General features: G+C 62.7%; 39 protein-coding genes. 24 read left to right on the top strand and 15 right to left on the bottom strand.

Going from position 1 to position 45,617, the window contains the following annotated elements; genetic code table 11:
* Positions 1-77: 77 nt before the first annotated feature.
* From ligA to IAE33_RS19065, 4 genes are all read right to left on the bottom strand, one after another.
* Positions 78-2,408 carry an NAD-dependent DNA ligase LigA gene (gene ligA / locus IAE33_RS19080; RefSeq protein ID WP_201164654.1) on the bottom strand — a complete coding sequence of 777 codons (2,331 nt, stop codon included), beginning with the start codon at positions 2,406-2,408 and terminating at the stop codon, positions 78-80.
* A gap of 98 nt (positions 2,409-2,506) precedes the next feature.
* Positions 2,507-3,400 carry a cell division protein ZipA gene (gene zipA / locus IAE33_RS19075; RefSeq protein WP_201164653.1) on the bottom strand — a complete coding sequence of 298 codons (894 nt, stop codon included), beginning with the start codon at positions 3,398-3,400 and terminating at the stop codon, positions 2,507-2,509.
* Positions 3,401-3,606: 206 nt separating this feature from the next.
* Positions 3,607-7,095, bottom strand: coding sequence for a chromosome segregation protein SMC (gene smc / locus IAE33_RS19070; protein ID WP_201164652.1), 3,489 nt, complete (start codon positions 7,093-7,095; stop codon positions 3,607-3,609).
* A gap of 3 nt (positions 7,096-7,098) precedes the next feature.
* Positions 7,099-7,758, bottom strand: coding sequence for a GntR family transcriptional regulator (locus IAE33_RS19065; RefSeq protein ID WP_028632151.1), 660 nt, complete (start codon positions 7,756-7,758; stop codon positions 7,099-7,101).
* Between the two features lie 268 nt (positions 7,759-8,026).
* Here IAE33_RS19065 and xdhA point away from each other — a divergent pair, with 268 nt between their 5' ends.
* From xdhA to guaD, 4 genes are read left to right on the top strand one after another with little or no spacing between them, the layout of a single operon-like run.
* Positions 8,027-9,481, top strand: a complete 1,455-nt coding sequence (gene xdhA / locus IAE33_RS19060; RefSeq protein WP_201164651.1) for a xanthine dehydrogenase small subunit — start codon at positions 8,027-8,029, stop codon at positions 9,479-9,481.
* On the top strand, positions 9,474-11,873 hold the full coding sequence (gene xdhB / locus IAE33_RS19055; RefSeq protein ID WP_201164650.1) for a xanthine dehydrogenase molybdopterin binding subunit: 2,400 nt from the start codon (positions 9,474-9,476) through the stop codon (positions 11,871-11,873). Before xdhA ends, xdhB begins: the two co-directional genes overlap by 8 nt.
* A gap of 10 nt (positions 11,874-11,883) precedes the next feature.
* Positions 11,884-12,729 (top strand): xanthine dehydrogenase accessory protein XdhC, encoded by an 846-nt coding sequence (gene xdhC / locus IAE33_RS19050; protein ID WP_201164649.1) that lies wholly within the window; start codon positions 11,884-11,886, stop codon positions 12,727-12,729.
* A gap of 10 nt (positions 12,730-12,739) precedes the next feature.
* Positions 12,740-14,050 carry a guanine deaminase gene (gene guaD / locus IAE33_RS19045; RefSeq protein ID WP_201164648.1) on the top strand — a complete coding sequence of 437 codons (1,311 nt, stop codon included), beginning with the start codon at positions 12,740-12,742 and terminating at the stop codon, positions 14,048-14,050.
* 15 nt (positions 14,051-14,065) lie between these two features.
* Here the strand turns inward: guaD and IAE33_RS19040 are convergent, their stop codons facing one another.
* Positions 14,066-14,821: a GntR family transcriptional regulator gene (locus IAE33_RS19040; protein WP_060483524.1), complete on the bottom strand. Its 756-nt coding sequence runs from the start codon at positions 14,819-14,821 to the stop codon at positions 14,066-14,068.
* A gap of 280 nt (positions 14,822-15,101) precedes the next feature.
* Here IAE33_RS19040 and IAE33_RS19035 point away from each other — a divergent pair, with 280 nt between their 5' ends.
* Complete coding sequence (locus IAE33_RS19035) at positions 15,102-16,451, top strand: NCS2 family permease (protein WP_201164647.1); 1,350 nt, start codon at positions 15,102-15,104, stop codon at positions 16,449-16,451.
* 158 nt (positions 16,452-16,609) lie between these two features.
* Entirely contained in the window at positions 16,610-17,332 is a 723-nt protein-coding gene (locus IAE33_RS19030) for an RHS repeat-associated core domain-containing protein (RefSeq protein WP_328804890.1), read from the top strand.
* 61 nt (positions 17,333-17,393) lie between these two features.
* Here the strand turns inward: IAE33_RS19030 and uraH are convergent, their stop codons facing one another.
* On the bottom strand, positions 17,394-17,747 hold the full coding sequence (gene uraH / locus IAE33_RS19025; protein ID WP_060483528.1) for a hydroxyisourate hydrolase: 354 nt from the start codon (positions 17,745-17,747) through the stop codon (positions 17,394-17,396).
* A 376-nt stretch (positions 17,748-18,123) separates the two neighbouring features.
* On the opposite strand from uraH, the gene puuE reads away from it, so the two are divergent.
* The 7 genes from puuE to IAE33_RS18990 all read left to right on the top strand — a co-directional run bounded on the left by puuE (position 18,124) and on the right by IAE33_RS18990 (position 25,073).
* Positions 18,124-19,050, top strand: a complete 927-nt coding sequence (gene puuE / locus IAE33_RS19020; protein WP_201164646.1) for an allantoinase PuuE — start codon at positions 18,124-18,126, stop codon at positions 19,048-19,050.
* Positions 19,050-19,565 carry a 2-oxo-4-hydroxy-4-carboxy-5-ureidoimidazoline decarboxylase gene (uraD, locus tag IAE33_RS19015; RefSeq protein WP_028632142.1) on the top strand — a complete coding sequence of 172 codons (516 nt, stop codon included), beginning with the start codon at positions 19,050-19,052 and terminating at the stop codon, positions 19,563-19,565. The genes puuE and uraD overlap by 1 nt, the downstream gene beginning before the upstream one ends.
* A 46-nt stretch (positions 19,566-19,611) precedes the next feature.
* Positions 19,612-20,115, top strand: a complete 504-nt coding sequence (locus IAE33_RS19010; protein ID WP_028632141.1) for an ureidoglycolate lyase — start codon at positions 19,612-19,614, stop codon at positions 20,113-20,115.
* A 60-nt stretch (positions 20,116-20,175) separates the two neighbouring features.
* Positions 20,176-21,489 (top strand): urate hydroxylase PuuD, encoded by a 1,314-nt coding sequence (locus IAE33_RS19005; protein WP_028632140.1) that lies wholly within the window; start codon positions 20,176-20,178, stop codon positions 21,487-21,489.
* Between the two features lie 235 nt (positions 21,490-21,724).
* Complete coding sequence (locus IAE33_RS19000; protein ID WP_028632139.1) at positions 21,725-23,080, top strand: nucleobase:cation symporter-2 family protein; 1,356 nt, start codon at positions 21,725-21,727, stop codon at positions 23,078-23,080.
* A gap of 72 nt (positions 23,081-23,152) precedes the next feature.
* The gene (locus IAE33_RS18995) at positions 23,153-23,938 is read left to right on the top strand and encodes an outer membrane protein OmpK (protein WP_201164645.1); all 786 of its coding nucleotides are present in this window, start codon (positions 23,153-23,155) and stop codon (positions 23,936-23,938) included.
* 352 nt (positions 23,939-24,290) lie between these two features.
* A complete protein-coding gene (locus IAE33_RS18990) occupies positions 24,291-25,073 on the top strand; it encodes an outer membrane protein OmpK (RefSeq protein WP_060483534.1) in 783 nt (260 codons plus the stop codon).
* 40 nt (positions 25,074-25,113) lie between these two features.
* Here the strand turns inward: IAE33_RS18990 and IAE33_RS18985 are convergent, their stop codons facing one another.
* Complete coding sequence (locus IAE33_RS18985; RefSeq protein ID WP_201164644.1) at positions 25,114-26,028, bottom strand: DUF808 domain-containing protein; 915 nt, start codon at positions 26,026-26,028, stop codon at positions 25,114-25,116.
* Between the two features lie 133 nt (positions 26,029-26,161).
* Here IAE33_RS18985 and IAE33_RS18980 point away from each other — a divergent pair, with 133 nt between their 5' ends.
* Positions 26,162-26,773 (top strand): TetR/AcrR family transcriptional regulator, encoded by a 612-nt coding sequence (locus tag IAE33_RS18980; RefSeq protein ID WP_028632135.1) that lies wholly within the window; start codon positions 26,162-26,164, stop codon positions 26,771-26,773.
* Between the two features lie 166 nt (positions 26,774-26,939).
* Here IAE33_RS18980 and IAE33_RS18975 read toward each other — a convergent pair whose 3' ends face one another.
* On the bottom strand, positions 26,940-27,380 hold the full coding sequence (locus tag IAE33_RS18975) for a GlcG/HbpS family heme-binding protein (RefSeq protein ID WP_201164643.1): 441 nt from the start codon (positions 27,378-27,380) through the stop codon (positions 26,940-26,942).
* 256 nt (positions 27,381-27,636) lie between these two features.
* Between IAE33_RS18975 and gcl the strand changes: the two genes are divergently transcribed.
* From gcl to IAE33_RS18945, 6 genes are all read left to right on the top strand, one after another.
* A complete protein-coding gene (gcl, locus tag IAE33_RS18970) occupies positions 27,637-29,412 on the top strand; it encodes a glyoxylate carboligase (RefSeq protein ID WP_201164642.1) in 1,776 nt (591 codons plus the stop codon).
* A gap of 54 nt (positions 29,413-29,466) precedes the next feature.
* Positions 29,467-30,249, top strand: a complete 783-nt coding sequence (gene hyi / locus IAE33_RS18965; RefSeq protein ID WP_201164641.1) for a hydroxypyruvate isomerase — start codon at positions 29,467-29,469, stop codon at positions 30,247-30,249.
* Between the two features lie 197 nt (positions 30,250-30,446).
* Positions 30,447-31,340 (top strand): 2-hydroxy-3-oxopropionate reductase, encoded by an 894-nt coding sequence (locus IAE33_RS18960; RefSeq protein ID WP_201164640.1) that lies wholly within the window; start codon positions 30,447-30,449, stop codon positions 31,338-31,340.
* 217 nt (positions 31,341-31,557) lie between these two features.
* Positions 31,558-32,832, top strand: coding sequence for a glycerate kinase type-2 family protein (locus IAE33_RS18955; protein WP_201164639.1), 1,275 nt, complete (start codon positions 31,558-31,560; stop codon positions 32,830-32,832).
* Complete coding sequence (pyk, locus tag IAE33_RS18950) at positions 32,829-34,244, top strand: pyruvate kinase (protein WP_201164638.1); 1,416 nt, start codon at positions 32,829-32,831, stop codon at positions 34,242-34,244. Before IAE33_RS18955 ends, pyk begins: the two co-directional genes overlap by 4 nt.
* A 75-nt stretch (positions 34,245-34,319) precedes the next feature.
* Positions 34,320-35,180: an urea transporter gene (locus IAE33_RS18945; protein ID WP_201164637.1), complete on the top strand. Its 861-nt coding sequence runs from the start codon at positions 34,320-34,322 to the stop codon at positions 35,178-35,180.
* 11 nt (positions 35,181-35,191) lie between these two features.
* Here IAE33_RS18945 and IAE33_RS18940 read toward each other — a convergent pair whose 3' ends face one another.
* Positions 35,192-35,932 carry an RHS repeat-associated core domain-containing protein gene (locus IAE33_RS18940; RefSeq protein WP_201164636.1) on the bottom strand — a complete coding sequence of 247 codons (741 nt, stop codon included), beginning with the start codon at positions 35,930-35,932 and terminating at the stop codon, positions 35,192-35,194.
* 148 nt (positions 35,933-36,080) lie between these two features.
* Between IAE33_RS18940 and IAE33_RS18935 the strand changes: the two genes are divergently transcribed.
* Both IAE33_RS18935 and IAE33_RS18930 read left to right on the top strand, forming a co-directional pair.
* Complete coding sequence (locus IAE33_RS18935) at positions 36,081-36,902, top strand: ion transporter (protein ID WP_201164655.1); 822 nt, start codon at positions 36,081-36,083, stop codon at positions 36,900-36,902.
* A 111-nt stretch (positions 36,903-37,013) separates the two neighbouring features.
* Positions 37,014-38,012: a sulfate ABC transporter substrate-binding protein gene (locus tag IAE33_RS18930; protein ID WP_028632126.1), complete on the top strand. Its 999-nt coding sequence runs from the start codon at positions 37,014-37,016 to the stop codon at positions 38,010-38,012.
* Positions 38,013-38,090: 78 nt separating this feature from the next.
* Here IAE33_RS18930 and IAE33_RS18925 read toward each other — a convergent pair whose 3' ends face one another.
* Positions 38,091-39,017, bottom strand: a complete 927-nt coding sequence (locus IAE33_RS18925) for a class I SAM-dependent methyltransferase (RefSeq protein WP_201164635.1) — start codon at positions 39,015-39,017, stop codon at positions 38,091-38,093.
* A gap of 509 nt (positions 39,018-39,526) precedes the next feature.
* On the opposite strand from IAE33_RS18925, the gene IAE33_RS18920 reads away from it, so the two are divergent.
* Together IAE33_RS18920 and IAE33_RS18915 are read left to right on the top strand one after the other, a co-directional pair.
* On the top strand, positions 39,527-41,059 hold the full coding sequence (locus tag IAE33_RS18920) for an NCS1 family nucleobase:cation symporter-1 (RefSeq protein WP_201164634.1): 1,533 nt from the start codon (positions 39,527-39,529) through the stop codon (positions 41,057-41,059).
* A gap of 16 nt (positions 41,060-41,075) precedes the next feature.
* On the top strand, positions 41,076-41,804 hold the full coding sequence (locus tag IAE33_RS18915; protein WP_201164633.1) for an aspartate/glutamate racemase family protein: 729 nt from the start codon (positions 41,076-41,078) through the stop codon (positions 41,802-41,804).
* Positions 41,805-41,834: 30 nt separating this feature from the next.
* Here the strand turns inward: IAE33_RS18915 and IAE33_RS18910 are convergent, their stop codons facing one another.
* The 5 genes from IAE33_RS18910 to IAE33_RS18890 form a co-directional block, all read right to left on the bottom strand.
* Complete coding sequence (locus tag IAE33_RS18910; protein ID WP_028632122.1) at positions 41,835-42,500, bottom strand: hypothetical protein; 666 nt, start codon at positions 42,498-42,500, stop codon at positions 41,835-41,837.
* 233 nt (positions 42,501-42,733) lie between these two features.
* Positions 42,734-43,072, bottom strand: coding sequence for an FKBP-type peptidyl-prolyl cis-trans isomerase (locus tag IAE33_RS18905; RefSeq protein ID WP_028632121.1), 339 nt, complete (start codon positions 43,070-43,072; stop codon positions 42,734-42,736).
* A gap of 75 nt (positions 43,073-43,147) precedes the next feature.
* Entirely contained in the window at positions 43,148-43,555 is a 408-nt protein-coding gene (locus IAE33_RS18900) for a GFA family protein (protein ID WP_201164632.1), read from the bottom strand.
* Between the two features lie 83 nt (positions 43,556-43,638).
* On the bottom strand, positions 43,639-44,427 hold the full coding sequence (locus IAE33_RS18895; protein WP_201164631.1) for a PhzF family phenazine biosynthesis protein: 789 nt from the start codon (positions 44,425-44,427) through the stop codon (positions 43,639-43,641).
* Positions 44,428-44,478: 51 nt separating this feature from the next.
* Complete coding sequence (locus IAE33_RS18890; RefSeq protein WP_201164630.1) at positions 44,479-45,417, bottom strand: 2-hydroxyacid dehydrogenase; 939 nt, start codon at positions 45,415-45,417, stop codon at positions 44,479-44,481.
* Positions 45,418-45,617 lie beyond the last annotated feature (200 nt).

Below are 45,617 nucleotides of genomic sequence, written 5' to 3'. Positions count from 1 at the left end.
AGATCAAGCGCCGCCCGCGCGGCGCATCGCGAGCTGCGCTCGCTCCTACGGGGGCGGAGTGAGGCAGCTTGGGATTATCAGGCCGTTATACCGTGCCCGGCCAAAAACGCCACGAACGCCTCTTCATCCAGCACCTTGAGCCCCAACTCGCTGGCCTTGGCCAGCTTGGAGCCTGCACCGGGGCCTGCGACCACGCAGTGGGTCTTGCCAGAGACGGAGCCTGCCACCTTCGCCCCCAGGCTCTCCAGCTTGTCCTTGGCAATGTCCCGGCTCATGCGCTCGAGGGAACCGGTGAGCACCCAGGTTTGACCGGCCAGCGGCAAGCCTTCTGCCACTTTCTTCTCGCTGTGCCAATGCATGCCGAAGGCCAGCAACTGGGCTTCGATATCGCGGGCCAATTGCTGATTGGCAGCATCACGGAAAAACTCACGCACAGCGTCAGCCTGTTTGGTATTGAGCGCCTGGCGCAGGTCGATACCGTCGGCGGCGATGATCTTGTCCAGGCTATCGAGCTTGGCCACCAGCTTTTCAGCCCCGGTTGGGCCAACGGAGGCAATGTCCAGCTTGGCAATCAGGCCGGCAAGTGTGGTGCTGGCGGCAAACTCGGCAGCCAACTCACCTTCATCCTGCAATTGCATACCACTGTCCAGAAGTTGCTGGATAACCTTCTGGTTGTGCTCGTCTTCAAAGAAGTTGTGAATTTCATACGCCACCTCCAGGCCGATATCAGGCAGGTAGGTAAGCACCTGCGGCAAGGCTTGCTGCACGCGCGCCAGGCTGCCCAGCGAACGGGCCAGCACCTTGGCGGTTTCCTCGCCCACATCCGGAATGCCAAGGGCGTAGATGAAGCGTGCCAGGGTGGGTTGCTTGCTGGCTGCAATGGCATCCAGCAGTTTTTTGCTGGACACTTCGGCAAAGCCTTCCAGGCCCACCACCTGGTCGAACTCGAGCTTGTACAGGTCTGCAGGCGAGGCGATCAGGCCTTCATCCACCAGCTGCTCGACGCTCTTCTCGCCCAGGCCGTCGATGTCCATGGCGCGGCGCGAAACGTAATGGATAATCGCCTGCTTGAGCTGGGCACCGCAGGCCAGGCGGCCGACACAGCGGTACACCGCACCTTCGCTGGTGGTTTCCTTGCCCTTGCTGCGCTTGACCAACTGGGTACGCTCTACCTGCGACCCACACACCGGGCACTGGCTGGGCACCTGCACCGGGCGGGCGTGCTCGGGGCGGCGCTCCAGCACCACCTGCATCACCTGAGGGATCACGTCCCCGGCACGCCGGATGATGACGGTATCGCCGATGCGCAAGCCCAGGCGGGCGATCTCGTCCATGTTATGCAGCGTGGCGTTGGACACCGTCACGCCGGCCACCTTCACCGGTTTCAGGCGCGCCACCGGCGTCACCGCCCCCGTACGCCCCACCTGGAACTCGACGTCCAGCACCTCGGTGAGCTCCTCCATGGCGGGGAACTTGTGGGCGATGGCCCAGCGCGGCTCACGCGCGCGGAACCCCAGCTCGCGCTGGCTGGCCAGGCTGTTGACCTTGAACACCACGCCGTCGATTTCATAGGGCAGGCTGTTGCGCCGCTCACCGATGTCGCGGTAGTACTCAAGGCACTGCTCGATGCCTGCTGCGTGGCGCAACTCGCGGCTGATGGGCAGGCCCCAGGCCTTGAGCTGCTCAAGCGTGCCGATATGGCTGTCGGCGATGGGTGCAGCCACCTGGCCAACGCCATAGCAGCAGAACTCCAGGGGCCGGCTGGCAGTGATTTTCGAATCCAGTTGGCGCAGGCTGCCGGCAGCGGCGTTGCGCGGGTTGGCGAAGGTCTTGCCCCCGGCCTCGGCCTGGGTCGCGTTCAGCCGGTCGAAGCCGGCCTTGCTCATGAAGACCTCGCCACGCACTTCAAGCACTGCTGGCCAGCCTTGGCCCTGCAGCTTGAGGGGAATGTTGCGTACGGTGCGCACGTTGGCGCTGATATCCTCGCCGGTAGTGCCATCGCCCCGGGTTGCGCCCTGCACCAAGTGGCCATCCCGATAAAGCAGGCTGACCGCCAGGCCGTCAAGCTTCGGTTCGCAGCTGTAGTCCACCGCACCGGGCAGGTCGAGGCCCTCGACCACGCGGCGCCCGAATTCACGCAGGTCAGCCTCTTCGAAAGCGTTGCCCAGGCTGAGCATGGGCACTTCGTGACGCACCTGGCTGAACGCAGCCAGTGCCGTCCCACCGACGCGCTGGGTAGGCGAGTCAGGGGTGACCAGGTGCGGGTTATCCGCCTCAAGCGCCTTGAGCTCGTTGAACAGGCGGTCGTATTCGGCATCGGGAACACTGGGCTCGTCGAGCACGTAATAGCGGTAGTTGTGCTGGTCGAGCTCGGCACGCAGTTCGTGGATACGGGTTTCGGCGGTCATTTTCAGGATCTCTTGCAAAGCAAAAGAGCAGCACTGGGCTGCTCTTGCACTTGAAACAGGGTGGACAGGGCTTGGCCAGACCTATCCACTTGGGCACATCAACGCTTCTGGGTCAGCGCCCGGCGCTCGAACTCGACAATGCGCTGGCGGTAGTGCTCGATGGTCTGGGCGGTCAGCACACTGCGCTGGTCGTCCTTGAGCTCGCCGTTGAGTTCGTGGGCCAGCTTGCGTGCTGCGGCCACCATCACGTCGAAGGCCTGCTTCGGGTGACGAGGGCCTGGCAGCCCCAGGAAGAAGCTGACGGCACGGGTGCTGAAGTGGTCGATGTCATCCAGGTCGAACACGCCTGGCTTCACGGCGTTGGCCATGGAGAACAGCACTTCACCGTGACCGGCCATGCTTTCGTGGCGGTGGAAGATGTCCATTTCGCCGAAGCGCAGGCCGCTTTCCAGAATGTTCTGCAACAATGCCGGGCCTTTGAAGCCGCCGTCGTCGCGGGAGATAACGCTGATCACCAGCACCTCTTCGGCAGGCGGCAGCTCCTTCACGCTGGTGTTGGCAGGCGCGGTGGACGTGTTGCGGGTATTGTCCGCGGCGAAGTCGTCATCGCTGTCGGCAAACAGGTCCGCTTCGCGGGGTTCGGCGGCAAGGCCCAGGTCGCCACGCGGGGCATCTGCCGCCGCTGCGGCACGCTTGGGACGCTTGCTGGCTTTGACCGGCTTCACTTCGCGTTCGCGGTCGCGGCCCGACGCGCTGAGCGACGGCAAGTCGCTTTCGTCCAGCTCAGGCTCCTTGTGGTTATCCAGCACGCGGGAAGGGCCGAGCACCTCGGCGCTGCCACCCTCATCGTCCGCCACATTGGAGTAACTGCGGTCCAGACGGAATTTCAACTTGCCCTTGCCGCCGCGCATGCGGCGCCAGCCGTCGAAAAGAATACCGGCAATGACAATGATGCCGATGACGATCAGCCACTCGCGCAGACCGATTTCCATGTAATCCCGTGCCTCTAATAAAAATATGCTTGAAAACAAAGGCTTCAAAGGCCTTTAACACGTGGCGCCAACTCTATGTTCTGACAGGCGTTTTACCCACGCAAAAAACGAGTGACATTAAGCTAGCACGACCAAAGACAACTTTACACCGTCTGTCACACATGACAGGGGTATTTCACCGCACAATTCGCCCTCAGGGCTGCGTATCACCCGTCGACCATGGCCATGGCCGCCTCCACATCAACTGCAACAAGACGTGAACAACCCGGTTCATGCATGGTCACCCCCATCAGCTGATCGGCCATTTCCATGGCGATCTTGTTGTGGGTGATGTAGATGAACTGCACGCTTTCACTCATATCCTTCACCAGGCGGGCATACCGCCCGACGTTGGCATCGTCCAGCGGTGCGTCGACTTCGTCGAGCATGCAGAACGGTGCCGGGTTCAACTTGAAAATGGCGAAAACCAGCGCCAGTGCCGTCAGTGCCTTCTCGCCGCCGGACAGCAAATGGATGGTGCTGTTCTTCTTGCCCGGGGGGCGCGCCATGATCGTCACCCCTGTATCGAGTAAATCTTCGCCCGTCAGTTCCAGATAAGCGCTGCCACCACCGAAAACTTTTGGGAAAAGTGCCTGTAATCCGGCATTTATCTGATCGAAGGTATCCTTGAAGCGGTTGCGGGTCTCCTTGTCGATCTTGCGGATGACGTTTTCCAGGGTTTCCAGCGCTTCCACCAGGTCGGCATCCTGGGCGTCGAGGTAGCGCTTGCGCTCAGACTGCTGCTCGTATTCTTCGATGGCCGCCAGGTTGATGGCGCCCAGGCGCTGGATGCGCGCGTCCAGTTGCTCCAATGCCTGCTCGGTGCCCGGCTCGGTGGCTTCTGGTTCAAGCGTAGCCAGCACGCCTTGCAGGTCATAACCGTCGGCGAGCAGCTGCTCCTGCAACGTGTTGCGGCGTACATCCAGGCCCTGGCATTCCAGGCGCAGCTGTTCAAGCTGGCCGCGCAGCAACTGGGCCTGTTGCTCGGCCTGGGTGCGGCGTTTTTCGGCATCGCGCAGTTCGCGGTCGGCCTCATCCATGTGCAGGCGGGCCTGGCGCATTTCCTCGTCGACCCCCATGCGCCGTTCCAGCAGTTCTTCGAGCTTGAGGCGCAGTTCTTCGAGGGGTGCTTCACCCTCCTCCAGGTTCAGGCTCAATTGCTCCTGCCGCTCACTCAGGCGTGCCGCCTGCAGCTCCAGGCGCTCCAGGGCCTGGCGGGTGGAGTCATGCTGGGCCCGCAGCGAGCCCAGGCGCACGGCCAGCTGGTGGGCGTGGTCCTTGTGCTGGCGCGCGTCCTGGCGCAGCCGGTCCAGGCCCTCACGCAGCCGGTCACGCGACGCCATCAACTGCTCGCGCTGCTCGGTGTCCTGTGCCATCAGCTCCAGGGCCTCCTCCAGCAGCAGCCGGGACTCGCCCAACTGTTCGTGCTCAAGGGTGCGTTGCTCTTCCAGCTCGGCCAGCTCTTCCTGCAACCGGCGACGCCGCAGTTCCACCTGTTCGGCGCGGGCGCGCCCTGCCGACAGGCTGGCCTTGAGCTCACCGAGCAGGCGATTCTCTTCCTGGGCGCGGCGGCGCAGTTGCTCGCGCTGCGCCTCCAGCGCCTGCTGCTGTTCGCGCAGGGCCTGGGCCTGCTGCTCAAGCTGCTGCAAGGCGTCCGCCTGCAGCAGCTGCTGTTGTTGCAATTGCTCGATTTCTTGCCCGCGGGCCAGCACCCCGCCTTCGCCGCTGCCACCGCGCCGGACCCGCAAGAAGCGCCGCCCTACCCAATAGCCGTCACGGCTCACCAGGCTCTGGCCCGGCGCCAGCGTGGCCCGCCGCCTCAGCGCCTCGGCCAGGTCCTCCACCGGTTGCACCTGCGCAAGCCAGGGGGCCAGGTCGGCGTGCCCCTGTACTTTGGCCAGTAAACTCCCAGGTATGGGCGCCGCCTCACCCCCTGCCTCCAGCAGGCACAGTTCGCCTTGCTCAAGGCCGGCCAGGTCCAACTGGTCGAAATCCTCCACCAGTACAGCCTGCAAGTCGGCGCCCAGCACCGCTTCCACAGCCAGCTCCCAGCCCGGCTCTACCCGCACGCTTTCGGCCAGGCGCGGGAGGTTGCTCAGGCCGCGCGCCTGCAGCCACTCGGTAGCCCCGGTGCCCGGTTCAAGGGCGGCCTGCTGCAACGCCTCCAGCGACGCCAAGCGGCCGCCCAGGCGCTGCTGGTCACCCTGGGCCTGCTGCTGGGCCTGCCCCGCTTGCTGCAATTGCTCGCGCACACGTTCCAGGTGTTCTACCAGCTGTTGTTCGTCGAGCTGCAGTTCGTCCAGCAGCAATTCACTGCTGGCCACTTGTTCGGCCCATTCGAGCATGGCCGCGCCCTGTGGGTCTTCACCCAACTGCGCACGCTCCTCGCCCAGCTTGCGCTGACGGTCTGCCAGGCGCTCCAGGCTGGTTTCAAGTTGCTGCAAGCGCGCCTGCTGCACCTCGGCCTGGCGCCGCGGCTCGGCAGAACGGCTGTTGAAGCTGTCCCATTGCTCCTGCCAACCCTGCATGCCGGCCTCGGCTTCTTCCAGGGCTGCGGCCGACAGTTCGGCAGCGGCAACCGTCATGTCCTGCTCAGGCTCGAGCATGGCCAGCTCTTCACCCAGGGTTGCGAGCAGGGTGCGGTCGTGGCCCAGGTGCGACTCGGTTTCCAGGCGCGTACGCTCCGCTTCCTTGAAGTCGTCCTGCAACTGGCGCAGACGCTGCTGGCCATGTTGAATGCTCTGCTCCACCCGGGCAATGTCGCCGGCCACCGAATAGAAGCGGCCCTGCACCTGATTGAAGCGCTCGGACAATTCATGATGGCCATCGCGCAGCCGCTCGATGCTGGCGTCAGCATTGCGTTGCTCGGCCACCAACGCCTCGTGGGACACGTCCTGGTCGCCGATCACCGCCTGGCGCTGGCGCACCCGCTCGTCCAGGTCGCGCCAGCGCAACGCCGACAACCGTGCCTTCAACTGCCGCTCCTGGGCCTTGAACTCACGGTACTTCTCTGCTGCCTGGGCCTGGCGCTGCAGGCGCTCCAGCTGGCGCTCCAGCTCTTCGCGCAGGTCGGTCAGGCGGGCAAGGTTTTCCTGGGTGCGGCGGATGCGGTTCTCGGTTTCGCGGCGGCGCTCCTTGTACTTGGAAATACCGGCCGCTTCTTCGATGAAGTTGCGCAGTTCCTCGGGCTTGGCCTCGATCAGCTTGGAGATCATGCCCTGCTCGATGATCGAGTAGCTGCGTGGGCCCAGGCCTGTGCCCAGAAAGATGTCGGTGATATCCCGGCGCCTGCACTTGGTGCCGTTCAGGTAATAGCTGTTCTGCCCGTCGCGGGTGACCTTGCGGCGGATCGAGATTTCCGCATAGGCGGCGTATTCGCCCACCAGTGTGGTTTCGCTGTTGTCGAATACCAGTTCGATGCTGGCCTGGCTGACCGGCTTGCGGCCGCTGGAGCCGTTGAAGATGACATCGGTCATCGACTCGCCGCGCAAGTTCTTGGCCGAGCTCTCGCCCATCACCCAGCGCACCGCGTCAATGATGTTGGACTTGCCACAGCCATTGGGGCCCACCACTGCGGCCATGTTGCTGGGGAAATTCACCGTGGTCGGGTCGACGAACGACTTGAACCCCGCCAGCCGAATGCACTTCAGGCGCATCGGTCAGCCTCGGCCCAGCGCCGCCAGCACCAGCTCGCAACTGCGCTGGCCGTAGGCGGTGAGCACCTCACGAATGCGCGGCAGGTCACGCACGACCACGGCGTCGAGCAGGCGGGCGAACAGGTCCAGGTAATCGTTCATGCTGGCCTGGCGCTGGTCCAGCGACAGGTAGTAGGCGCGGCTCATGGCAGGCTGCAGGTTTTCGACTGTTTCCTGCAGGAAGGGGTTGTCGGCGAAGGGGTAAGCGGCGCGCATAACCGCAAAGCTCTCGGCCACGAACGCTTCGATGTCCCGCTGCTCATGGGCTAGTTGCAAGCGCTGCTGAATGGCCAGAAAGGGGCGCAAGTCGGCCTCCAGGCGCCATTTTTGTGCAACGGCATTGCCCAGCAGAATATAGAACTCGCTCATCAGCGCACACAGGCTGCGCACGCTGCGCTCGTCCAGCTCGGTCACGTGGGCCCCGCGGCGCGGCAGAATGGCGATCAGATGGCGGCGTTCGAGGATCAGCAGCGCCTCGCGCACCGAACCGCGGCTGACGTTGAGGGCCTGGGTAACCTTCAGCTCTTGAATGCGCTCGCCCGGCGCCAGCTCGCCGCGAATGATGCGCTCGGCCAGGTAGTCGGCAATCTGCTCGGAGAGGCTGTCCGGGGCCTTGAACGTCATGGTTTTCCTTCAAAATCATTGAACTGGGCACAAGGGGCGAAGTGTAGCGTAATTGCATACGCGTAGCGCAGAGGGGGCATCGGGTTTATTTGACCGATGGGACAGCTGCCAGGTCGGCGCGATCTATGCTTGTAACAAGCATGAAGCACCCGCTTGGGTCTGACCGCGCATCATTTCCTGACCTTTGAGTCAGAAAATTATTGACCCGAAACACGGGTGTTGCTTAGAGTCGGCCCAACAACAATAAAATCCTCTGCGAGGTCACCCCGTGATCCAGTTTCTCGTCAACCAGGTGCTGCGCAGCGAGCACGCCCTGGACCCGAACATGACCGTGCTTGAATACCTGCGCGGCCCGCTGGGCAAGACCGGTACCAAGGAAGGCTGCGCCAGTGGCGACTGCGGCGCCTGCACCGTGGTCGTCGGCGAACTCACCACCGGCCCCGGTGGCACCGACAGCTTGCGCTACCGCAGCCTCAACGCCTGCCTTACGTTCGTTTCCAGCCTGCATGGCAAGCAACTGATCAGCGTCGAAGACCTCAAGCACCAGGGCCAGTTGCACAGCGTGCAGCAGGCCATGGCCGACTGCCACGGCTCGCAGTGCGGCTTCTGCACCCCAGGCTTTGTGATGTCGCTGTTCGCGCTGCAAAAAAACAGCGACGGCCCCGACCTGCAGCGTGCCCAGGAAGCCCTGGCCGGTAACCTGTGCCGCTGCACCGGCTATCGGCCCATCCTCGATGCCGCCCAGGCGAGCTGCAGCCAACCGTGCCGCGACCAGTTCGATGAGCAGCGGGCCCACACCATCGCCCGCCTCAAGGCCATTGCCCCCACTCAGACCGGGGAGCTGAACAGCGGCGACAAGCGCTGCCTGGTGCCACTCACCGTGGCCGACCTGGCCGACCTGTACAGCTCGCACCCTGAGGCACGCCTGCTGGCTGGCGGCACCGACCTGGCGCTGGAAGTCACGCAGTTTCACAAGACGCTGCCGGTGATGATCTACGTGGGCCACGTGGCCGAACTCAAGCGCATCGAGAAAACCGCCACCTACCTGGAGATCGGCGCAGCCGCGAGCCTGACCGACTGCTATAGCGCCCTGCATGACGATTACCCGGACTTCGGTGCCCTGCTGCATCGGTTCGCCTCGCTGCAGATCCGCAACCAGGGCACGCTGGGCGGCAACATCGGCAATGCCTCGCCCATCGGTGACTCCCCACCCTTGCTGATCGCCCTGGATGCGCAGGTTGTGCTGCGCCAGGGCGAACGCCAGCGGACCTTGCCACTGGAGCAGTACTTCATCGACTACCGCGTCACCGCACGGCAGGAAAGCGAGTTCATCGAGAAGATCCTGGTGCCGCGGGCCAACCGTGAATGGGCATTCCGCGCCTACAAGGTTTCCAAGCGCCTGGACGACGATATCTCTGCGGTGTGCGCGGCCTTCAACCTGCGTATCGAAAACGGCGTGGTGCGTGAGGCCCGGGCTGCGTTTGGCGGCATGGCGGCCATCCCCAAGCGCGCCCGTGCCTGCGAGGCCGCCCTATGCGGCGCTGCCTGGAACCAGGCCACTGTGGAGCGGGCCTGCCAGGCCCTGGCCGAGGACTTCACGCCACTCAGCGACTTCCGCGCCAGCCAGCAATACCGCTTGCTCGCCGCTCAAAACCTGTTGCGCAAATACTTCATCGAACAGCAATCGCCGCACATCGAAACCCGGGTGACCGCTTATGTCTAACCATCAGATCGCCAAGAGCCAGGCCGAGATGGCCGAGCTGTTCAGCCAGGACCTCACCACCGGTGTGGGGCGCAGCGTCAAGCACGATAGCGCCGACAAGCACGTGGCCGGCGAGGCGGTTTACATCGACGACCGCCTGGAGTTTCCCAACCAGTTGCATGTCTACGCCCGTACCGCCGACCGGGCCCACGCCCGCATCGTGCGAATAGACACCACGCCGTGCTATGCCTTCGAAGGTGTACGCATCGCCATCACCCATGAAGACATCCCAGGCCTCAAGGACATCGGCCCAGTGGTGGCAGGTGACCCGCTGCTGGCCATCGACAAGGTCGAGTTCTTCGGCCAGCCGGTATTGGCGGTGGCCGCGCGCGACCTGGACACTGCGCGCCGCGCGGCCCTGGCCGCCATCGTCGAGTACGAAGACCTGGAGCCGGTGCTGGACGTGGTACAGGCACTGCGCAACAAGCATTTTGTGCTCGACAGCCACACCCACCAGCGCGGCGACAGCGCAGCGGCACTGGCCAGTGCCCCGCACCGGCTGCAAGGCACCCTGCACATCGGCGGCCAGGAGCACTTCTACCTCGAAACGCAGATCTCATCGGTAATGCCCAGCGAAGACGGCGGCATGATCGTCTATTGCTCCACCCAGAACCCTACCGAAGTGCAGAAGCTGGTGGCCGAAGTGCTGGACGTGCCCATGCACAAAGTGGTGCTGGACATGCGCCGCATGGGCGGCGGCTTCGGCGGCAAGGAAACCCAGGCCGCCAGCCCCGCCTGCCTGTGCGCCGTCATCGCCCGCCTGACCGGCCAGCCCACCAAGATGCGCCTGCCACGGGTCGAAGACATGACCATGACCGGCAAGCGCCACCCGTTCTACGTGGAATACGACGTGGGCTTCGATGCCACCGGCCGGCTGCACGGCATCAACCTCGACCTGGCCGGCAACTGCGGCTACTCGCCCGACCTGTCCGGCTCGATCGTGGACCGCGCCATGTTCCACTCCGACAACGCCTACTACCTGGGCGATGCCACCGTGCACGGGCACCGCTGCAAGACCAACACCGCCTCCAACACGGCCTACCGTGGTTTCGGCGGGCCGCAGGGGATGGTGGCCATCGAACAGGTCATGGACCACATCGCCCGGTATCTGGGGCTCGACCCGCTGAGCGTGCGCAAGGCCAACTACTACGGCAAGACCGAGCGCAACGTCACCCATTACTACCAGACGGTCGAGCACAACATGCTCGAGGAGATGACGGCCGAGCTGGAAGCCAGCTGCGATTACGCCGAACGCCGCGAGGCCATCCGCCGCTTCAACGCTGCCAGCCCGGTACTGAAAAAGGGCCTGGCGCTGACCCCGGTCAAATTCGGTATCTCGTTCACCGCCACGTTCCTCAACCAGGCCGGGGCGCTGATCCACATCTATACCGACGGCAGCATCCACCTGAACCACGGCGGCACCGAAATGGGCCAGGGGCTGAACACCAAGGTGGCGCAAGTGGTCGCGCAGGTGTTCCAGGTGGATATCAGCCGCATACAGATCACCGCCACCAATACGGACAAGGTGCCCAACACCTCGCCAACGGCAGCCTCCAGCGGGGCCGACCTGAACGGCAAGGCGGCGCAGAACGCAGCAGAAATTCTGAAAAAACGGCTGACCGAATTCGCCGCCCGCCATTACCAGGTCACCGAGGAAGACGTGGAGTTTCGCAATGGCCACGTACGCGTGCGCGAACAGCTCGTGAGCTTCGAACAGCTGGTGCAACAGGCGTATTTCGGCCAGGTGTCGCTGTCCACCACGGGCTTTTACCGCACGCCGAAGATCTTCTATGACCGCAGCCAGGCACGTGGCCGGCCTTTCTATTACTACGCGTTTGGCGCCGCCTGCGTGGAAGTGGTGATCGACACCCTGACCGGCGAGTACCGCATGTTGCGCGCCGACATTCTCCACGACGTAGGTGACTCGCTGAACCCGGCCATCGACATCGGCCAGGTGGAAGGCGGCTTCATCCAGGGCATGGGCTGGCTGACCACCGAGGAACTGGTGTGGAACAGCAAAGGCAAGCTGATGACCAATGGCCCGGCCAGCTACAAGATCCCGGCCGTGGCCGACATGCCGCTGGACCTGCGGGTGAAGCTGGTGGAAAACCGCAAGAACCCGGAGGACACGGTGTTCCATTCCAAGGCCGTGGGTGAGCCCCCCTTCATGCTCGGCATCGCTGCCTGGTGTGCGATCAAGGATGCCGTGGCCAGCATTGCCGATTACCGGGTACAGCCACAGGTGGATGCACCGGCGACGCCGGAGCGGGTGTTGTGGGGCTGTGAACAGATGCGCAAGGCGGGGGCTGCCGTACAACCGGCGGTGCTCGAACTGGACACTGTGAACCACTGAGGGCTGCATCATGCATCAATGGATCAATGCCCTTGCCGACCACCAGGCCCGTGGCGAAGCCTGCGTGCTGGTGACCATCATCGAGGAGCGCGGCTCCACCCCGCGCAATGCCGGCTCGAAGATGGTGGTCAGTGCCACCGGGCTGTTCGACACCATCGGTGGCGGCCACCTGGAATACAAGGCCCTGCACATCGCCCGGCAGATGCTCGACGAGCAGCGCACCTCGCCACACCTGGAGCGCTTCAGCCTGGGCGCCAGCCTGGGCCAGTGCTGCGGTGGCGTCACCGTGTTGCTGTTCGAACCCATGGCCACGGTGCAGGCGCACATCGCGGTGTTCGGCGCGGGCCATGTGGGCCGCGCTCTGGTACCCTTGCTGGCTGCCCTGCCCTGCCGGGTGCGCTGGATCGATTCGCGCGCGCAGGAGTTTCCGGCCTTCATCCCCGACGGGGTTACCCAGGTTGTGAGTGAAGAGCCGGTAGACGAAGTGCAGCACCTGCCGCCGGGCAGCTACTGCATCGTCATGACCCACAACCACCCGCTTGACCTCGAACTGACCGCCGCCATCCTCAAGCGTAACGACTTCACCTGGTTCGGCCTGATCGGCTCGAAAACCAAGCGTGTGAAGTTCGAGCATCGCCTGCGCGAGCGCGGCCATGACCCTGCGGTGATCGCGCGCATGCGCTGCCCCATGGGCCTGGCGGAGGTCAAAGGCAAGCTGCCGATCGAGATTGCCGTGTCCATCGCCGGCGAAATCATCGCCACCTACAACGCCCGCTTCGGCCAGCACGACGCTGCCGCCAATGCCGGCCCCATTGCCCAGTTGCTGCCGCCTTCCCGGCGCAGCCAAGCTATTTGACGAGTGTGATATGACCGTTACCCGCAAAGCCTACCGTGCCGCCATCCTGCACAGCATCGCCGACCCCGCCGAGGTCGGCCTGGAGGCCTCCCACGCGTACTTCGAAGATGGCCTGCTGGTGGTCGATCAGGGGCGCATCAGCGCCGTGGGCCACGCTGCCGACCTGCTGCCGACCCTGCCGGCCGACATGCCGGTGGAGCACTACCCGGACGCGCTGATTACCCCGGGCTTCATCGACACCCATATCCACTTCCCGCAGACCGGCATGATCGGCTCCTACGGCGAGCAGCTGCTGGACTGGCTGAACACCTACACCTTCCCCTGTGAAAAGCAGTTCGCCGACAAGGACCACGCCGATAACGTCGCGAAAATCTTCCTGAAGGAGCTGCTGCGTAACGGCACCACCACCGCGCTGGTGTTCGGCAGCGTGCACCCTGAATCGGTCAATGCCCTGTTCGAAGAAGCAGAACGCCTGGACCTGCGCCTGATTGCCGGCAAAGTGATGATGGACCGCAACGCACCGGACTACCTCACCGACACCGCCGAGTCGGGTTATGCCCAGAGCAAGGCCCTGATCGAGCGCTGGCACGGCAAGGGCCGCCTGCACTACGCCGTTACCCCCCGCTTCGCGCCGACCAGCACGCCCGAGCAACTGGCCATGGCCGGGCGGCTGCTCAAGGAGCACCCTGGGGTGTACCTGCACACGCACCTGTCGGAAAACCTGAAGGAAATCGACTGGGTAAAATCGCTGTTCCCGGAACAGATAGGCTACCTGGATGTGTACGACCACTTCGAGCTGCTGGGCGAGCGCTCGGTGTTTGCCCATGGCGTGCACTTGTGCGACGAAGAATGCCAGCGCCTGGCAGATACCGGTTCGGCAGTGGCGTTCTGCCCCACTTCCAACCTGTTCCTGGGCAGTGGCCTGTTCAACTTGCCCCAGGCCGAGCGCTTCAAGGTCAATGTGGGCCTGGGTACCGACGTGGGTGCCGGCACCAGTTTCTCCCTGCTCAACACCCTGAATGAGGCCTACAAGGTGATGCAACTGCAGGGCGCGCGCCTGCACCCGTACAAATCGCTGTACCTGGCCACCTTGGGCGGTGCCCGCGCGCTGCGCCTGGACGACCGGATCGGCAGCCTGCGCCCGGGTAACGACGCGGACTTCGTGGTGCTGGACTACAAAGCCACGCCACTGCTGGACTACCGGATCCAGCAGTCCAAGAGCATCGAGGAAACATTGTTCGTGCTCACCACCCTGGGCGATGACCGCACCATTCGCGAAACCTACGCAGCAGGGCGCTGCGTGCATCAACGCGATGCCTGATGCACCCGCAAGGTGTCAGCCTTTGGCTGCCACCTTGGGTTTCTTCAGCAAATGGGAGAACACCGCATGCAGGTCGTCCGAGGCGCTTTCTTCGTCCAGGTTCAGCTTGCTGTCGATGTGATCCATATGGTGCATCATCAGGCTCACCGCCTGGGCCGCATCGCGCGCCTCGATGGCATCGATCAGTTGCATGTGCTCATCGTACGAACAGTGCGAACGGTTGCCGCTTTCGTACTGAGCGATGATCAACGAGGTTTGCGATACCAGGCTGCGCTGGAAACTCACCAACGGCGCATTGCCTGCAGCCTCGGCCAGCTTGAGGTGGAATTCGCCGGAGAGGCGAATACCTGCGCCGCGATCACCCCGGGAAAAGCTGTCGCGCTCTTCTCGCACCATGTGGCGCAGCTCGGCCAGTTGTTCGGCGGTGGCGTGCTGCACCGCCAGTTCAGTGATGGCCCGTTCCACCATACGCCGCGAGAAAAACACCTGGCGCGCCTCTTCCACCGTGGGGCTGGCCACCACTGCGCCGCGGTTGGGCCGTAGCAGCACCACGCTTTCATGGGCCAGACGCGACAGGGCGCGGCGGATGATGGTACGGCTGACGCCGAAGATCTCGCCCAGGGCTTCCTCGCTCAACTTGGTGCCCGGCGCCAGGCGCTGCTCCAGGATGGCCTCGAAAATGTGCGCGTAGACAATGTCGTCCTGGGTGCCACTGCGGCCGGCCTTGCCGGCACGCGCAGGTTTTTTCAGAGGTTGCAGCTGGTCGTTCATGGGCGCTCGAGCATGAAGGAAGGTATGGCGTCATTGTACACAGGCTGAGCCGTTTCTGCAGGTGGCCTTTTGCGCATATAGCGAATGTACGGCGCACTGCGCATACAAAATAAAAAACAGTATTTGCATTCTTTGTACACAAACGCATAATCGCCCTGTCAGTTTCCTGACCTATAGGTCAACAAAAAACCGGTGACTGCCACCCCTCTCGGAGCCGCCAAGTGCATTGCTCAGGACAACGGGCTCCATAACAACAAGAAAGACTTGAGGAGTACTCGCTGTGGAAAGCCGCAAATCCGAAGCCCCCCTGCTGGATGCTGCACCGCCCCGCGAAACGGGCTGGCTGGAACGCATCTTCAAACTCAGGCAGCACGGCAGTACCGTCAGAACCGAGCTTATCGCCGGGGTGACCACGTTCATCACCATGGCCTACATCATCTTCGTCAACCCCAACATCATGGCCGACGCCGGCATCGACCACGGGGCGGCGTTTGTCGCCACCTGCATCGCCGCCGCGTTGGGCTGCCTGCTGATGGGCCTGTACGCCAACTGGCCGGTTGGCCTGGCGCCTGGCATGGGCCTGAATGCCTTCTTCACCTACACCGTGGTCGGCACCATGGGCTACAACTGGGAAACGGCGCTGGGCGCGGTATTTGTGTCAGGCGTGCTGTTCATGTTCCTGACCCTGTCCAGGGTGCGCGAGTGGCTGCTCAACAGCATTCCTGTGAGCCTGCGCCACGCCATGGGTGCGGGCGTGGGCCTGTTTCTCGGGCTGATCGGCCTGAAAACCGCCGGCATCATCGTTGCCAGCCCATCCACACTGATCAAGCTGGGCTCGTTGCACGAACCGGCGCCGCTGCTGGCGGCCGTGTGCTTCCTGCTGATCGCCATCCTCAGCTACAAGCGGGTGTTCGGCGCCATTCTGATCAGCATCATCGGCGTTACCTTGGCGGGCTGGGGCCTGGGCCTGGTGAAGTTCGGCGGCGTGGTCTCGATGCCGCCAAGCCTGGCCCCTACCTGGATGGCCATGGACGTGGCCGGTGTGTTCAACGTCAGCATGATCAGCGTAGTGCTGGCATTTCTGTTCGTGCACATGTTCGACACGGCGGGCACGCTGATGGGTGTGGCCCAGCGGGCCAACCTGGTGGCGCCGGACGGGCGTATCGAAAACCTGTCCAAGGCGCTGAAGGCCGACAGTGCCTCGAGCGTATTCGGTGCCGTGGTCGGCGTACCGCCGGTGACCAGCTACGTTGAAAGCGCCGCCGGGGTGGCGGCCGGGGGCCGCACGGGCCTGACCGCCGTGGTAGTGGGCGCGCTGTTCATCGCCGCCATGTTCTTCGCCCCGCTGGCGGGCATGATCCCGGCCTACGCCACCGCCGGCGCCCTGATCTACGTGGCGATGCTGATGATGGGCAGCATGGCGCACATCAATTGGGACGAAGCCACCGACAGCATCCCGGCAATTGTCACGGTGATCATGATGCCGCTGACCTTTTCGGTTGCCGACGGCATTGCGCTGGGCTTTATCAGTTATGTGGCGTTGAAGGCCGGCACCGGCAAATACAAAGAGGTTTCCGCCAGCCTGTGGGTGCTGTGCGTGATCTTTATTGCGAAGTTTGTGTTCTTATAAAATGAGTTTTTATAACTAAGGCGTCTGAGCGCCTTAGTTATACAGGAGATAGCGATACCGCCAGCATTCTAAATACACACCGCCTGATATTTTTGTCAGATGCAAGGCTGAAGAAGGCTTGGTACAACGGAACCCAGCTTATCCCGGAGGTCGAGCCAGTGTGCAATAAAGCTGCAATAGCCTATACCTGTTACGGTCAAGGAGGTCTGAACACCGCTCTCTTGGGCTTCAACGGTGAATTGCGGCAACCCTTGCCAGGCTTTTATGCGCTGGGCAGTGGTCACCGGATGTATCAGCCGTCGCTCATGAGGTTTCTCACGCCTGATGAGTTGAGCCCCTTTGGAAAGGGCGGTGTTAATACGTATGCCTATTGTTTGAATGACCCTATCAATCTTATCGATGTTACAGGTCGGGCGGCTGGCCGATTCCAAGCTCTACGGCAAAAGGCCTTCGACAGTTGGGAGGTCACCAAAAAATCGCTATTTCAACACCCAACAGTCAGGGAACCAGCCTTTGTGGATGGACGAGCGTTGATTGACGAGCGCACGCGTGAGTTGTCGACTACACCCTTCATAGAGAAACTGTCGAAGGTTAATAGAAATCTTGCCAGCCACGGTGATAAGTCACTCAGCCGCGAGCATGCTCAGGCCTATCTCAAGATCGCGGAGCGTAATAGCAAGGGGGAAATTTCCAACACATCAGCGCATGTGCTGGCGAGCCAAGAGTGGCTGAAAGAGGAGGGTCCAGCACGTCTGGTAGGTTTCACCTTCAATTCGGCCGGCGCGCTCGGCGCAGGGGTGGAAGATCATGCACTGCTCAAGACCGGCAGGTATCTACACCCCCGCCGACGCGATATCCGGCAAGGCAGTCGTCAGGGATAGATAAAAAAGCCCGCCAGTGTGAGGGCGGGCAAGGACCTACGAAGATGCGTCTAGCGACCCACTAGCTCCCCCGATAAGTCGAATAACTGTACGGCGAGATCAGCAACGGCACATGGTAGTGCTCCTGCTGTTCATCAATGCCAAAACGCAGCACCACCACATCCAGAAACGCCTGGGCCGGCAATGGCGTGCCGCGGGCGCGGTAATAGTCACCGGCGCTGAACTGCAGCTGGTACACACCCGTGCGGTAGTTGTCGCCTTGCAGCAGCGGCGCATCGACGCGGCCATCACTGTTGGTCAGCGCTGTATTTACCAGCTCCAGCTGCTGGCCTTCAACGCGGTAGAGCTCCACCTTGATGGAGCTGCCCGGGCAGCCGTGGGCGGCATCGAGTACGTGCGTGGTCAAACGTCCCATCTGCTTGTGGCCTCTTGTTCATCAATGGGCAAAATGTACACAACCGCTGCACCGCAACAGCGCACGCAGTGTGCCTGACGAGTGCCATTAAGACAGTTGAAGCCAGAATTGTACACAATTTTCTACCTCATCCAGGAACCGATTGTCTCAGCTCAAGAAGCAGCTCGGTTGCAGCCGGCTCGCAGGGGCGTGCATTATTAACTGACCATTCAGGCAGGTTTCTTGCAAGTGTTCAGAACGCGACAAATGGGCAGAAATGCGGAAAAACAGGCTTACAAAAGATTTCATAAGTTGTATACAATCAGCCCATCCGGTGGTGCGACACAGCGACGCGGCCCGCCCACCCCCGCACAAACGCACAAGAAGGAAGACTGCAGTGAGCGCTGACTATCCTCGCGACCTGATCGGTTATGGCAACACCCCTCCTCACCCCCACTGGCCAGGCAATGCCCGTATTGCACTGTCGTTCGTGCTGAACTACGAGGAAGGCGGCGAGCGCAACATCCTGCACGGTGACAAGGAGTCCGAAGCCTTCCTGTCGGAAATGGTCGCTGCCCAGCCGCTGCAGGGTGTGCGTAACCAGAGCATGGAGTCGCTTTACGAGTATGGCAGCCGCGCCGGGGTATGGCGCCTGCTCAAGTTGTTCAAGGACAGCGGCGTGCCGCTGACCATCTTCGCCGTGGCCATGGCAGCCCAGCGCCACCCTGACGTGATCCGCGCCATGGCCGACGCCGGCCACGAGATCTGCAGCCACGGTTACCGCTGGATCGACTACCAGTACATGGACGAGGCCCAGGAACGCGAGCACATGCTCGAAGCCATCCGCATCCTCACCGAAATCACCGGCGAGCGCCCCCTGGGCTGGTACACCGGCCGTACCGGCCCCAATACCCGCCGCCTGGTAATGGAAGAAGGCGGCTTTTTGTACGACAGCGACACCTACGACGATGACCTGCCCTACTGGGAGCCCCGCAACCCGACCGGCAAACCGCACCTGGTGATCCCGTACACCCTGGACACCAACGACATGCGCTTCACCCAGGTGCAGGGGTTCAACTGCGGCGAACAGTTCTACCAGTACCTGAAAGATGCCTTCGACGTGCTGTACGCCGAGGGCGCCGAAGCGCCCAAGATGCTCTCCATCGGCCTGCACTGCCGCCTGGTAGGTCGCCCGGCAAGGCTGGCGGCGCTCAAGCGCTTCGTCGACTACGCCAAGCGCCATGAGCAGGTTTGGTTTGCCCGGCGCGTAGACATCGCACGCCACTGGCACGCCACCCACCCGTACCGCAAAGAGAACGCCTGATGACCGCTTTCAACACCCTGCAACCCTCCACCCTGGGCCGCGAAGCATTCGTCGAGGCATTTGCCGACATCTACGAACATTCGCCTTGGGTCGCTGAAAAGGCGTACGACCTGGGCCAGCCCCATGAGCTGGACCAGGTCGAAGCGCTGCACCAGCGCATGAGCACTATCCTGCTCGATGCACCGCACGCTGACCAACTGGCCTTGATCAACGCCCACCCGGATCTGGCCGGCAAGGCAGCCGTGCAAGGCGAGCTGACGGCATCGAGCACCAACGAACAGGCCGGTGCAGGCATCCACCAGTGCACTGCGGCAGAGTTCGCCCGCTTCACCGAGCTGAACGATGCCTACAAAGCCAAGTTCCAGTTCCCGTTCATCATGGCGGTGCGTGGCAGCAACCGGCACCAGATACTGGCCGCATTCGAGCAGCGTATTCACAACGACCCCGAAGCCGAGTTCCGCGAAGCGCTGACGCAAATCAACCAGATTGCCCTGTTCCGCCTGCAGCAGCTGTAACCCCCGACGATTCTTTAGAACAACGCACAACAGAAGAGATAACCGCATGCGCACCCTGATGATCGAGCCCCTGACCAAAGAAGCCTTCGCCCCCTTCGGTGACGTGATCGAAACCGATGGCAGCGACCACTTCATGATCAACAACGGCTCGACCATGCGCTTTCACAAGCTCGCCACGGTCGAAACCGCCGAGCCTGAAGACAACGCCATCATCAGCATCTTCCGCGCCGAAGCGCTGGACATGCCGCTGACCGTGCGCATGCTGGAACGCCATCCGCTGGGCAGCCAGGCTTTCATCCCGCTGCTCGGCAACCCCTTTCTGATCGTGGTCGCGCCCATTGGCGATGCACCTGTATCAGGTCTGGTCCGTGCCTTCCGCAGTAATGGCAGGCAGGGCGTCAATTACCATCGCGGCGTCTGGCACCACCCGGTGCTGACGATCGAAAAGCGGGATGACTTCCTGGTGGTTGATCGCAGTGGTGCAGGTAACAACTGCGATGAGCATTACTTCAGCGAGGAGCAGATGCTGATCCTCAATCCCCACCAATAAGAAAAGGTCGGTCATGCCCCGTCATCGTCCCGGGGCTGTGGTCGGCAAGAGGTACATACTGTGGAAGCACACCTTCACGAGTGGCTGAACCTGAGCATTCGCTGGGTTCACATGATCACCGGCGTGGCCTGGATCGGTGCATCGTTCTACTTCGTCTGGCTGGAAAACAACCTCAACCGCAGCAACCCACGCGATGGGTTGTCGGGTGATTTGTGGGCCATACACGGGGGGGGTATCTACCACCTCGAAAAATACAAGCTGGCACCGCCGAAAATGCCCGAGAACCTGCACTGGTTCAAATGGGAAGCCTACTTCACCTGGATGTCCGGCATTGCCCTGCTGTGCGTGGTGTTCTACTGGAACCCAACGCTGTACCTGCTGGCCCCGGGCAGTACCCTGAGCGGCGCCGAGGGCGTGGCCATCGGTATCGGTTCGCTGGTGGCCGGCTGGTTCGTCTACGACTTCCTCTGCGACTCGCCGCTGGGTAAAAAGCCCATGCTGCTGGGTGCGGTGCTGTTCGTGCTGATCATCGCGGCCTGCTGGGGCTTCAGCCTGGTGTTCAGCGGCCGTGGCGCCTACCTGCACACAGGCGCCATCATCGGCACCATCATGGTCGGCAACGTGTTCCGCATCATCATGCCGGCCCAGCGCCAGCTGGTGGCGGCGATCGAGAACAACACCACGCCCGACCCGTTGCTGCCGGCCAAGGGGCTGCTGCGTTCGCGCCATAACAACTACTTCACCTTGCCGGTGCTGTTCATCATGATCAGCAACCACTTCCCCAGCACCTATGGCAGCCAGTACAACTGGCTGATCCTGGCCGGGATCGCCGTGGCCGCGGTGCTCATCCGCCACTATTTCAACACGCGCCACGACAGCAACAAGTATGCCTGGACCCTGCCCGCCGGCGCCCTGGCGATGATCTGCCTGGCCTACGTCACCGGCCCCCGGCCAATGGCCGTGAGCCCTGAGCAAGCTGCCGCGAAGGTGGAGTACCAGCCACTCCCAGCCACGGCAGTGGGCGGCAAGACTGCCGCCGAGCTGCGCGCCGAGCAGGCGGCCAAACCGGCTGAAGCCGCCGCCCCCGCGCAAGCGACTGCCCAGGCAGGTGGCGAGAGTTTCGACAAGATTCACAACGTCATCCAGGAACGCTGCACCGTGTGCCATTCGTCCAAACCGACCAGCCCACTGTTCAGCGCCGCCCCGGCCGGCGTGATGTTCGACACCCCGCAGCAGATCCAGGCCCAGGCTGCGCGCATCCAGGCGCAGGCCGTGGCCAGCCAGATCATGCCGCTGGGCAACATCACCCAGATGACCACCGAAGAGCGCAAGCTGGTGGGTGACTGGATCGCCAAAGGCGCCCCGGTCAACTGACCACACCCCGCCGGCCAACCCACCCCCGAGGGCATTCCCTTGCTGGGGTGGGCTTGCCGAGCACCTGACTGGCGCATAGAGGCCGCTAGCCAAAGGCCTCGACGCGCCTGTGTTACGCAACAAGCAAGCATCGAGCGCCAGGTTTCATGGCGGTAACCCAGCATGTCGTGCTGGAACGTACCGCCTGATACCTGCTGCTTGGATCCGAGAATAAAAACAAAACTCGAGGTGCTGCATGTCCGAGTCACGCAAGGCCTACATTCCAGTAGCGCCACCCCGACAGCCATTGCCGCTGTTCCAACTCATCCTGGTGGGCCTGCAACATGTGCTGCTGATGTACGGGGGTGCCATCGCGGTGCCGCTGATCATTGGCCAGGCCGCAGGGCTGTCCCGCGAAGAGGTTGCCTTCCTGATCAACGCCGACCTGCTGGTGGCCGGTGTTGCAACCATCGTGCAGTCCTTCGGTATCGGCCCTGTGGGCATTCGCATGCCGGTGATGATGGGCGCCAGCTTTGCCGCCGTCGGCAGCATGGTGGCCATGGCCGGCATGCCCGGTGTGGGCCTGCAAGGCATTTTCGGCGCCACCATCGCCGCCGGGTTCTTCGGCATGCTGGTCGCACCGTTCATGTCCAAGGTGGTGCGGTTCTTCCCGCCCCTGGTCACCGGCACCGTGATCACGTCCATTGGCCTGTCGCTGTTCCCTGTGGCCGTGAACTGGGCAGGTGGGGGCCAGCAGGCCACCACCTTCGGCTCGCCGGTCTACCTGCTGGTGGCCGGCCTGGTGCTGGCGGTCATCCTGCTGATCAACCGCTTCATGCGCGGGTTCTGGGTGAATGTCTCGGTGCTGGTGGGCATGGGCCTCGGCTACCTGCTGGCCGGCGCCATCGGCATGGTCGACCTGTCAGGGCTGGGGGCTGCACCCTGGTTGCAGGTGGTAACGCCCCTGCACTTTGGCATGCCCACCTTCAGCCTGGCGCCCATCCTGTCCATGTGCCTGGTGGTAGTGATCATCTTCGTCGAGTCCACGGGCATGTTCCTGGCGTTGGGCAAGGTCACCGACCGGGAAGTCACCCCGGGGATGCTACGGCGCGGCCTGCTGTGCGATGCCGGCGCTTCGTTCATCGCCGGGTTTTTCAACACCTTCACCCATTCCTCGTTCGCCCAGAACATCGGCCTGGTGCAGATGACCGGCGTACGCTGCCGCTACGTCACCGTGGTTGCCGGTGCCCTGTTGGTGCTGCTCAGCCTGCTGCCCAAGGCGGCGTTCCTGATTGCCTCGATACCACCGGCCGTGCTGGGCGGCGCCTCCATCGCCATGTTCGGCATGGTCACCGCCACAGGGATCAAGATTCTTCAGGAAGCCGACATTGGTGACCGGCGCAACCAGTTGCTGGTGGCGGTCAGCGTGGGTTTCGGGCTCATCCCGGTGGTGCGCCCGGAATTCTTCGCCCAGATGCCCCAGTGGATGGAGCCGATCACCCACAGCGGCATTGCCATGGCCACGGTCAGTGCACTGGTGCTGAATGTGCTGTTCAACATTCTGGGCGGGGCTGACCGCGCGGCGCACAACGCGCCCTGCCACCCCCACTGAAGACCGGGGCGGCGCCATGCCGCCCCTGCCCGCCGCACCAACCAACAAGAACAATAAGGCCGGGAGCCCTCCATGAAACACATCACCTCGTCCCTGTTGCTGGGCAGCAGCCTGCTGGCCAACGCGCCCACCCACGCTGGCGAATGGCTGCAATGGCACGGCGAAAGCCTGACCTACCTGTATGGCAAGGATTTCAAGGTAAACCCTGATATCCAGCAAACCGTCACGTTCGAGCATGCCAACAAATGGAAGTACGGCGACACTTTTCTGTTCGTCGACAAGATCTTCTACAACGGCAAAGCCGACCCGGGCAAAGGCGTAACCACTTACTACGGCGAGTTCAGCCCGCGCCTGTCATTGGGCAAGATCCTCGACCGCAAGCTGGCCTTCGGGCCGATCAAGGACGTGCTGCTCGCCATGACCTACGAGCGCGGCGAAGGTGACAACGAGGCGTACCTGATCGGCCCGGGGTTTGACCTGGACGTGCCGGGTTTCAACTATTTCGTGCTCAATTTCTACGTGCGCAACACCGAGGGCAGCCGCCCGGGCGACAACGTCTGGCAAATCACCCCGGCCTGGTCGTACACCGTGCCTGTCGGCAAATCCGACATTCTGATAGACGGCTACATGGACTGGGTCACGGACAACGACCAGAACCGCCGTGGCACCTACCACGCCAACCTGCACTTCAACCCACAGGTGAAATACGACCTGGGCAAGGCCCTGAATTTCGGCGCCCGGCAGTTGTACGTGGGCTTTGAATACAGCTACTGGAAAGACAAATACGGCATCGACAGCCGCGGCAGCCTGAGCACCAACCAGAGCGTGGCCAGCGCCTTGGTCAAGGTGCACTTCTAGGAAGCTGACCAAACGCACAAGTTTGTACCACGTGCGCCAGGAAGGAGCACTTGAGGCCAGGCGCGCAAGCCAGTAACCTGCGCGCCCCCTCGATCGGGGCAGAACGGATTCTGCCTGCGTTAACTGACCGCTCAGTCAATGAATTCGGGCGGTTGGCCGACGTGTTGCCAGCCTGAAAGACCCTTTTCATCCGTTCAGAACGACGTCGAGCAGGACGGTTCGGCCAACCTGGAAAAGTTGGCGCGACCCTTGCCAAACAGCTATGGCCAAACGAAAAAAGCTGACTAAAAAGACAGAAAAAGCGCCATCAACGAGCGCTGACAACTGACCAATCAAGGGAGCGACACACGCGATGCGTATCATCAACAGCCTGATCCTGGCCGGCGGCCTGCTGGCGTGCGGCACCACCTTCGGTGGCGACCTGCTGCAGTGGCAGAGCAACAGCCTCACCTACCTGTGGGGCAAGAACTTCAAGGTCAACCCGCCGACCCAGCAAACCGTCACCTTCGAGCACGCCGATGGCTGGAAGTATGGCGACAACTTCATCTTCGTCGACAAGATCTTCTATCAAGGGCAGAAAGACAGCGGCAATGGCCCGAACACCTACTACGGCGAGATCACCCCGCGCCTGTCGTTCGGCAAGATCTTCGACCAGAAGTTTGAGTTCGGCCCCATCAAGGATGTGCTGTTGGCCATGACCTACGAGTTTGGCGAAGGTGATACCGAGGCGTACCTGATCGGCCCAGGGTTCGACCTGGCGATCCCGGGCTTCGACTACTTCCAGCTGAACTTCTACCAGCGCACCACCGACGGCAGCCGCCCGGGTGACAACGTCTGGCAGATCACGCCTGTGTGGTCGTACACCATCCCTGTAGGCTCGTCGGATGTGCTGATCGATGGTTACATGGACTGGGTGGTGGACAACGACGAAAACCGCCGCGGCACCTACCAGGCCAACCTGCACTTCAACCCGCAGATCAAGTATGACCTGGGCAAGGCCATGAACCTGGGCGAAAAGCAGCTGTACGTGGGTGTGGAGTACGACTACTGGAAGAACAAGTACGGGATCAAGGACAGCGACGGCTTCACCACCGACCAGAACACCATGAGTTTCCTGGTCAAGGTGCTGTTCTAACCTGAGTGCGCGGCCGGCGCAGCAGCACCGGCCAGCCACCTTAGTGGGCGGGGCGCAACGCACGCCACAGCTTGCTCGCTCCACTCACCACCGCCAGCACCACGGCACCGGCGACCACACCGGCCACGCCGTTGAGCAGCGCGCCCGTCAACGCCCCGCCCCGGCCCTCGCTGAACGCCTCGACAGCATGGTGCAAAGGCGCGATGCCGTGTACCAAGATGCCACCACCGACCAGGAACATGGCCGCCGTGCCGACCACCGACAGGGCTTTCATCATGTAGGGCGCGGCCCGCAGGATGCCGTTGCCGATGGCCTGTACCAGGCGCGAAGCCTTGCGGCTCATCCACAGGCCCAGGTCGTCCAGCTTCACGATCCCGCCCACCACCCCGTACACACCGATGGTCATGACCACGGCGATGCCCGACAGCACGATGATCTGCTGGGTCAGTGGCGCATCGGCAACGATGCCCAAGGTGATGGCGATGATCTCAGCAGAGAGAATGAAGTCGGTGCGCACGGCCCCCTTGATCTTGGCCTTCTCGAACGCCACCAGGTCGGTGTTCTGGTCCGCCAGCGCCTCGCTGCGCTTGGCACGCCTGGCCTGTTCTTCGTCCTTGTCGTGGAAGAACGCATGCGCCAGCTTCTCGAAGCCCTCGAAGCACAGGTAGGCCCCCCCCACCATCAGCAACGGTGTGACCGCCCAGGGGATGAACGCGCTGATCAACAGCGCCGCCGGCACCAGGATCGCCTTGTTCATCAGCGAGCCCTTGGCCACTGCCCACACCACGGGCAATTCGCGGTCGGCGCTCACGCCGGTCACCTGTTGCGCATTGAGTGCCAGGTCATCCCCCAGCACGCCAGCGGTTTTCTTTGCCGCGACCTTGGTCATCAGCGATACGTCGTCGAGCAGCGTGGCGATGTCGTCGATCAGTACCAGTAGACTGCTTGCTGCCATAATTATGCTGTTTCCAAGTGTGTGAATGAGCCGGAGTCTAGCCCAAGGCCGCTGCCTTGAGCGCCCGTCAGGCACGGTGCTACCATGCCCGATCCCTCTTAGAGGTGGCCAGACACGAGGAAGATCCCTGACCATGAGCACCATTCGCGAGCGCAACAAGGAACTGATCCTGCGCGCGGCCAGCGAGGAATTCGCCGACAAGGGCTTCGCGGCCACCAAGACCAGCGACATCGCGGCCAAGGCCGGGCTGCCCAAGCCCAACGTGTACTACTACTTCAAGTCCAAGGACAACCTGTACCGGGAAGTGCTCGAGAGCATCATCGCGCCGATCATGCAGGCCTCCACGCCGTTCAACGCCGATGGCGACCCCAAGGAAGTGCTCAGCGCGTACATTCGCTCGAAAATTCGTATTTCCCGTGACCTGCCCCATGCGTCCAAGGTGTTTGCCAGCGAGATCATGCACGGCGCACCGCACCTGTCACCCAGCCAGGTGGAACAGCTGAATGCGCAGGCACGGCATAATATCGAGTGCATCCAGCACTGGATCGACCATGGGCAGATCGCCCATGTGGATGCGCACCATCTGATGTTCAGCATCTGGGCAGCGACCCAGACCTATGCCGACTTCGATTGGCAGATTTCGGCCGTGACGGGCAAGGCCAAGCTGGCCGACAGCGACTACGATGCTGCTGCCGAAACCATCATCCGCATGGTGCTCAAAGGCTGCGAGCCTGAGGTAGCCTGAGTAGTGCGCTGGCCCTTTCGCGGGTAAACCTGCTCCCACAGGGGCATTCAGCCCTGGGGCAGAGGCTGTGGTGGGGCAGAGGCTGGCTTGCACAAAGCCCGAGCGCTGGCGCCATCATTGTGGGAGCGGGTTCACCCGCGAAAGGGCCAGCGCAGGCCACCCCTGGTCACGCCACCACCCCCGCATCCGCCCGCAGCCCTACCGCGTCGATGGCACTGATGGCGCACTGCTCGTCGATGTCCGACGTATCGCCACTGATCCCTACCGCTCCCAACACCCTGCCCTCCTGATCACGTATCAGCACACCCCCCGGCGCCGGCACCACCGGCCGCTCGCCCAGCCCATTGAGCGCCGCAAAAAACGCCGGCCGCTGCTGGGCATCCAGGGCCAGCAAGCGTGAGCCCTTGCCCAGCGCAATGGCGCCCCAGGCCTTGCCCGTGGCCAGCTCAGGCCGCAACAGGCTGGCACCGTCTTCGCGCTGCAATACCAGTACATGCCCACCGGCATCCAGCACTGCAACGGTCAACGGCGCAGCGTTGACGGTTCGGCCTGCCGCCAGCGCAGCCTCTACCAGGCTGACCGCGACTTTCAGGTTCAAAGCGTTCATGCAAAGGTCCTCTTCTTATTGTGAGACGCCCTGGGGGCAGTTGAAAACCGAGGACCAAATAGAACACAACTAAGAATATTTTTGTATACAATATTTTTGATCAATCCTAGGCGTCTCTGCAAAGCCCTTTGTGCACGGGCGCTTCATGCAAAGCGTTCTTACCCGATGAAAACCCATTGACCTGACGACTCAGGCATGAATACACTGAATCGCATAGAAAGTTGTATACAATTACAAAATCGATGAGGCACAAATCATGAGCAAAATGAGAGCAATCGATGCAGCCGTTCTGGTCATGCGCCGTGAAGGTGTAGAGACCGCGTTCGGCATCCCCGGGGCTGCCATCAACCCGCTGTATTCGGCCCTGAAAAAAGTCGGTGGCATCGATCACGTCCTCGCTCGCCACGTCGAAGGTGCCTCGCACATGGCCGAGGGCTACACCCGCGCCAACCCCGGCAACATCGGCGTATGCATCGGTACCTCCGGGCCTGCCGGCACCGACATGGTCACCGGCCTGTACAGCGCCAGCGCAGACTCCATCCCGATTCTGTGCATCACCGGCCAGGCCCCCCGCGCCCGCCTGCACAAGGAAGACTTCCAGGCCGTGGACATCACCAGCATCGTCAAGCCGGTGACCAAGTGGGCGACCACCGTGCTGGAGCCGGGCCAGGTGCCCTATGCGTTCCAGAAGGCGTTCTTCGAAATGCGCAGCGGCCGCCCGGGCCCGGTGCTGATCGATCTGCCGTTCGACGTGCAGATGGCCGAAATCGAATTCGATATCGATGCCTACGAACCCTTGCCAGTGCACAAGCCAGCGGCCACCCGGGTACAGGCGGAAAAAGCCCTGGCCATGCTCAACGACGCTGAACGCCCGCTGCTGGTGGCTGGCGGCGGCATCATCAATGCCGATGCCAGCGACAAACTGGTGGCCTTCGCCGAGCTGACCGGCGTGCCGGTCATCCCCACCCTGATGGGCTGGGGCACCCTGCCCGACGACCACCCGCAAATGGTCGGCATGGTCGGCCTGCAGACCTCGCACCGCTATGGCAACGCTACGCTGCTGAAGTCCGACCTGGTGTTCGGTATCGGCAACCGCTGGGCCAACCGCCATACCGGTTCTGTGGACGTGTACACCGAAGGCCGCACCTTCATCCATGTCGACATCGAGCCGACCCAGATCGGCCGCGTATTCACCCCCGACCTGGGCATCGTTTCGGACGCAGGCCTGGCGCTGGACAAGCTGCTGGAGGTGGCGCGCGAGTGGCAAGCCGCCGGCAAGCTCAAATGCCGCAAGGCCTGGCTTGAAGACTGCCAACAGCGCAAAGCCAGCCTGCAGCGCAAAACCCACTTCGACAACGTGCCGGTGAAGCCGCAGCGCGTTTACCAGGAAATGAACCAGGTATTCGGCAAGGACACCTGCTACGTCAGCACCATCGGCCTGTCGCAGATTGCCGGTGCGCAGTTTCTGCATGTGTACAAGCCGCGGCACTGGATCAATTGCGGCCAGGCCGGCCCGCTGGGCTGGACCATCCCTGCCGCGTTGGGCGTGGTCAAAGCCGACCCTCAGCGCAAGGTGGTGGCGCTGTCAGGTGACTACGACTTCCAGTTCATGATCGAGGAACTGGCCGTGGGCGCGCAGTTCAACCTGCCCTACGTTCACGTGCTGGTGAACAACGCCTACCTGGGGCTGATCCGCCAGGCGCAGCGTGGCTTCGACATGGATTACTGTGTACAACTGGCGTTCGAGAACATCAACGCCAGCGATGCCGCCACCTACGGCGTCGACCACGTCGCGGTGGTCGAAGGCCTGGGCTGCAAGGCACTGCGCGTATTCGAGCCGGGCGACATCGCCCCTGCCCTGCTCAAGGCGCAAAAAATGGCCGAAGAGTTCCGCGTGCCCGTGGTGGTGGAGGTGATTCTCGAACGCGTGACCAATATTTCCATGGGCACCGAGATCAACGCGGTCAACGAATTCGAAGACCTGGCCCTGGTCGGCAATGACGCGCCCACCGCCATCTCGCTGCTGGACTGACTGCCGCACGCCCCCAGGCCGCTGCCGGGGGCCTTCTACGCAAGGAGACACAACATGCCGCGCTTCGCCGCCAACCTGTCCATGCTGTTCACCGAACAGGACTTTCTGGCCCGCTTCAAGGCCGCCGCTGACGCCGGCTTCAGCGGTGTCGAATACCTTTTTCCGTATGATTTCAGCGCTGCCGACATCAAGCAGCAACTGGACGCCAACGGCCTGACCCAGGTGCTGTTCAACCTGCCCGCCGGCGACTGGTCGCAAGGCGAGCGCGGCATTGCCTGCCACCCTGACCGGGTGGAGGAATTCCGGGCCGGTGTCGACAAGGCCATCGCGTACGCCAAGGTGCTGGGCAACACCCAGGTCAACGCCCTGGCCGGCATTCGCCCGCAAGGCACGGACTGTGCCACCGTGCGCAGCACCTTCGTGGGCAACCTGCGCTATGCCGCCGACACGCTCAAGGCCGCCGGTATTCGCCTGGTCATGGAAATGATCAACACCCGCGACATCCCGGGCTTCTACCTCAATACCACCCAGCAAGCGCTGGACATCCAGGCCGAGGTGGGCAGCGACAACCTGTTCCTGCAGTACGACATCTACCACATGCAGATCATGGAAGGTGACCTGGCGCGCACCGTCGAGGCCAACCTGCCCTTGATCAACCATATCCAGTTGGCCGACAACCCCGGCCGCCACGAGCCGGGCACCGGCGAGATCAACTACCGCTTCCTGTTCGAGCACCTGGACCGCATTGGTTACCAAGGCTGGGTGGGCGCGGAGTACAAGCCCAAAACCACAACCGAAGCCGGCCTGGGCTGGCTGAAAACCCATAACGCGATCTGAGGGCTGGGCATCAGCCTGTGTGAACCACCAGATTCTGTGGAAGACACCAGCCACTGTGGGAGCGGGTTCACCCGCGAACACCGGCGCAGCCGGTGCCATCCACCGCGGCGTCTGCTTCGCGGGTAAACCCGCTCCCACAGAAGGCCTGCATCGCGTGCTCTAGCGAGATTCAATAAATACAAAAGAGGTAATTTCTCATGGCTAAAATCGGTTTCATCGGCACCGGCATCATGGGCAAGCCCATGGCCCAGAACCTGCAAAAAGCAGGGCACAGCCTGTTCGTTTCCACCCACCACGACGCCGCCCCGGCCGACCTGCTGGCAGCGGGCGCAGTGGCCCTGGCCAACCCCAAGGAAGTAGCCCAGGAAGCCGAGTTCATCATTGTGATGGTGCCTGACACCCCCCAGGTGGAGAGCGTGCTGTTCGGTGAAAACGGGGTGGCCGAAGGCGTGGGCCCAAACAAGGTGGTCATCGACATGAGCTCGATTTCCCCCACCGCCACCAAGGTATTCGCCGACAAGATCAAAGCCACGGGCGCTGCCTACCTGGACGCCCCGGTATCCGGCGGTGAAGTCGGCGCCAAGGCCGCCACCCTGAGCATCATGGTCGGGGGCTGCCCGAAAGCCTTCGAGCGCGCACTGCCGCTGTTCGAAGCCATGGGCAAGAACATCACCCGCGTCGGTGGCAACGGCGACGGCCAGACCGCCAAAGTGGCCAACCAGATCATCGTTGCCCTGAACATTCAGGCCGTCAGCGAAGCGCTGCTGTTCGCAGCCAAGAACGGTGCCGACCCGGCCAAGGTGCGTGAAGCGCTGATGGGCGGCTTTGCGTCGTCGAAAATCCTCGAGGTGCATGCCGAGCGCATGATCAAGGGCACCTTCGACCCGGGCTTCCGCATCAACCTGCACCAGAAAGACCTGAACCTGGCCCTGCAGGGCGCCAAGGAGCTGGGCATCAACCTGCCCAACACCTCCAATGCCCAGCAGGTGTTCAACACCTGCCAGGCCCTGGGCGGCGGCAACTGGGACCACTCGGCACTGATCAAGGGCCTGGAACACATGGCCAATTTCTCGATTCGCGACGAGCAATAAAACCTACCGGCCTCATCGCGAGCTGCGCTCGCTCCTACGGGATCAGCATAAGGCCCGTAGGAGCGAGCAAAGCTCGCGATTGAAGCACACGCTGGTTGGCCTGCGACCACGGGCCGGCCCGTGAAACCGAGCAACACCCGCCCCTGGTTCGCCCTGCACGGAGGCACTTCCAGGGGCGTTTTTGATTGTGCAAAACAACAATAATTGGGAGCCTGCCATGTCGGTCGATCCGCAAAAAATTCTTCGCGAGCTGTTCGACACAGCCATCGCCGCCGCCCACCCCCGCCAGGTCCTTGAGCCGTATTTGCCCGCTGACCGTACCGGCCGGGTCATTGTCATCGGCGCCGGGAAGGCCGCAGCCGCCATGGCCGAAGTGGTCGAGAAATGCTGGCAGGGGGAAGTCTGCGGCCTGGTGGTCACCCGCTACGGCCATGGGGCCAATTGTCAGAAAATCGAAGTGGTTGAGGCCGCCCACCCCGTTCCCGACGCTGCCGGCCTGGCCGTGGCCAAGCGCGTGCTGGACCTGGTCAGCAACCTCAACGAAGACGACCGCGTGATCTTCCTGCTGTCTGGCGGTGGCTCGGCACTGCTGGCCCTGCCTGCGCAGGGCCTGACGCTGGCCGACAAGCAGCAGATCAACAAGGCGCTGCTCAAATCCGGCGCCACCATCGGCGAGATGAACTGCGTGCGCAAGCACCTCTCGGCGATCAAGGGCGGCCGCCTGGCCAAGGCCTGCTGGCCGGCCACGGTGTACACCTATGCCATTTCCGATGTGCCGGGCGACCTGGCCACGGTGATCGCCTCCGGCCCTACCGTGGCCGACCCGAGCACCCGCGCCGATGCCCTGGCCATCCTCAAACGCTACGCCATCGATGCGCCCAAGGCCGTCATCGACTGGCTTAACAACCCCGCATCAGAAACCGTCAAGGCCGATGATCCGGCCCTGGCACGCAGCCATTTCCAGCTGATCGCCAAGCCCCAGCAGTCGCTGGAAGCCGCGGCCGTCAAAGCCCGCCAGGCGGGTTTCAGCCCGCTGATCCTGGGCGACCTCGAAGGCGAGTCGCGTGAGGTGGCCAAGGTGCACGCGGGCATCGCCCGGCAGATCATCCAGCACGGCCAGCCGCTCAAAGCTCCCTGCGTGATCCTGTCCGGTGGCGAAACCACCGTCACCGTACGGGGCAACGGCCGCGGCGGGCGCAACGCCGAGTTCCTGCTCAGCCTCACCGAAAGCCTCAAAGGCCTGCCGGGCGTGTATGCCCTGGCCGGCGATACCGATGGCATCGACGGGTCGGAAGAAAACGCCGGCGCGCTGATGACCCCCAGCAGCCATGCCCGCGCCCAGGCACTGGGCCTGAGCGCCAGCGACGAGCTGGACAACAACAACGGCTACGGCTACTTCGCCGCGCTGGATGCGTTGATCGTCACCGAGCCGACCCGCACCAACGTCAACGACTTCCGCGCCATCCTGATTCTCGAGAGCAACCCATCATGACGCCCGACAAGAAAGTGAAGGTACTGGCCACCCTCGGCCCGGCAATCAAGACCATCGACGACGTGCGCCAGCTGGTGGAGGCCGGGGTAAATATCTTCCGCCTGAATTTCAGCCACGGCGAACACGCCGACCACGCCTTGCGCTACCAGTGGATTCGCGATGTGGAGCAGCAGCTGAACTACCCGCTGGGCATCCTCATGGACCTGCAAGGGCCCAAGCTGCGGGTGGGTCGCTTCGCTGACGGCAACGTGTACCTGCAGCGTGGCCAGGCCCTGCGCCTGGACCTGGACACCACACCCGGCAGCCCCCAGCGGGTGAACCTGCCGCACCCAGAGATCATTGCCGCGCTGGAACCCGGCATGGACTTGCTGCTGGACGACGGCAAGCTGCGCTTGCGGGTCACCGCCAAGCACCACGACGCCATCGACACCGAGGTGTTGGCCGGCGGGGAGCTGTCCGACCGCAAAGGGGTCAACGTGCCCCAGGCGCTGCTCGACCTCTCGCCACTGACCGAAAAGGATCGCCGCGACCTGGCCTTTGGCCTGGAGCTGGGCGTGGACTGGGTGGCGCTGTCGTTCGTGCAGCGCCCTCAGGATATCGCCGAAGCACGCGCCCTGATCGGCGACCGGGCTTACCTGATGGCCAAGATCGAAAAGCCGTCGGCGGTGGAACAGCTGCAAGCCATCGCCGAACTGGCCGACGCCATCATGGTGGCCCGCGGTGACCTGGGTGTGGAGGTACCGGCCGAGAGCGTGCCGCAGATTCAGAAGCGCATCATCAACACCTGCCGGCAGCTGGGCAAACCGGTGGTGGTGGCCACCCAGATGCTTGAGTCCATGCGTTTCTCCCCGGCCCCTACCCGCGCCGAGGTCACCGACGTGGCCAACGCCGTGGCCGAAGGCGCCGATGCAGTGATGCTGTCAGCAGAAACCGCCTCGGGCGACTACCCGCTGGAAGCCGTGCAGATGATGAGCAAAATCATCCGCCAGGTGGAAAACGGCCCGGACTACCAGGCCCAGCTTGACGTCGGCCGGCCCAAGGCCGAGGCCACGGTGTCGGACGCCATCAGCTGCGCCATCCGCCGCATCAGCGGCATCCTACCGGTGGCGGTGCTGGTGAACTACAGCGAGTCGGGCGCCTCGACCCTGCGCGCTGCCCGCGAGCGACCCCGCGCGCCGATCCTCAACCTCACCCCCAACCACGCCACCGCGCGCCGGCTGAGTGTGACCTGGGGCGTGCATTCAGTGGTCAATGACCGCTTGCGCCAAGTGGACGAGGTGGTGTCCACCGCCCTTGAAATCGCCCAGGCACAAGGCATGGCCAGCCGGGGTGATACGTTGCTGATCACGGCCGGGGTGCCATTCGGCAAGCCCGGGTCGACCAACACGCTGCGGATCGAGAGTTTGATCTAGGCCACTGCACCTGACTGCGGACAAATCGAGGCCCGAAGAGGCCCGCCGCTTCTCTTTCAACCTTGCTGACTGCCCATGTACACAAAACATTTCGTCAACCCGTGCCCCGACTGGGCCACGGCGCTGCTCAACGGATTCAGCCAGGTGCTGCTGCTGCGCAGCCCTGCCTGCGGCCTGTGCTGCCTGTTGGCCATTTTGCTCACCGCACCCGGGCTGGTCGGCGGCGCCCTGCTTGGCGCCCTGGCCGGCCTGATGACCGCACAGGCCCGTGGCTACGACCGTGCCGACCGCCAGGCCGGGCTGTACAGCTACAACGGCGTGCTCATCGGCATCTTGATCAGTGCGGTATTGCCCTGGTCGGTCATCCAGCCACCGCTGATCATCGCCGCGGCGGGCCTGTCCAGCATCATCACCCACCAATGGCGCAAGCGCGGCGGCAAGCTGCTGGTCGCCTACACCGCCCCCTTCGTGCTGCTGGGCTGGGCCGTGCTGCTGGTTGGCAGCCCTGCGCCAAGCGGCCCCGTCGAGGCCGGCCCGCTGTATGGGTTGGCGCGTGGCGTGGGCCAAATCTTTTTGCTCGACCAGCCATTGGCCGGGCTGCTGATCATCCTCGGCCTGTTCATCGCGCATCCCTACGCTGCCCTGTGGGCCGTGATCGGCTCGGCAATCGGCGGTGGCGTAGCGCTGCTCACCGAGCAGCAGGAGGCAGCCTGGCTGGGCCTTTACGGGTTCAATGCGGCGCTGGCGGCACTGGCGTTCAGCCGCCAGGGGGAAAAGCCGTTGGCGACGCTGACTGCAATCGCCGTGGCAGTAACGCTGCAGTCACTGTGGAAGCTACTGCCGACTGCGCCACTGACCGCGCCTTTCGTCATGGCATGCTGGCTTATGCATGGGGGCTCTTCGGTTAGACGATCTGCCCAAACTGCCAGCCCGTAGCCCTCGACAGGCTATTGGCGGATTTGCCGTAAAACCTCATTGGTCAGGTCTTTATGAGATACCCGATAGGTTGCCTGATTCCAGGACACACTCTTTTCAGACTGCAGCACCAACCCCACAGGCAGCGGTACAGCCACGGTGCCATCCGCGGGTTTCGTGGTTGCTGATGAGACGGCTGTCTTGACGGCATCCACGTGGGGGACGGTAACGGTAGTTTCCGTGAGGGAGATTCTAAGCGTGGAGTTTTCCGAGCCCTGCACCAGGCTCCCCAACGGCAACTCAAGGCTGGTCTTGCCTTCCGACTCGACCCATCTCCCGTTTTTCAGCATATTCACAACATCGCCAGGGGCAATATTGACCTGAGGTCTGCCGTTCACAAGGCTGACACTGCCTTTTGATAATGGAACTGCGGAAGGTGCCGGTTTCTGTTGAGGGGTTCGGGTCCACAACCCTTCATATTTCGACCTCACAGGCGCCTGCCCGGTTGGATCACTCAGAACCACAGGATTGCCCACGCAATATACATAGGCATTCAGCCCGCCTTTACCAAACGGGCTATGGACGTCGCTGCTGACGAATCGCATCAAGGCAGGGCTGTAATAACGGTGCCCAGCCCCCAGCGGGTAGCCTTGTAATCGGCGATCCAGGTATTGACCGGTGTAACCAAGCCACGTCCTGCCTGATGTCTGGCCTTGGTAACCATAGACGGTGTAGGCCCTGGCGAGCCGAGGCGAAACGCAAGCATTGACCATTGACGTGCTCCTGTGAACACCGCGGAGCCATTAGTAACAGCTCCCGCAACGGTACAAAACTGGCATTTTTAGAGCGCCTCTGGCGCTGCGTTGCCGTGTAGGGGGCAGATCCTCTACTCTTGGTGTTTGCTTTATGGACCCGCGCCTTATGCCCACCCCGCAGTCCTGGCGTGAACGCCTCTACGTCATCGTCTTCCAGACCGACACGGTCGCCGGCAGGCGCTTCGACAAGACGCTCCTGCTGATCATCCTCGCCAGCCTAGTCACGGTGATCCTCGACAGTATCGACGAGGTGCACCGGGGTTACGGCGGCCTGCTGGCGGCCCTGGAGTGGAGCTTCACTGCGGTGTTTCTGTGCGAATACCTCACCCGCCTGTACTGCTCGCCCCGGCCTTTGCGCTATGCGTTCAGCTTCTACGGCCTGGTCGATTTGCTGGCGATCGTGCCGGGCATCATTGCGCTGTACTACAGCGACGCCCAATACCTGCTGATCGTACGGGTCATCCGTATGCTGCGGATCTTCCGCGTGCTCAAGCTGGGCCCCTACCTCAAGCAGGCCAATTACCTGCTTGCCGCCCTGCGCGGCAGCAAGCAGAAGATCATCGTGTTTCTGGTCAGTGTATCGACGCTGGTCACCGTGTTCGGCACGCTGATGTACGTGATCGAGGGGCCGGAGCATGGCTTTACCAGCATTCCCAAAGGCATCTACTGGGCCATTGTCACCCTCACCACGGTCGGCTTCGGCGATATCGTGCCGCGAACACCCCTGGGGCAGGTGCTGTCGTCGCTGGTGATGACCACCGGTTATTCGATCATTGCAGTGCCGACCGGCATCTTCACTGCGGAGCTTGCCAATGCCATGCGCGGCGAGCAGTTGCAGCACGATTGCCCTGCCTGCAGCAAACCCACCCACGAGCACAATGCAGCTTTCTGCTCGCGCTGTGGCAGCCAGCTGTTTACCCCGCGATAAAACCGTGCAACGGGGCATAACCAAAGGCGTTTTTGTTCTTTAAAGGCAACATCGCCAGCCGCTATAGTCGCAGGCAATGTGCCAACACCCTACCGCCAACAAGGACGCCCTGTGAAAAAGCTCTTCACCGCCTCGCTGCTCGCCGCCGGCCTTGCCTTGGGCAACATCGCCCAGGCAGCACCGACCCTGCTCAACGTCTCCTATGACGTGATGCGCGACTTCTATAAGGACTACAACCCCGCCTTCCAGAAGCACTGGGAGGCCGAGCACAACGAGAAGGTCAACGTGCAGATGTCCTTCGGCGGTTCGAGCAAGCAGGCGCGTGCAGTGATCGACGGGCTGCCGGCCGATGTCATCACCATGAACATGGCTACCGACATCAATGCCCTGGTCGACAATGGCAAACTGGTGCCCGACAACTGGGTAACACGGCTGCCGAACAACAGCGCCCCGTTCACCTCTGCCACCGTGTTCATCGTGCGCAAGGGCAACCCCAAGGCGCTGAAAGACTGGCCCGACCTGCTCAAGGATGGCGTGCAGGTGATCGTGCCCAACCCCAAGACCTCCGGGAATGGCCGCTACACCTACCTGTCGGCCTGGGGTTATGTGCTCAAGCAGGGCGGTGACGAGGCCAAGGCCCGTGACTTCGTGGGCAAGCTGTTCAAGCAGGCGCCAGTGCTCGACACCGGTGGCCGCGCGGCAACCACCACCTTCATGACCAACCAGATTGGCGACGTGCTGGTCACCTTCGAGAACGAGGCCGAGATGATCGCCCGGGAGTTTGGCCGCGATCAGTTCGAGGTGGTGTACCCCAGCGTTTCGGCTGAAGCCGAGCCACCGGTCAGCGTCGTTGACAAGGTGGTAGCCCGTAAGGGCACCCAGGCTGTGGCCGAGGAATACCTGAAGTACCTGTGGTCACCTGCTGCACAGGAAATCGCCGCACAGAACTACCTGCGCCCGCGCGATGCAACCGTGCTGGCCAAGTACACCGACCGTTTCCCGAAGGTGGACTTCCTGTCGGTTGAGAAAACCTTTGGTGACTGGCGCACAGTACAGAAGACCCACTTCAATGATGGTGGGGTGTTTGACCAGATCTACACCAACCAGTAAGCGGCACCCTGGTATCGCGAACAAGCTCGGCCTCACCCGGCACTTGCTCGCGATGCCCCACGGCGCCCCTCCCCGCGACTACGCCTGACGAAATACCAGGGCCTTCAGCCCGCCCGCCGAATCCGCATCAGGGAACTCAGGCGGGTTTTCCAGGCGTTCGACAAACGCCAAGCCAGGCGCCTGCTCCGCCATCCCGTCAATCAAGAACTCCGGCCCTATCGCCGGGTCGTTCACGCAGGCCAGTACCGTCCCGCCCGGCGTCAGCAGCTCTGGCAACCGCCGTAGAATCTTGGCGTAATCCTGGGTCAGCACGAAACTGCCGCGCTGGAAGGTGGGCGGGTCGATGATCACCAGGTCGTAGGGGCCGTATTTGCGTACCTTGCCCCACGACTTGAACAGTTCGTGCCCCAGGTACGCCACCCGCGAGGCATCGTGGCCGTTGAGCCGGTGGTTTTCCCGCCCGCGGGACAGCGCCGACTTGGCCATGTCCAGGTTGACCACCTGCTCAGCCCCGCCGGCAACGGCCGCAACCGAGAAACCGCAGGTGTAGGCGAACAGGTTCAGCACACGCTTGCCACCGGCCTGCTCGCGCACCCATTGCCGCCCGTAGCGCATGTCCAGAAACAGGCCGTTGTTCTGGCGCACGCCCAGGTCCAGCAAGTAGGTGAGCCCATCTTCGACCACCTCGCGCTGTTGGCAAGGCTCACCCACCAACCACTGGCCGGGGCTGTCAGGCAGGTAGCGATGCTGAACAAGAATGGCCTCCCCGGCCCACTGCGGCCGCTTGGCAAGCGCCAGCAGCATGGCCTCCAGCTCTGCCAGCTGGCCATCGGGCGGCTCACGAAACAACGCCACTGAGAGCACGCCCTGCAACCAGTCCACCGTGACCTGCTCCAGGCCCGGCCAGCAGCGCCCACGGCCATGGAACAGGCGGCGGGTTTCGTGTGGGGCTGGGTCGAGGGCGGCAAGCACGTGTTGCTCAAGGGTGTGGATCGGCGAGGTCATTGAAAGTCACGAACAGGGAAAAACGCCATTCTACAGCCACTGGCGTGCTGCGGGAAAATTGCCCCGGTGACCGCAGACGAAATTTTGTACACATAAACGTAACCATAAGTGCCATTTTTGTGTGCACTTAGTGTCTTTGCGCACCATTACGTTACAGGCAGAACCGTTTAAAATCTGACTAAATGATCAACTAGTTCAGCTCTGAGAAATTTAAGAATTGTCTGTCTATGTAAATATTTCTAAATAAATTCAGATAGTTAAAAAAATCATATCCGTACTGATCTCTTCGATCGTGGCTGACTCAACAAGGCTTGGCATGGAACTCGCTATTGTGTGTTCATGTTTTGTATACAAATTGGACAAAACATAAATACACAATAACCCGCGACGCCGACTCACCCTTGGCCGCCGCGCCCAGAACCCTGTGATGCCAACGCTGCACCGACGAGAAGGCCAGCCCGTGTGCATGCCCGCTCATCGCAGTCTGCGTGCATCAGGAGCCCGCCGGAATGAGTAGCAGCCTCAACCTAGCCCCTGAACTGTCCGTCGCCAGCACCCAACCCACCACCACACAGCCCGACCCCGCGCTAGCCCTCGGCCTCAGCCCCCGCCTGCACAACCGCGACCTGGCGCCCACCCGCATCGCCGGGCGCCGCTGGGGCGGTTACAGCATCTTCGCCCTGTGGACCAACGACGTGCACAACATCGCCAACTATTCCTTCGCCATGGGGCTGTTTGCCCTGGGACTGGGCGGTTGGCAGATCCTGATGTCACTGGCCATTGGTGCGGCACTGGTGTACTTCTTCATGAACCTGTCGGGCTACATGGGGCAGAAGACAGGCGTCCCGTTCCCGGTCATCAGCCGGATTGCCTTCGGTATCCATGGTGCGCAGATCCCCGCCCTGATACGCGCCGTGATCGCCATCGCCTGGTTCGGCATCCAGACGTACCTGGCGTCAGTGGTGCTGCGGGTGCTGTTGAGCGCCGTGTGGCCGCAACTGGCGGCCTACGACCATGACAGTATTCTGGGGCTGTCGAGCCTGGGCTGGATGTGCTTCGTGGCCATCTGGCTGGTGCAACTGGTCATTCTGGCCTACGGCATGGAGATGGTGCGCCGCTACGAGGGGTTCGCCGGGCCGGTGATTCTGCTCACGGTCGCTTCGCTGGCCGTGTTCATGTACATCAAGGCCGATGCCCGCATTGCCTGGTCGGTTGCCGAGCCGCTGACCGGCGTTGACATGTGGCGCAACATCTTTGCCGGCGGCGCGCTGTGGCTGGCCATCTACGGCACGCTGGTGCTCAACTTCTGCGACTTCGCCCGGTCTTCGCCCTGCCGCAAAACCATTCGCGTAGGCAACTTCTGGGGCTTGCCGGTCAACATTCTGGTGTTCGCCGTCATCACGGTGGTGCTGTGCGGTGCCCAGTTCCAGATCAACGGGCAGATCATCGACAGCCCCACCCAGATCGTGGCCGCCATCCCCAGCACCGCGTTCCTGGTACTCGGCTGCCTGGCATTCCTGATCGTCACCGTGGCGGTGAACATCATGGCCAATTTCGTGGCGCCGGCCTTCGTGCTCAGCAACTTGGCCCCGCGCCACCTCAACTTCCGCCGCGCCGGGCTGATCAGCGCCACCCTGGCGGTATTGATCCTGCCCTGGAACCTGTACAACAGCCCGCTGGTGATCGTGTACTTCCTGTCTGGCCTGGGCGCCCTGCTGGGGCCGCTGTACGGCGTGATCATGTCCGACTATTGGCTGCTGCGCAAAGGCTGCATCAACGTGCCGCAGCTCTACAGCGAAGACCCGGCCGGCGCTTATCACTACACGCGGGGCATCAACCTGCGTGCCATCGCGGCATTCCTGCCTGCCGCATTGCTGGCCATCGTGCTGGCCCTGGTACCCCATTTCCACAGCGTGGCACCGTTCTCCTGGCTGATCGGCGCAGGCATTGCCGCTGCCATCTACCTGCTGATCGCCCCACGCAACCGTCACTATCACGATGTCAGCGGCGAATGCATCGCCGTCGACCACAGCAGCCACTGAACAGGGAGGACTGCCCATGCGCATTCTTATCGCCAACGTCAACACCACAGAAGCCATCACCGATGCCATCGCCGAGCAGGCGCGCGCGGTGGCCGCCCCCGGCACCGAGATCATCGGGCTCACCCCTTGGTTCGGCGCCGAATCAGTGGAAGGCAATTTCGAAAGCTACCTGGCCGCCATCGCGGTAATGGACCGCGTACTGGCCTACGAAGGCCCCTACGATGCGGTCATCCAGGCCGGCTACGGCGAGCACGGGCGTGAAGGGTTGCAGGAGTTGTTGAGCGTGCCGGTGGTGGACATCACCGATGCGGCGGCCAGTACAGCGATGTACCTGGGGCATGCCTACTCGGTGGTCACCACACTGGACCGCACGGTGCCGCTGATTGAAGACCGGCTCAAGCTGTCGGGCCTGTATGACCTCTGCGCCTCGGTGCGCGCCAGCGGCATGGCGGTGCTGGAGCTGGAAGCCGACCCGCAGCGGGCCGTAGAGGCCATCGTCGAGCAGGCTGAACGTGCCGTGCGTGAAGACAAGGCCGAGGTCATCTGCCTGGGTTGTGGCGGCATGGCCGGGCTGGACGAGCAGATCCGCCAACGCACCGGGGTACCGGTGGTGGATGGCGTGAGTGCAGCAGTGACAGTCGCCGAGGCCCTGGTGCGCATGGGCTTGAGCACATCGAAAGTACGCACCTACGCCACGCCCAGGGCCAAGAAGGTAGTGGGCTGGCCGATGCGCCTGGGCCGCTGACCCCGTTGTGGTGCTGCCCTGGGCAATGAATCAGCTGGGGCAGCTTTCGGCGCCGTCGTTCAGGCCCTGGCGCACGTTACGGCTGAGCAGGCTGGCCTTGCCGTCGTGCCAGGTCAGGGTCAGCACATACAGGGTGTCGAAGTCGTCACCCTCCCAGTCTTCGGTGATCACCCGCTTTTCACCCAACGCCTTGCCGGCGACGGCATTGATCAGATCCGGCAGGTAGCCATGGGACCAGGCGGTGTACACGGTCGCATTGCGGTACTTGTCACGCAGCAGTTCGTCGGCAAGCTCGTCGGTGTCGTTGGCGCTGAAATCGATGTTCACCGGCAGGCCCAGCCGAATGGCACTGGGGGTGATGGTCATCAGCGGGCGGATATAGCTGTAGCTCTTGTCCTGGCTGCCCTCCTCCACATGCCGCGTGGGGTTGGCTGCGAACACGTAATCGGCGTTACCGAAACGCGCAGGCAATACCGTGGCCAGGTCAAGCGCGCGGTTCAGCCCCTGGCAATTCAACTGGCCCAGGCCTTCACCGGGTTTTTCGGCATGCCGCAGAAACACCAGGGTTTGGGTACCGTCCACAGGTTCTGCCCTGCTGTCGAGCGCCTCCAGCGTCAACGGCACGGCCACTGCCGTGAGCAGCAGGCCAAGCAGCAACGGGTGGCGACGGCGACGGAAGAAAGCTGGCAATTTCATCAATTCAAGGCCTGTGTGGCAGAACAATCGGTTGCACCCGACACAGTACCCGGCCTGTTGCAGGCCGCCTTGAGCGTGATTGCCATCCTTGGCAACGGGTGAGGGTCAGAGTGCCCCGAACCCGTTTGGTTCCTCCCTGAGCGTGAATGCCGTTCCCTAGGCAAGGCCCAGACTAGACACCTGCTGTTGCGCATTTGTGTCTGGCAGGTGAACCTGTTGTTGCCTGGTGGGGCTCAGTCGTCCCGTGTGAGCACTTCCAGTAACTCGATCTCGAAGGTGAGGTCGGCGTGTGGCGGGATGGCGCCCAGGGTGCGTTCACCATAGGCCAGGTGGGCTGGCACTTGCAGCTTGCGCTTGCCGCCCACACGCATCCCCATCAACCCTTGGTCCCAGCCTTTGATGACACGCCCGGTGCCGATGACGCACTGAAACGGCTTGCCACGGGACCAGGAAGAATCGAACTCGCTGCCATCGGCCAACCAGCCGGTGTATTGAGTGGTGATGAGGGCGCCTTTGACGGCGACTTTGCCATCACCCTCTACCAGGTCGGTGATCTGCAGTTCTTGGCTCACGGGCATACTCCATCTGAAAGACAAAGCCGCCCTTTTCTCAGGATTGCAGCGCTTTGGCAAGCCCGCACGCCGGCATCAGCCCAGCTGTTCGAAGGCCTGCTGGCCGGTGAGGGAGGTGGTCTGGTTGGCGAAGCAGTACCAACCTGGCTTCTGCTCGATGAAGATCTGCAGGCTGAACTGCCAGTTCAGCTCGCCATCCAGCAGGCCAACCGGCACCGCGTAGCTGTCGTTGGCCCTGAGCCGGTAGAACAGGTGTGTGCCGCACTGGCTGCAGAAGCCGCGCTGCGCCCAGTCGGACGAATCGTAAACACCGGGGGTGAGGCCCTCGAACGTCGGCGGCTGGTTGCAATGCACCACCAGCAACGGGCCGCCGGTCCACTTGCGGCACATGCTGCAATGGCAGGCGCTGACATCGGCATGGTCAAACGAAACCTTCAACTGGGTGGCGCCGCACAAGCAGCTGCCGGACGTTTCCAAAGCCATGATGCACTCCCCGAAAAAGACAAAGAAGCCAGTATAGCCTCAGGCCCGGCAGCCCATCGCCGGTACGCGAATGCGCAGACGTGTCAGACAAACACCGTACCGCGCAGGTACAGCGCCGCCCGACCACTGATGATCACCCGGCCATTGCCCGGCACCTCACAGTGCAACTGGCCCTTTCGCGCCCCGCCCTGCTCGCAGGCCAGTCGCTGCTTGCCAAGGCGTTCGGCCCAGATCGGTGCCAGCGAGGTGTGCGCCGAGCCTGTCACCGGGTCCTCATTCACGCCCACCCGCGGCCCGAACCAACGGGTAACGAAGTCGAACCCCCGCCCCGCCGCAGTCACGGCAATGCCGCGCACATCGTAGCGCGACAGCGCGACGAAGTCGGGCTGCAGTGCGTCCAGCAGCAATGGGTCTTCGATCACCACCACGTAGTCATCGCTGCGGTACAGCGCCAGCGCCTGGTGCAGGCTCAGTGCCTGCAACAAACCTGCAGGCATTTCTTCGGCCACGGGCTGTTTGGCGGGGAAGTCCATGGCCAGCAGCCCATCGTCCCCCCGGGTGACCCGCAACTCGCCACTGCGGGTATTGAAGCGCAGCACCTGGGCGGGTTCACCCAATTGTTCGAACAGTACATAGGCAGATGCCAGGGTGGCGTGGCCGCAAAGGTCCACTTCCACGGCGGGGGTAAACCAACGCAGGTCGAAGCCCTCGCCATTGCGTACGAAATACGCCGTTTCGGACAGGTTGTTCTCTTCAGCGATACGCTGCAGCACCTGGTCTGGCAGCCAGTGTTCAAGCGGGATGACGGCCGCCGGGTTGCCCCCGAACGGTTCGGCACTGAAGGCATCGACCTGGAAGATTTCGAGTTGCATGGACATGCTCCTTATGGCCCGGCAGCTACCAGGCAGCTTTCTGTGTCACGGTTACGGGCGAACGGGTGTCAACACGGGCTCACCGGCAAAGAATGCCTGCAGGTTACGCAGCACAAGCGCCACGGTGTCTCGCGCGGCTTCAGGCGACTGGCCCGCTACGTGGGGGGTGAGCACGGTGTTGTGCAGTGCTTTCAGGGCATCAGGCACCTGGGGCTCATCATCGAATACGTCCAATGCAGCACCTGCCAGCGCGCCGCTTTGCAGGGCAGTAACCAGCGCCTGGGTGTCGACCACGCTGGCGCGGGCGATATTGACCAGGTAACCCTGCGGGCCCAGTGCCTTGAGCACGCTGGCATTGATCAGGTGATGGGTGTTGGCACCCCCTGGCGTGGCCACCACCAGAATATCGACGGCCTCTGCGAGGCGTTCGGGGCTATCGAACCAGGTGTAGGGCTGATCGGCTTTGGGGCTGCGGCTGTGATAGCTGACCGGCATGGCAAAACCGAGTTTGGCACGCCTGGCGATGGCTTGCCCGACGGCGCCCAGGCCGACGATGCCGAGGCGCTTGCCGCTCACCGACGGGCTGATGACGCGCTGCCATTCGCCGCGGCGGGTGCTGGCGTCTGCCTGGGGAATATTGCGCAGCAGGGCCAGGAGCATGGCCATGGCGTGGTCTGCAACGGCTTCTGCATTGGCGCCGGCGCCGTTGGTCACGGTGATGCCGCGGGCTGCGGCGGCGGGCAGGTCGACTTGCTCGTAACCGGCGCCGATGACGCAGATAATCTGCAATTTGGGCAACGCGGCCATTTCACTGGCGGTGAGGCCGAGCGGGCCACGGGTGAGCACGGCGTCGATCTGCGCGCCCTGTTGCTCGATGGCTTGGGCGCGGAGCTTGGGGGATTGAGCGCGGATCAGGTGATAACCGGACTGCTCCAGCAGGGGGAGGTAATCGTCGACGGTTTCTACCAGTACCAGGACTGTTTTGGGCATGCCACCTCCAGGATTGATGGGTGGATTATGCGGAGTGAGTCGGCGGTACAGTCAATGGGAAAAATGAGGGGCAACTGTACTGTGCTGGTAGTTTCTGATTTGGGCTGTTGCTCTAGATCTAGATCTTGATCTTGATCTTGATCTTGATCTTGATCTTGATCTTCGCGACTTCAGGAGGCCGAACGAAGGACTTGCGGAGG

This window comes from Pseudomonas sp. S60, assembly GCF_016647865.1.
Classification (GTDB): Bacteria; Pseudomonadota; Gammaproteobacteria; order Pseudomonadales; family Pseudomonadaceae; genus Aquipseudomonas; species Aquipseudomonas parafulva.
This window is presented reverse-complemented; position numbering and strand designations above follow the sequence as displayed.

Coding starts and splice junctions, on each gene's coding strand:
- ligA (WP_201164654.1), bottom strand. CDS start 2,408: ATGACCGCCGAAACCCGTATCCACGAACTGCGTGCCGAGCTCGACCAG.
- zipA (WP_201164653.1), bottom strand. CDS start 3,400: ATGGAAATCGGTCTGCGCGAGTGGCTGATCGTCATCGGCATCATTGTC.
- smc (WP_201164652.1), bottom strand. CDS start 7,095: ATGCGCCTGAAGTGCATTCGGCTGGCGGGGTTCAAGTCGTTCGTCGAC.
- IAE33_RS19065 (WP_028632151.1), bottom strand. CDS start 7,758: ATGACGTTCAAGGCCCCGGACAGCCTCTCCGAGCAGATTGCCGACTAC.
- xdhB (WP_201164650.1), top strand. CDS start 9,474: ATGTCTAACCATCAGATCGCCAAGAGCCAGGCCGAGATGGCCGAGCTG.
- xdhC (WP_201164649.1), top strand. CDS start 11,884: ATGCATCAATGGATCAATGCCCTTGCCGACCACCAGGCCCGTGGCGAA.
- guaD (WP_201164648.1), top strand. CDS start 12,740: ATGACCGTTACCCGCAAAGCCTACCGTGCCGCCATCCTGCACAGCATC.
- IAE33_RS19040 (WP_060483524.1), bottom strand. CDS start 14,821: ATGAACGACCAGCTGCAACCTCTGAAAAAACCTGCGCGTGCCGGCAAG.
- uraH (WP_060483528.1), bottom strand. CDS start 17,747: ATGGGACGTTTGACCACGCACGTACTCGATGCCGCCCACGGCTGCCCG.
- uraD (WP_028632142.1), top strand. CDS start 19,050: ATGACCGCTTTCAACACCCTGCAACCCTCCACCCTGGGCCGCGAAGCA.
- IAE33_RS19010 (WP_028632141.1), top strand. CDS start 19,612: ATGCGCACCCTGATGATCGAGCCCCTGACCAAAGAAGCCTTCGCCCCC.
- IAE33_RS19000 (WP_028632139.1), top strand. CDS start 21,725: ATGTCCGAGTCACGCAAGGCCTACATTCCAGTAGCGCCACCCCGACAG.
- IAE33_RS18995 (WP_201164645.1), top strand. CDS start 23,153: ATGAAACACATCACCTCGTCCCTGTTGCTGGGCAGCAGCCTGCTGGCC.
- IAE33_RS18990 (WP_060483534.1), top strand. CDS start 24,291: ATGCGTATCATCAACAGCCTGATCCTGGCCGGCGGCCTGCTGGCGTGC.
- IAE33_RS18985 (WP_201164644.1), bottom strand. CDS start 26,028: ATGGCAGCAAGCAGTCTACTGGTACTGATCGACGACATCGCCACGCTG.
- IAE33_RS18980 (WP_028632135.1), top strand. CDS start 26,162: ATGAGCACCATTCGCGAGCGCAACAAGGAACTGATCCTGCGCGCGGCC.
- IAE33_RS18975 (WP_201164643.1), bottom strand. CDS start 27,380: ATGAACGCTTTGAACCTGAAAGTCGCGGTCAGCCTGGTAGAGGCTGCG.
- gcl (WP_201164642.1), top strand. CDS start 27,637: ATGAGCAAAATGAGAGCAATCGATGCAGCCGTTCTGGTCATGCGCCGT.
- hyi (WP_201164641.1), top strand. CDS start 29,467: ATGCCGCGCTTCGCCGCCAACCTGTCCATGCTGTTCACCGAACAGGAC.
- IAE33_RS18960 (WP_201164640.1), top strand. CDS start 30,447: ATGGCTAAAATCGGTTTCATCGGCACCGGCATCATGGGCAAGCCCATG.
- IAE33_RS18955 (WP_201164639.1), top strand. CDS start 31,558: ATGTCGGTCGATCCGCAAAAAATTCTTCGCGAGCTGTTCGACACAGCC.
- pyk (WP_201164638.1), top strand. CDS start 32,829: ATGACGCCCGACAAGAAAGTGAAGGTACTGGCCACCCTCGGCCCGGCA.
- IAE33_RS18945 (WP_201164637.1), top strand. CDS start 34,320: ATGTACACAAAACATTTCGTCAACCCGTGCCCCGACTGGGCCACGGCG.
- IAE33_RS18940 (WP_201164636.1), bottom strand. CDS start 35,932: ATGGTCAATGCTTGCGTTTCGCCTCGGCTCGCCAGGGCCTACACCGTC.
- IAE33_RS18935 (WP_201164655.1), top strand. CDS start 36,081: ATGCCCACCCCGCAGTCCTGGCGTGAACGCCTCTACGTCATCGTCTTC.
- IAE33_RS18925 (WP_201164635.1), bottom strand. CDS start 39,017: ATGACCTCGCCGATCCACACCCTTGAGCAACACGTGCTTGCCGCCCTC.
- IAE33_RS18920 (WP_201164634.1), top strand. CDS start 39,527: ATGAGTAGCAGCCTCAACCTAGCCCCTGAACTGTCCGTCGCCAGCACC.
- IAE33_RS18915 (WP_201164633.1), top strand. CDS start 41,076: ATGCGCATTCTTATCGCCAACGTCAACACCACAGAAGCCATCACCGAT.
- IAE33_RS18910 (WP_028632122.1), bottom strand. CDS start 42,500: ATGAAATTGCCAGCTTTCTTCCGTCGCCGTCGCCACCCGTTGCTGCTT.
- IAE33_RS18900 (WP_201164632.1), bottom strand. CDS start 43,555: ATGGCTTTGGAAACGTCCGGCAGCTGCTTGTGCGGCGCCACCCAGTTG.
- IAE33_RS18895 (WP_201164631.1), bottom strand. CDS start 44,427: ATGCAACTCGAAATCTTCCAGGTCGATGCCTTCAGTGCCGAACCGTTC.
- IAE33_RS18890 (WP_201164630.1), bottom strand. CDS start 45,417: ATGCCCAAAACAGTCCTGGTACTGGTAGAAACCGTCGACGATTACCTC.